This is a genomic window from Chryseobacterium sp. TQ-BC-N36, from assembly GCF_058382295.1.
This window is the reverse complement of sequence record NZ_CM178175.1, coordinates 2,249,190-2,306,860: the sequence shown is the minus strand read 5'-3', so window position 1 is coordinate 2,306,860 and position 57,671 is coordinate 2,249,190. Positions and strand designations below refer to the sequence as shown.

The window sequence follows — 57,671 nt, the reverse complement described above, 5'->3', positions numbered from 1 at the left end:
GTGGTAATCAGGGCAGTTTGCTTTTTTCACCGACAACAAAAGGTAAGACCATTACGACCATGGCAGCAGCTGTGATCGTATTTACTGTATTTCTTTTAAAAGATTATTTGACTAAAGAAAGTGCGGGGATTTTATATTTTTTAAGCTTTATATTTTTGCTTTGTGCAGTTTTTCTTTCAGTAAGTGTTAACAAAGTTTCAAGATGGAAGAAACAGGTCAATCATTATTTAAATCGACTGGAAAAATGCAAAGTGTATGAAATCCGGTTTGATAAGAACTTTTTTACAGTAAATATTGATGGGGAAAAAGAAACAAGTGAATGGAAAGATTTTGAGTATTTTGACAGTACTCAGGATTTCATTTCCCTTGAGGGAAAATACAGCTATATGTTTCCCAGGAAAGCAATGAGCGAAAGAGAATACAGTCTTCTCAAAAATACATTGAAAGAGAAAGTAAATGTCAACCCATAAAATAAAAACGGAGCAAAATTATTTTGCTCCGTTTTTATTATTTATAAATTAACTTTTTTACCTTTTAGCAATTTTGCTTATTTACTTTCTTCCAGCCATCCCATTTCCTTCATCCACTCGTCATTGTAGATTTTTCCTACATATCTTGAACCGTGGTCATGAAGTAAAACTACAATTACATCATCTTTAGTGAACTGATCTTTCATCTGAATCAGTGATGCAATGGCACTTCCTGCAGAATATCCACAGAAAATTCCTTCTTCTTTAGCCAGTTTTCTTGCATAGATAGCACCGTCCTTATCCGTTACTTTTTCAAAATGATCAATGACAGACATATCATAATTTTCAGGAATGATATCTTCCCCGATTCCTTCTGTAATATAAGTGTATGCGTGATCATAATGCAGTTCACCTGTTTCGTGGAATTCCTTCAGAATAGAACCATAAGTGTCAACCCCGATAACTTTAATCTCCGGATTTTTTTCTTTGAAGAAGCTTCCGCATCCGGTAATTGTACCTCCTGTTCCGGCTCCTACTACAAAGTGAGTCAGTTTTCCTTCTGTCTGCTCCCAGATTTCCGGTGCTGTAGACTCATAATGAGCCGCTCTGTTGGAAAGGTTGTCATACTGGTTGACATACCATCCGTTTTCTGTTTCTTTAGCCAGTCTTTTTGAAACTGAATAATAAGAACGCGGATCTGTAGGTTTTACGTCAGTAGGACAAACAATTACTTCTGCACCTACAGCACGAAGAATATCACATTTTTCTTTTGATTGTTTTGAGTTGGTAACAAAAATACATTTGTAACCTTTGATGATTGCTGCCAATGCCAGTCCCATTCCTGTATTTCCGGAAGTTCCTTCAATAATGGTTCCTCCAGGTTTTAATCTGCCGTCTTTTTCAGCATCTTCTATCATTTTAAGAGCCATTCTGTCCTTCACTGAGTTTCCGGGATTGAAGGTCTCTACTTTTGCCAATACTAATGCCGGGAAATCTTCACCTAATACTTTGTTAAGCTTTACCAGCGGTGTGTTACCTATCGTTTCAAGGATATTTTTTGCGTATTTCATAAATGTTTTATAAGCAGTGCAAAGATAATGCTTTTAAAATTATCTGCGCTGTGGATAACATGTGGATAAGTTGTGGATAAAACTGAAATTACCTGAAAGACAATGAATAACTTTCTATTATCTATTATCTATTATCTATTATCTATTATCTATTATCTATTATCTATTATCTATTATCTATTATCTATTATCTATTATCTATTATCACATTAGTTGTACTTAATAGCCTTCACCGGAGAGATCTTACTGATCAGATAGCTCGGGATAATTAAAGCCAGGGCTGAAATAATAAGAATTCCTACTGAGATAGAAATAATTGCAATGGGATTAAGATCTACAGGAACTGTACTTACATAATAGTTTTCAGGATTAAGTTTGATTACTCCGAAGAATTTCTGAATCAGAATAAGTCCTAATCCGATTGCATTTCCATACAGAAGTCCCGGGATCATAATAATAAGGGTATAGTTGATGAAGGTTGCCCTTATCTGTGAATTGCTCGCTCCCAATGTTTTAAGAAGACCAATAGAATTTGTTCTTTCAATAATAAGAATCAGAAGAACCATGATGATATTGATGACGACCACAATCAGCATGATGATAATGATGAGGGCAATATTGGTGTCAAAAATACTGATCCAGTCTGTGATCTGAGGAAATTTTTCAGTTGCTTTTTCTGCATAATTCTTATATCCGATCAGTTTTTCAATCCCAGAGAAATCTTTATCAATATCATTTACGTTTTTCAGAAAAATATCTATTCCACCAATTTCATCAGGCTTCATATCCTGAATTTTCCTTGCGTGATTGATTCCACCGATAACAAATTGCTCATCAATAAGTTTAATATCTGTTCTATAGATTCCTATAATTCTGAATTTACGGTAAAGTGGTTTTTGATCAGCTTTTAAGAAAACGGTAACAATACTGTCATTCACTTTAAGGTGTAGGTCATTGGCTACTTTTTGCGAAATAGTAACATCATTGTTGAACCCTTTCTCTGTCACTTTCGGAGTAGTACCGGCAATAAGGAATTTTTTAAACCTCAAGCTGTCAAAATCCTTTCCTACTCCCTTAAATATGATTCCTGCAAAATTGTGTTCATTACGCATGATTCCGGTAACTGTCACGTATTTCTGAATACTTTCAACATCAGGAAGTTCTTTTATTTTTGCAATATTCAGCCCCTGATTGTCAAGCACAGAAGTATTATAAGAAGAATTTGATCGCGTAGATCTTACCGTGATGTGTCCACTGAAATCTGCCAGCCTCTCTTTAATCGCTTTTTTGGAACCAAAACCAGTGGCCACCGTAATTAAGGAAACAATGATTCCTAATGCTACGGAAAGCCTGCCAATGAAGATGATAACCCTTGAAAGGTTATTTTTGTTATCTTTGGAAAATGCTATTTTTCTGGAGAAATATAAAGGAAACTTCAAGCTTATGAATTTAGATTTCAAAATTAAAAATTTACTTCTGATTTGCCTAATTTTTTTGGGAGTATTCAACCAATATTATTCTCAGACTCAGGTTCAACAGGATTTTAAAACCGGCGCAGACCAGCCAGAAGTATATTTGCCACTGTTAAAAGATAAAACAATAGGAGTGGTAACCAATCAGACAGGCCTGATGAGCGACAGGACACATCTGGTAGATTTTCTGGTGAAGAATGGAATTAAAATCAAGTCTATTTTTGCTCCTGAGCATGGTTTCAGAGGAGATGCCGATGCGGGTGCAAAAGTGAAAAACGGAGTAGATGTGAAAACAGGAATTCCTATCGTTTCTCTTTATGGGAATAATAAGAAACCCACACCGGAGCAGCTTGCCGGAATTGATATTGTCATTTTTGATATTCAGGATGTTGGGGTAAGGTTTTATACCTATATTTCCACTTTGTCTTATCTGATGGAAGCCGGAGCTGAAAATAATATTGAGGTTATGGTATTGGATCGCCCCAATCCACACGACGGATATACAGATGGACCGGTATTGAGAAAAAAATGGGCCAGTTTTGTAGGGCTTCACGAGGTTCCTGTAGTGTATGGACTTACGATAGGAGAGTATGGAAAGATGGTTAATGGTGAAAAATGGCTGAAAAATGGTGCTCAGGTTAAGTACACCCTTGTTCCTATGAAGAATTATCATAAAAAACAGCGCTATATGATGCTTGATAAACCTTCTCCTAATTTACCCAATGATAAAGCGATCAATCTATATCCAAGTCTATGCTTTTTTGAAGGAACACAGGTTTCCGTAGGAAGAGGAACAGAACTTCCTTTTCAGATTTATGGCTCTCCATGGACTGAAAAACTTCCTTATCAGTTTACTCCCAAGCCGAGCTACGGAGCTAAAGATCCTTTTCTGAACGGGAAACTGTGCTATGGTGAAAATCTATCCGGATATCCCAAAGACCTAAGAGAATTGAATCTTGAATGGGTGATTAAAGCTTATCAGAATTTTAAAAATCCTGAACTGGGCTTTTTTTTAAAACCTGCATCAGGGAAAAATTTTTGGTTTGACACATTGGCCGGGACTGATGAATTGAGAAAACAGATCATCGCCGGAAAATCAATTCCGGAAATCAAAGCTTCATGGAAAAAAGATCTGGAAAGTTTTGAAAAGATTAGAACCAGATATGTGGTATACAAAGATTAATTAGTCAAAATTCTGAGGTGGATTTTTATCATTTCTGCCTTTATTCAATATAAATAATCCGACGGTTAATCCCACAACTCCTGCAAAAGCAGTCATTAAAGCCCTCTGTAATTTGTCAGGCAGATCATTCCCGATATAATTCATTAGAAAAAGAATCACAAAAGTGATTACTGAAATAATGATATGATTTTTTCCGAATGGCTTCATTGTATTATTTTAATTTGTAGGAAATCATTATGCCTCCTCTGTATGGGATGATCTCTCCGCTTTTATTAAATTTTTCTGCAGAATCATAGCGTAAACCGGTTGAACGGTCATATCCTTTGTAAAAACCCTGTGATGTTCCTACAGTAGCATAAATATCAAGATTTAAGCGGTCAGATAACTGAAATTGATATCCGCCTGTAATACCCAGCATAATAGTAAATCCTTTTTGATAAAGGTTAGTATTCAAAAGAACATCTCCGTTGTCTTTATAAAAATATCCGTCATGCCAATAACTCCACTTTTGAAGATTATAAGCTGCAAAACCAATATTTGCTCCTAAATACCAATTTTTAAAAGCTTCTTTAAAATAATATCTTCCTTCAACAGAGAGAGAATAGATTTGTAATTCATGTCCTGCAAAAGATTTCCAGGGCGAAATGAAAACATCCCCCTGTAAGGTGTATTTGGGACTGATCTGTTTTTCTATTCCAAGATTTAAAATTCCTATGGGTGCAAATAAAGCATTTCCTTTTATGTATAAACTCTTATCCTGTCCTCCTTGTTCCCGCTCCTGGGCACTTAATGTTCCTGCTGAGAGAGAAGCTACAATGCCTGCTGCTAATAATTTATATTTCATGTGGTGTGTATGTTACTTTATCTGTTTTAATAATTCATCTGCCAATTGAGAATCTTTATTGGTCTGAACAGCCATATTTTTAGACATCTCAGCATAGCTTTTTGCGGTTTCTTTATTTCCGTTAAGGTAATAGAGTTTAGCAAGAATATAAGTGTTTTCAGAAGTTTCTCCCCTCATCACAGATTTTTCTGCCCATTCTGTTGCTTTTTTTAGTGAAGATGGTGTCTTCACATGATCTGCAAATATCCAGGCGGCTCTTAAAAGTTCATTAGGATCAAAGGCATCCGAGTTTTTATAATAGTCTAAAGCAGCTTTTTCATATTCAGGAAAATTGCTGTTTTGTTCATAATAGCTCAATTTTGTCTGATTAAGCTTCTTAACAGCGGCTTCTTTTCCTACTAATGGCTCAGCGTTTTTCATAAAATAATCATCGTTGATCTTTTTATTTTTATCATCGATAGACTGCTCCATTATTTTTCCTAATTTTAACTGAGCATCAAACTCGCTGTATGTTTCTTCAGGAAGAAATTTAATGATTTCGGCTTTTCTGGATGCAAAGACAGGATAATTAGCATCTTCCGATGATTTTACAAAATAAAGAAGAAAGCCAATTTCATCCTTTGTGAGTTCTTCCGTTTTCTTTTTGTTCTGGAAATATCTTTCAGAAGCTTTTTTAGCGAAGTCATAATCTGAGTTGGCATTAAGTTTCATAATGTTAATCAGAAATTCCGGGTCTTTTTCACCACTTGCAAAACGATCTTTAAGAGACCCCTTTTTATTTCCAGGTGAATTGATATCCTGAGCCATTGCTACAAACAGACTTTCTTCCATGTATCCTGTATTTCTGGATACAAGCTCACCCTCACCGTTTAGGAATAGATAAGTAGGGTAGGAACGTACTCCGAATTTAGAAGCGATGTCTCTGCCTTCCCCTTTTTCCATGTCAAATCTTGCGTTAATGAAGTTGGTATTGTAATAATCACTGACCGATTTCTGAGTGAAAACATTTTTTTCCATCATTTTGCAGGGGCCACACCAGGAAGCATAGGCATCAATAAAAACCAGTTTTTTTTCTTTCTTGGCTTTTGCGATGATATCTTTGAATGGCAGCTCCTGAAACTGTATAGATTCCTGAGCAGACACAACGATGGCACAAAAAATAGATATCCCAGAGATGATCTTCTTCATTTTCAAATAAGATTTGTAGGCGAAGATAATTAATTTTCAAAATATACCATGCTGAATCTGTCGTATGAATGATGATATTAACTAATTTTATGACTTAAGACCATTGAACTAAAATTCAAAAAATAATTATTTTTATACTGCTTTAGAATTGAAATTTATTCTCTTCTCTGTTTTAGAAAAAAATAAATCTAAATTTAATTCACTTTTCGGTCCTGAAATCTTTGTTATATCTTTGCAAACGAATAATTTATAAATAAAGGAACTCCCAATTTTAGAGAAATTGATTATTAATTTTAAACACGCTTTATCCAAAAAGTCCATTTATATCACTGCTTTGTCTGCCTGCCTGATTGCAGTGGCGGCATTTGCTGTTTTAAGTCTTCTGATTACGGAAGACAGCCGTAAGAATACCGATGATTTTGCGAAGAAAACTTTCTTCAGGAAGTATGAATCGATAGAACATGAATTCAGAAATATTGAAGATTATCAATATATCCTTCGTGCATTGATCCAGAAAGATGGGTTGAAAAACTATAAAGACTATTCTTTGGTTTTAAATGATTTGAATAAAAAAAGAAACCTGCTGCCATACAGCTGGTATTATTACGAGAATAAAACTTCAGGAAAAATAGAAAGTAATAATCCGTTATCCGTTATTTTTAAAAATACCAGGAATAAAGAAAAATCTATTGTTCTCAAAAATAATGGTCCGGGGCATTTCAAAGATCTTTTGGTTACAAAAAAAGACAGTATGTTCTGGGTGAGCTATGATTCTTTAGAACTGCCTGATAAGAACAAACTGTATTATGGCTCTACCGTAAGCCTGGATGATCTCCATCAATATTTTATCAATGTTGATAAGAGCTCCAATACCTATGCCTTTGTCTTCACCAAAGAAGGAATCTGCATTACACATCCCGAAAAGAAATATATAGGAAAGAATATTTTTGACTTTACAGATATTAAGCCCGCCGATACATTGGCCAGTAAAACTGAAGCGGGATACATCAAAGGAACAGCTGTCTCGGAATATCTTGGCGTAGAGGTAACAAGGTTCATAAAACCATTAAAGACTGATAATTTTGACGGATATACGGTTGTGAACCATGTCAATTTTATAATTGATGAAAATATCAGTAAGATAAAAACCTATACTGTTTATATTTTTCTGGCCGCATTATTCCTTATTGTAACAGTCTTTATTTTATTCCTGCGGGCAACCAACCTCGCGTATCAGGAAAAAGAAAAAATACAGTCTGAGAAAAACTTTCTTCTTATTGAGAATGAAAAAATGCACAAAGCAGAAGTGATCAATCAGCTTCAGCAGCTTAAAAATAATATTAATCCGCACTTTCTTTTCAATTCACTGAACTCTCTTTATATGCTGATCGGAATCAATAAAGAGAATGCTCAGAAATTTACTATGAATCTTTCTAAGATTTATCGGTACCTGATAGTGCCTCCGAAAGAAAATATTGTTCCGGTTTCTCAGGAAATCAAATTTATACAACAGTATATGGAGCTTCTGAAAAGCAGGTTTGATGAAGAGATGAAATTTGAACTGATCATTAATGCTCCTGAAAGTCTGGAAAAAAGAATTCCTTATTTATCTCTTCAGATTGCCACAGAAAATGCAACCAAACATAATATAGCAACAATAGACCAGCCTCTGGAAATTATCATTATTGTTGACAAAGACGGGATTACAGTAAAGAACACCTGGCAGCCTAAAACAGAACCGGTGCAGGGTGAAAAGTTCGGAATTGATTATTTGAATCAAATTTATGGATATTTTAAGAATAATCTTCTTCATATTTCTGTAGATGGTGAATATTTCATATGTTTTTTGCCTTTATTGAAGTGAAAATAAAAATCCATTCACTCCCGAAAACTCACCATTCACTCCCTAATATTATTTATATGATTCATGATACCTATAGCTTTGCTGGCTGAAACTAAGATATTTACTATTTGGAATGAATCGGACTATTTTAATGAAGAATTACAGGCTTGCACTGTATCTTGGTCTTGCTATGGCCTCACCAATGGCCGTAGCACAGAAAAAAGATAAAGATACAGTAAAGGTCAACAAAGAAAAAACGGACAAAACAGAGACCTCTTCCTCAAAGAAAACAAAAAAGATTGAAGACCTGATCAAAAAAGGAACCTATAAAAAAGGGCTTTTTAATACGATTCAGGTAAAAACGGATATTTATTTTGAGATTCCTGATAGCTTGATGGGGCGTCAGTTTTTGGTGGTTAACAAACTCTCTCAGGTACCCATGCAGGTGAATGAGGCAGGTTTGAATAAAGGAATGAATTATGAAAATAAGGTCATCTCTTTCCACCGTGATCCTGTAGCTAAAAAAGTATGGGTGAAAACTGTGGTGCCTAAAGTGTCATCTCCGAAGAATGATGCCATTACAAAATCCGTAAAAGATAACTTTTCAGAATCTGTCATTGAAGTCTTTGATATTGAAGCACAAAATAATGATTCTACGGCTGTAGCTATTAAAGTGAACAAGGTTTTTGATGGGAACCAAAAGAGTTTTAATGATGTTCTGGCTAATGTAGGATTGGGAGGATCTGTGAAATCAAGCCTTTCCTATATAGAAGGAGTGAAGACGTTTCCAAAGAACCTTGTGGTGAAATCTCAATTGTCTACTTCCGTCAATGAAGGTGGAGTAGACTTGCCGGTAACCTTGGGTGTTACGACGAATCTGGTACTTCTTTCTAAAATACCGATGAAACCAAGAGTAGCGGATTCAAGAGTAGGATTTTTCTCAGAAAAACACTGGTCGTTTAATGACAATCAGCAGAAAATGGATGAAAAATTCTTTATTACCAAATGGAATCTTGAGCCCAAAGATGAAGATAAAGAAAAATATTTAAAAGGAGAGCTGGTAGAGCCTAAGAAACCGATTGTTTATTATATAGACCCGGCAACTCCTAAACAATGGCGTGAAAAAATCATTGCCGGAGTACATGACTGGCAGGCGGCGTTTGAGCAGGCAGGATTCAAAAATGCAGTGATTGCGAAAATGCCGGATGAAAAAGATGAAGATTTTGATATTGATGATGTAAGATATTCTGTGATTACTTACGCCGCTTCGCCAAAGTCAAATGCAATGGGCCCCTCTGTAGTAGATCCGAGAAGTGGAGAAATTATCGAAGCAGATATCATCTGGTGGCATAATGTAATGACTTCTCTTCATGACTGGATGAGAATTCAGACAGGACCTATAGACCCGAAAGCCAGAGGAAATAAGTTCAGTGATGAACATATGGGTGAAGCGATCCGTTTTGTTTCATCCCATGAAGTAGGACACACTTTCGGACTGAAGCACAATATGGGAGCTTCATTCGCTTTCCCTGTAGAGTCGCTTCGTTCTAAAGAATTTACAGACAAAATGGGAGGGACAGCTCCTTCTATTATGGATTATGCCCGTTACAATTATGTAGCACAGCCGGAAGATGGTGTTACAGCTATCACTCCAAAAATTGGTCTTTATGATAAATATGCCATAGAATGGGGGTACCGTTGGTATCCGGATGAATTTACAGAGAAAAAGGCGCTGAAAAACTTAATTGAAAAACATCAGGATGACCCGATGTATTTCTATGGAGAACAGCAGAGTTATCTGGAGACCATTGATCCGCGTTCGCAGTCTGAAGATTTGGGAGATGATGCCATGAAAGCCAGCGAATATGGGATGAAAAACCTGAAAGTGGTCATCAATAACCTTTTGAAATGGACGTATGAAGATGGTAAAGATTATACGGATACCGGAAAGCTGTATCTTGGGGTAATCGGGCAGTGGGATCTGTATACAGGTCATGTAATGGCCAATGTGGGTGGAATTTATCTGAATAATACTGTTTTTGGGAACAAAAAGAAAGCTTACGAAGCAGTTCCTGCAGAAATTCAGAGAAGAGCGGTTGATTATCTTCTTAAAAACGCTATCAACCTTCCGGAGTGGCTATTCTTTAATCCAATTACAGAAAAAACGTATCCGGTAAAAGATTCACCAATGGGACCATTCGAGCAGACGCCTTATACGCTGGCAAGAGGAATGCAGTATGCGAATATCTATTCCCTGTTTATGGATGACCGATTGCTGAGATTGCTTGAAAACGAGCTGAAGCATCAGGTTTCAGGATCTAAAGAAGAGATCTACACGGTAGAAAATTTATTTGATCAGGTAAGAACAGCCATTTTCAGTAAAAAAGGAAGTCTTACAATGCTTGAAAAGATGACTCAGAAAAATTATGTGGATGCCTTAATTGTTTCGGTGAACAAATTATTTGAAAAAACAGCAGTGAAAGGATTAAAAGCAGATGATACCCTGAATATCCCGACCATCTGTAATTTTCATGAGGAAGATCACGGTTTGAGGAATATCAATTACTCATCCATGAAGAGAGTGTCTGAAGTAACTACCTACAAAAGAGCGGAACTTCAGAAAGTTCTGGATTTACTGAACAGAACAAGGTACAGAGGTGATGATGCTTCAAGAGCACATTACACAGATTTAATCATTCGTATTCAGGAGGCTTTAAACAAATAAACGGCTATGAAAAAAACTCTAATACTTTTACCTCTTTTGGCTGCTAATATAGCAATGGCCCAGCAAAAGAAAACCATCACCGGAAAAATAGAAGACGGAAACACTTCTCAGATTATTAGCGGTGCATCTATAAAAATCGAGACCCAATCGGTCTCTACAAAAACAGAACTGGAAGGAATTATCGAAAGTGTATCAGTAGGTACGGTAACCGATAAGGACGGAAAATTTATATTGGAAATTCCTGCTGATACAAAAACTGTATTGGTAAGTTACCCCGGTTATGAATCCAGGGTCATTCAGCTTAATGAAGGACAAACGAATTATACCATCAGACTGACTTCTGAAGTTTCAGATAAAAATAAAATCCAGGAAGTAATTATCACCGGTTACCAGAAAATTGAAAAACGCAAGCAGACTTCAGCCGTTTCTACCGTGAAAATGGATAATATCAGCCAGGCTGGTGTGGCCAGTGTGGATCAGATGCTGGCAGGACAAATTGCCGGTGTGGCAGTAACTCCCGAAACCGGGGCTCCTGGTAGTCCTGCGAAGATCAGAATCAGGGGTACAGCTTCTCTTTCCGGACCTCAGGATCCGCTATGGGTAATCGACGGGCTTCCGTTGGAAGGAAATGATGTGCCTAACTTTACGGATAAAGACAATATTGACCAGCTTCAGAACTTCTCTATCGCAGGTTTGAACCCTAATGATATTGAAGATATCACCATCCTTAAAGATGCGGCTGCAACGGCAATTTACGGAGCAAGAGCTGCAAACGGGGTAATCTCCATCACAACAAAAAAAGGGAAAAAAGGAAGTTTAAAATTGAATTTCTCTGCAGATACTTTTATTACAGCACGCCCTGATTTTGATAAACTGAACCTTTTAAATGCCTCTGAAAAAGTAGACCTGGAACTGATGCTTGCCAAGCGTGCAGATCTTACTTACCGTGCAGATAAGGGAGAAGTGATGAGAATTCTGACTCAGAATAATCAGCTTGATGCTTTCAGAAACGGAGGTTTTGACGCATTGAACTCTTTGACCCGCCAGCAGATCAACGGGTTAAGAAACAATAATACAGACTGGGGTAAACTACTGTACAGAAATGCTATCAACAAACAATATGGGTTAAGTGTTTCCGGAGGGAGTGACCGTGCTGATTACTATTTTTCCCTGGGATATTACGATGAAGAAGGAACAACTATCGGAACAGGTTTTAAACGTTATAACCTGACTCTAAAAAACAACTATAAATTAAGCGATAAGTTAAATGCAGGAATTTCTATTTTCGGAACGCAGAGTGAACGTACATCTTTTGTAACGGATGCCGACGCTTCAATCAACCCTGTTAATTATTCAAGAAACGCCAATCCATACCTGAAACCATTCAATGCAGACGGAAGTTACAATTATGATAGAGATATGGATGGTTTTGAAGACCGTTATATTCCTTTCAACTTCCTTGAAGAAAGAGAAAATACCAATTATTCGTTGAAGAATAACTCTTTAAAAGCTATTTTAGATTTAGAATATAAAGCTTCAAAAAGTTTAAGATTTACCTCTCAGTTAGGAATCCAGTACGATGCAAACAAAACGGAGAAATTTGCAGCGGAGAATACTTACTTCACCAGAAAAATGAAAGAAAATACCCGTTACTATAAAGATGGTAAATACAACTACTTTCTGCCGGCTGGTGCGGTAAAACAAAACTGGGATAATGATTTCTTTCAGTACAACTGGAAATTACAGGCGGCATACAGCACAAAGATCAATTCAAAACATGAAATTGATTTAATGGCTGGAACGGAAATCCGTAAAACAGAAGACAATACAACCATTACAAGAGCTTTCGGATATGATCCGACAACAAGAAGAGCTACAGCAATTGTTTTCCCGAACTCAAGTTTTGCAGCAGATAAAAGATATGAAACCTACCGTGAGGCAGCACCTATAGAGAATGCTTATGCTTCTATGTTTGCTACAGCATCTTATACTTATGATCAGAAATATACATTCTTTGGAAGTGTGAGGTATGATGGAACAAACCTGTTTGGGGTAAATAAAAAATATAAATACCTTCCGATATGGGCTATTTCCGGTTCATGGCTGGTAACGAGAGAGGACTTTATGAAAAATATCTCTGCAGTATCCAACCTTAGGCTGAGAGCATCTTATGGTCTACAGGGAAATATTGACAGAAATACCTCACCATTCTTTATCGGTGAATATAATGATGCCACAATTCTTCCGGGAGGAAAAGAATCCATTATCAATGTTCTCAGCCCGCCGAATGATAAGCTTAGATGGGAAAAAACTACAAATACCAACTTGGGACTTGATCTGGGAATGTTCAAAAACCGTGTTAGCCTTACCGCTGATGTATACAGCAGAAAAGGTACGGATATGATCAGTATGAAGGAAACTCCGCTTGAAACCGGATTTGAATACACGATGATGAACTGGGGAAGTTTGACCAATAAAGGTTTTGAATTGGCATTATCTACCAGAAACATCGATCATGAAAATTTCAAATGGACGACTACCATCAACTTTGCTCATAACAAGAGTCGGGTACTGAGTGAGCAGCCACGCGATAATTCATTGCTTCCTTCCAGAGAAGGCCTTCCTGTAAATGCTGTTTTTGCTTTGAAAACTGCAGGAATGGACGAGCATGGAAACCCATTGTTCTGGAAAGGAGATCAGAAAATTTCAGCAGCAGAGTTTTTTAAATTATACGATGTATATGCAGACTTCCTGCCAGGGCAGCTGGTGGATACAAAACTTTCAAACGCTGAACTGAGGAGCCTGTTCACATACGTAGGAGACAGGGATCCGAAATTTACAGGAGGGATTATCAATACATTTAAGGTACGCAATTTCGACCTGACGGTCTCTGCAACATTCAACCTGAAGCAGACGGTAATGAGAACTCCTTCTTACCGCGGTATGGAGTTCGACAGAGGAAGAAATTATACAAGAGATATCTATGAAGCAGGAGGTTCACTGCCAGGGATTACAAGTCCTGATATGGATGCTAATCCTGACGGATGGATGGCTAATAAATGGTTTGCCGGTAACCGTTCAAATGCATACAGTTTATTGGATGTTTGGGCGAAAGAGATCAGTTATGTAAGAATCAGCAGCATCCGTTTAGGATATACATTGCCAAAAGAATTTACAAATCCTATGGGAATTTCCAGTCTGAGGCTGAGTGTTGAAGGACGTAATCTTTTTGTATTCAGTAATGGATATAAAGGATATTTTGATCCTGAAACGTATGGTAATATTTATGCACAGCCTATCACCAAGTCGGTGACCGTAGGATTTAATGTTTCTTTTTAAAACTTCATAAAAATGAGAAAAATTACAACAATCATAGCACTTGCAGCAATCAGCCTAATCAATATCGGATGTGACAGGTTTTTAGATATTCAGCCTGAAGGAAAAATTATTCCTACAACCACTGAAGATTATCGGAAAGTTCTTACTTCTGCTTATTCAAAATATCCTGTTCATAAATCTCTGGTAGCGCTTCGTACCGATGAGGTGAATATTGATGATAATTCTGCGGATTTTATCTCCTACCGTGAAATTGCCATGTGGAAAGATTCCAATAATGATCCAGCCTCTACAGAATTTCCATGGGTAAGCTTTTATTCGGTGAACTTCTATCTGAATCAGATTATCAATGAAGGAAGCAAGACTATGCAGGATTCGCCTGAGAAAAACCAGATTTTAGCAGAGGCTTATGCGCTTCGTGCCTATCTGTATTTTGATATGGTGAATTTATACGGAAAACCGTACAACAGTGCTACCGCTGCTACCGACAGAGGAGTGCCGATCAGCCTTGAAATTGATCTTGAGCAGGTACTGAAGCCATCTTCTGTACAGGAAGTCTACAACCAGGTTCACGCAGACCTTAAAAGATCAGAAGACCTGATGGTAGAGCAAAAGCAGGCAGTGGGAGTGAACTACAGATTTTCAAAAACGGCATTGCTCGCCTTTGAGGCAAGAGCGGCTCTGTATGAAGGAGACTGGAATAAAGCTGTAAACTATGCAGATCAGGTGCTGGCAGTGAAAGCAGATCTTGTTAATTTGAATACTGTAAATACACCCCCTAACCATTATGCTTCCCCGGAATCTATTCTGGCTTTGGATAATACATGGGATAATTCGATAAAGAATTTATCTTTTGCATCTCCGGAGCTGATTTCTTCATACAATACTACGACTGATAAAAGACTTGGCATATATTTTGAAAAAAATGGAAGTAAGTATAAAGTGATCAAAGGAGGTAGCTTAGAATTCAAAGTGTCTTTCAGAACAGCAGAACAGTATTTTATAAAATCTGAAGCATTGTTAAAGTTGAATAAACTTGCTGAAGCGAAGGAAACACTTCTGAAAGTATTAAAAAACAGATACACTCCGGACGGATATACTTCAGTACAAAATACAGTGTCTTCAATGGATTCTACAGCATTTATGAATTTTATCCTTGATGAAAGATTCAGAGAATTTGCTTTGGAGGGGCAAAGGTGGTTCGACCTGAGAAGAGCCAATCAGAAAAAAATAAGCCACACCATCAGTGGTAAAGAGTATATTCTTCAGCAGAATGATCCGCGATATACTATTGAATATCCAATGAGTGCAAAGAAGAATAATCCTAATTTATAGAACTTCATATCAAATTCAATACAGATGAAACCGCTTGAACTTAATTGTTTCAGCGGTTTTTTTGTACTTTTGCATCATCATGAAAATTGCCATTCTAGAAGATGAACTGCTGGCTGTGAATTATCTGAAAAACCTTCTGGATTCACAGAATATTGTCCCTGTTACAGAGACGGTTGTTCTTCGTTCTAAAAAGCAGGCAGTTGATTTTTTTGAGAAAAATTCCGCAGATCTTATCTTTATGGATATTCATCTTGGTGATGGGATGAGTCTGGAGATCTTCGAACAGATAGAGCTTTTTGCGCCGATTATTTTCATTACTGCATTCGATGAATATGCCATGAGGGTTTTCAGGCATTTTACAATTGATTATCTTCTGAAGCCCTTTGAAGAAGAGGATTTGCATAAAGCATTACAGAAATTTATCTCTATCAGGAATAATTTTGATCCCGAGCTTACTCTGAAATCTATTTCCAGTTTGCATCAGGGAAATGCTGATATGATGAAACGTTTTATGGTGAGAGATGGAAATAAGCTCAAATCAATAGACGAGCATAATATAGCTTATTTTTTTGCCTCCGGAAAATACCTTTTCCTTACCACAAAAGATCACCAGACCTATATCTATGATGATACCATTAAAGATATTATCCAGAAACTGAACCCGGATGTTTTCTTTAAAATAAACCGTAAGTTTATCATCAATAAGGAAGCTGTTTCTCAAATCATTAAGCATTCCAGTCAGAAAGTAGAAATTAAGCTCTCGCCTGAACCGGAAGTAAATGCTGACGTTTTTATCAGTAAAATGCAGATTGCTGAATGTCTGAACTGGCTGAATACTTGATAAGAATTAAATCTACATTATTATTTTTCCTTAATCATTATTTGCTAAGCGAATGAAGAAAGGGATCAGTCTCAAAAGTTGGGGGAATATTGTTTAAACTAACGCAAAGTTTTTAGCCTCTTATCTCATATTTTCAAGGGAGCAAAGGATGGAATCAATTTCATTGATTCTTTCTAAGCAAATACATATCCACTAAGCTTTTTCAGCGACAAAGTTACACTTCTTAGCTTCCTGAAATAAAACATTTGAATCATTTTTCTTTGCGATTAAAAAATGACCTGTCGTTCAATAAAAAGTATAGATTTTGTACTAGCCCTCAACTTTTGCACTTGATTCTAAATATTAAATCTTTGCGTTAAATTCTGCTTTAAGGGTACAATACAAAAAAACCTCTAAAATAAATTAGAGGTTTTAAGTGGTTTCTCCAGGAATCGAACCAGGGACACATGGATTTTCAATCCATTGCTCTACCAACTGAGCTAAGAAACCATTTATGTTTTTGTTTATTACTTCGTTGTTTTAAAGTGATGCAAAAGTATAACATTTTATAATACGGTGCAAGTATTTTATTTTATTTTTTTGAAGAAATATCGTGATAAAGCTTGTTTTTGATTTCAATGTGTTGTTCATCAGTGTTTTGATAGATTCTTTTTTTTCCATTTTTTAATTTTTTTCTTATACTTTACTTTTTTCAGATGGATAAAATTGCCCGCTGCATTTTAAACATAAAAAAAATAAGTCGATCTTCAATAGGGTGAAGTGACAAACACCTTATTTATAACATCTAATAATCCTAACGGTTGTTAGTCGTACTATTACTACAGTTTTTGAAATTTAATAAGAAATATAATTTGCTTTTTGTAAATACGTCTATATTTGGTGATATATAAAACGAACAATCACAATATATTAACCATTAAAATTTATAATCATGGCAGAAAGAAATTCAAGAGGAATTTTAAAATTCAACAACGGTGAAGGACAAAAATTATTAAAACTTAACTACAGCGTATCCCGATCTACAGATGTATCAGGGCGTGTAGCATCAGATCCTTCCAATGCGCTTATCAAAATTACGGTAGAAGCTACTGAAAAATCAGACATCCTGGAAAGCTTATTGAACGGAAAATACAAACCTACCGTAGGAGAAATCACCTTTAACAAATCTCATGAAGAGGGGACTTTAACAACATTGAAATGGACAAACGGTTATGTTATCCAACATGAAGTAGATTTCGATGCAGTAGATGAAAACAGCATGTACATCAGTTTTGTGGTAAGTGCAGAACAGATAGATCTTGGAAATTCTTCTTATTTCGGAGCATGGCCTTCTTAAGCATATTCAGAATTTACATATCGGGCAGAATAGTATATCCACCCGTTCAGGGGATGCTGTTCTGCCTTTTTTAACTTATAGAACTCTTGGTTATATGCTAAAGCATATTTGGCCAACTAGAAGTATTTTATATTTATCAACTGTCTGAAAGGTGAGTCTTCACCGGAAACAACCGTGTGGTGAGGCTGGATATGATGAATGGAAAATTATCAAACACTTCAAGCGTTTTCGTCTGCAGTAAAGTGCAGGAGGGCATCACAAATCTTTTTGCAAAAATAAATCATTACAAAGATATTTTATCAAAAACTTCAGAATGCAGCTCAGAGGAGTGAAGGACAGAACATTTTTCTCTTCAGATTAACAAAACTTTTTGCTTAGCCCCAACTTTTGCACCTGATCTCTTAAAAACAAAAAAACCTCTGACTAATCAGAGGTCTTCAAGTGGTTTCTCCAGGAATCGAACCAGGGACACATGGATTTTCAATCCATTGCTCTACCAACTGAGCTAAGAAACCATTATATTTTTGTTTGACTTACTTCGTTGTTTTAAAGTGATGCAAAAGTAGTAAGTTTTAGTATACAAAGCAAGTGTTCATCGTACTTTTTTTGCATAAAATTAAAAACTTACTGATTATCAGCCGGATTATTTTCCTGTTCTTTTCTTATCTGTTCACTCATCTCTTCCAATACCGGTTTGATCGTGTTTTCCGGAAGATCACTGATTCGGATATACATCAGTCCGTCGATCGCATCATTGAAATTTGGATCCACGTTAAAAGCAATTACTTTAGCATTTTGCTTGATGTATTTTTTAATCAGAACAGGAAGCCTCAATTCAGGTTCAAGATCATCAATGATCTTGTCAAGTTTATTAAGGTCAGATTCCATTTCCTCAAAGAAAATGTTTTTATCCCTGTCGCGAAGCTTTACCTTATATTCATTTCTGGGAGTGATATATTGAGCTACAGCAGAATCAAAATAATTTGAACGCATAAACTCAATCATCAGGGATTTTGAAAATTCTGAAAACTTGTTGGAAATACTCACGCCACCCATAAGGAATTTGTGGTCAGGATTTCTCAGGCATACATGTACAATTCCTCTCCATAAAAGGAAAAGGGGTAATGGTTTTTGCTGATATTCCTGGCAGATATAGGCACGTCCCATTTCAATTACTTTTTTGAAGAAAGGATGGATGTCCTGCTCAAATTCAAAAAGAGAACTTGTATAGAAGCCTTTGATGCCATATTTCTTCATCACCTCTCTTCCCAATGCCATTCTGTAAGCCCCGGCCAGTTTTTTCTCTCCGTTGTCCCATAAGAATAAATGGTGGTAATGTTTGTCATACTCATCAAGGTCAAAAGGAAGATTACTTCCTTCTCCTACAGCACGGAAGGTAAGCTCTCTCTGACGTCCGATTTCCCTCATGATAGAAGGGATTTCCTCATAAGTCGTAAAATAGATCTCATAATTTCCGTTACTGAACAGCATTTTATCAGTCCCCCTCAGTTTATTCACATCTTTAATGATATCTTCCAGAGGAGTTTCGTCAATGATATTCTGAACAATATTTTCTTCTTTTAACAAAGGAAACTTTACTGATAAATTCTGAAGGTTGATGCTTTGAGCAAGGGATTTTCTCTTTTCATAGTAAGATTTCATCATATATACCTTACGCTTCAGAAACTCTCCCAGTTCTTCAATCGTTTCCATTTCATCCATTGCTTTTACCGTGATGGGGCGCCCTATCCTGATTCTGATAGGTTTTTCTCTGTCATTCATCATTTCAGCGGGAAGCATCAGGGTCTGTAAATTGGGATGAAGTTTAGCGACCTGATAAAAAAGTCGGCTGTTCTTGGCATGGAAATACATAGGAACTACCGGCACTTTAGCCATTCTGATAAGCTTAAGTGCCGTTTTTTCCCATTCTTTATCTAAAATTTCTCCGTAAGGATTGTTTTTATTGGAAACTTCTCCTGCCGGAAAAATACCTACGCAGCCTCCGTTCTGCAAATGCTTGAGTGTTTCACGCATTCCTGAAGAGCTGCTGTAAGCTTCTTTTCTGTTTTCAAAAGGGTTGACAGCGATTACATATGGTTCCATAGGTTTGATCTTTTCCAAAAGGAAATTACCCATTACCTTAAAATCAGGGCGAACCTCTGTCAGGATCTTGCACATCAGGATTCCGTCAATAGCACCCAGCGGGTGATTGGAAACCAGAATAAACGGTCCCGTTTTCGGAATCTTTGCCAGATCCTCTTCAAAAGCTACATAGCTTAGGTTTCTTTCTCTCACAAATGAGTCGAAAAAGTCTTTGCCTTCCTTGTCTTTTAATTTATCGTACAGTTTATTTACTTCATTTATTTTAGCAATGCTCATTACAGCAGATGCTACCGGGTTCTTGAGGAACCCGATTTTATTTAAGCCGGAAGCTTTGATCAGATCGTTTTTCGAAATTAAACTCATGTGTGTTTAGTCGCAATTAATATTATTGTGTTACCATTTGAAGAGTATTCTTGGAAATTTGTTCCAATAATACATTTTTTTCATGGTAAAATTGATCAATGTGATCCATCTTCGCATTTCTTACTGTGAATAAAGATACATTTTTAATTGCTTCGGTTTTAAAAATTTTTTGAAGCTCTTCATTGAGCTCGTCAATATGATTAAACTTGTCCTCAAGGCACAATGCCAGGGAGATTGCAGAATTCTGCATCAGGGAAACCTTGATCTTATATTTGGATAAATATCCGAAAATTAAGCTCATGTGATCTTCTGCAATAAAAGAGAAGTCTCTTGTGGATATTTTCAGAAGATCCTGGTTTTCTTTCAGAATATAAGATTCCTCCTGTTGATTTTTGTCGGAAGCTCCTACTTTTGTCCCTTCTTTAGTAGGATCTACGAAAGATTTTACATAAAAAGGAATGTTTTTTTGCTGCAGCGGCTGCAATGTTTTCGGGTGAATGACGCTTGCTCCATAATAGGCCATCTCAATAGCTTCCTCGTAAGAGATATTGGAAAGAAGAGTTACATCACTGAATTTTCTTGGATCTCCGGTCATTACACCCGGTACATCTTTCCAGATCGTCATCGCCTCAGCATTTAAGCAATAAGCAAAAATAGCAGCAGAGTAATCAGAGCCTTCTCTTCCTAACGTTACGGTAAAATTATTGTCGTCAGAACCGATGAATCCCTGAGTTACATAGCAGATTTCAGGATTAAGATTCGAAATAAATTCTTCAGTTCTTGTCCAGTCTACCGTACCTTCTCTGTATGAATTATCTGTTTTAATATAATCCCTGGCATCTAACCACTGATTGATAAACTGGATTTCATTCAGATATTCACTCACGATTTTAGTAGAAATCATTTCTCCGCAGCTTACTACCTGATCATACACAAAGTTGTAGTTGGGAGACTTATTTCTTCTTAAAAAAGAGTCAATGTCATCAAAGAAGAGATTGATTTCAGCGAAAACCGCATGATTTTCAGGGAAAAGCCCCTCCGCAATCTCAATGTGTTTTCGTTTTATCTTTTCAATCTCAGTTTGATAGTTATCTTTTTTGAAATAAAGTTCTACAACTTTTTCCAACTCATTTGTCGTCTTGCCCATTGCTGAAATCACCAGCAAGCATTTGGCAAATCCCTGGCTTTGTAGAACCATAGACACGTTTTTTACACTTTCAGCATCCTTTACTGATGCTCCACCAAACTTGAAAATTTTCATTAAATTGTTAAAAATAAAATTGTTAGATAAAAAATTACATGAGTTTTTTACGGACGTCAAAATTATAAATTTACAACGAGATATGAAATAGCCAGCCGGAATGACAGAATTAAGATTTCCTTAAAATCAATAATTAATGAAATAATCATGAATTTTCATGAGCCTGATGCCCCAAATCCGGACATGAAATTTTTGATCGAGATCCCGAATTATGATATGCTGCTATGTATTATATTGAAATACAGTGAGTAATAAAGGTTGTAATTAAATTTTCTTAATGAAATAAATTTTCCGAAATTTGGGCAAAACGTAAAAAGAAAAATATGTCAAATCAACCATTACAGACTTTAGGAGAATTTCTTATCGATAAACAGGACGATTTTCAGTATTCTACAGGGGAATTCTCTCGTCTTCTAAGTGCAATAAGATTGGCTTCGAAAGTGGTAAACAGAGAAGTGAATAAAGCTGGAATTGTAGATATTACAGGGGCTGCAGGAAATCAAAACGTTCAGGGAGAAGAGCAGCAGAAACTTGATGTGATCGCTAATGAGATTTTTATTACGGCTTTGTCTCAAAGAGAGGTTGTTTGTGGTATTGCTTCTGAAGAAAATGATGATTTTATTGATATTAAATGTGGTGAAAACGGTCATTTAAGTAAATATGTTGTATTGATAGATCCTTTGGACGGATCCTCCAATATTGATGTAAATGTTTCCGTAGGAACTATTTTCTCAATCTACAGAAGAGTTACTGAGCCTGGAACTCCGGTACAGCTGGAAGACTTTTTACAGAAAGGAATTAATCAGATTGCCGCAGGTTATGTTATTTATGGGTCATCTACCATGATTGTTTATACAACAGGAAACGGAGTCAACGGATTTACTCTGGATCCTTCTTTGGGAACATATTATCTTTCTCATCCTAATATGACTTTCCCAAAAACGGGTAAAATCTACTCCATTAACGAAGGAAATTATATCAAATTCCCGCAGGGAGTAAAAAATTATCTTAAATACTGCCAGATGGAAGAGGGTGACCGTCCTTACACTTCAAGATATATCGGTTCTTTGGTAGCAGACTTTCATAGAAATATGCTGAAAGGAGGAATTTATATCTATCCTTCATACTCACAAGCTCCAAACGGTAAATTAAGATTGCTGTACGAATGTAATCCAATGGCATTTCTTGCAGAGCAGGCAGGAGGTAAGGCAACAGACGGATTCAGAAGAATTCTTGAAGTAGAACCTACAGAACTCCACCAGAGAATTCCGTTTTTCTGTGGAAGTGTAGAGATGGTAGAAAAAGCAGAAGAATTTATGCGTATTGACAGCGTAAAATAAATGGAAGCAACGTATTTAAAATATTTATTACAATTTAAACGCCCGAGTGGAACATCTCGCGGCGTTTTGCTTGATAAGGAAACCTTTATCCTGACTGTTTCTGAACAAGCAAATAAAGGAATAGGAGAATGTGCCGTTTTCAGAGGGTTGAGCTTTGATGACAGGCCTGATTACGAAGAAAAATTACAATGGCTTTGTGAAAACATCAATCAGGATAAGGCTATTCTTAAAGAACAACTGAAAGAATTTCCATCAATCTGGTTTGGATATGAGCAGGCTATTCTGAATCTTAGAAATGGTGATCATCTTTACTTTCCAAGTGAATTTACCGAAGGTAAATCTGCCATTACCATTAATGGACTGATATGGATGGGAGATGAAGAATATATGGAAGAGCAAATCCAGGATAAACTGGAAAAAGGTTTTCACTGTATTAAGCTAAAAATAGGGGTTGACTGGAATTCTGAATACACCATTCTTCAGAAACTAAGACAGAAATTCTCCAAAAACCAGCTGGAACTTCGGGTAGATGCAAATGGCGGTTTCAGTAAAGATGAAGCGGTGGTTGTTTTGCAGCAGCTTGCCGATCTTCATATTCATTCTATAGAACAGCCTATCAAAGCAGGAAACTGGGATGATATGGCAGAATTATGCGCAAAAACTCCTATTCCGATTGCATTGGACGAGGAGCTGATCGGGATTATAGATGCTGAAAAAAAGAAAAAACTCTTAGAAGTAATAAAGCCTCAGTATATTATTTTAAAGCCTGCTTTGGTAGGAGGTTTTTCCGGTTCGGATGAATGGATTTCCCTTGCTGAAAAGCATAATATAGGTTGGTGGATTACTTCAGCTCTGGAAAGTAATATAGGGTTGAATGCTATTGCTCAATACACTTTCACCAAAAAAAATCCAATGCCACAGGGTTTAGGTACCGGATCTTTATTTGTTAATAATTTTGAATCCAATCTGGAACTCAGAAATGAACTGTTAAGATTCAAAATATAATCGCAGGAAAATTAAGTAACATGATAATGGACATAGTGCACATGATCTCCAGTACCTAACATCTGGATTCCAATTATTACATCCAAGAGGTGACCTTTCTTTTAATTTTATAATAATTTATTTGATATTTAGCCATAACAATACATTCTTACATTATGTATGTAAAAATTATTATAATTCGGATAGTTTCTGTTTAAAGTAATTTTTGTTCGAATAAATTACGGTTTTAAAAGTTGTTATTCAGTTAAATCACATCTTTTACGAAGATGGCTTTTTTTATATAATTTAATATAAAAGAAACCTTTTTTTTAATCTGTCCCATAATAAAATATTGTAATTCCCTAATGTATGAATTAGCAATCTTTATGCCATACTATAGAGCTAAGCTAATTTTAACATAGAGTTTATTTTTTTAGAGTTATTTTAATTATTTGTTAAGAAATAATTGTAAAGGTGTTTTCGTTTTCTTTAGTTCTGTTGGTAATGAGGTTCCTGTCTATTCCGTATAGATTCTGGAAAATATCATGCTGAACCTGAGAGCTGGAAAGATACCCCCAGTGGTTTCCCACTTCATATTTAAAGCTGCTCAGAAGATCATCCTTCACAAAAGTGCAGTCTATAATAGACACAATATCTTTATATCGGTCAATATCACTTGGACCATTTTTTCCAAGTCTTGGGGTCAGTATATTTTTCGAAAACTGCGAAATTCCCAGAACGGCATCCTGTCTGTTTAAGTAGATAGAAATTCTGTTGGCCAATAATGGCAGTTTATTAAATGCATCCTCGGAATCTTCAAATACTTTATAGCTCACATCGGCGTTCAACAGTAAAACCTGGTCGATAGCCCGCAGGATATTCTCTCTTTTAAGACTGTACAGCATACTTTGAAGCACCCTGTTTCCCATAGAATGAGCCATGATGTGAATTCGTTGATTACATGGGTTGAGATCCCGGTTGGAAAAAATATCTTTTAAAAACTGGGTATAGAAATAAAACAGTCTCATCAGAGATGTCCCGGAATTGATGCTTGATGCCTTGTCGTCAAAATAGCTTAATGGAATAATACTGCCAGATGCAGGCCAGCTAATAAATAAAATATGTTCTACAGGTGATGCCGGATTATCGATGAATATTTTCTTAAGGTCAAGAATGGCTTTTAATTCGTCATCAAAATCATACAAATAACCATGAAGAAATATCAGCACATCACTTCTGTCTTTTGTGGAAGACATATTTTTGTAGAGCTCATAGAACATTCTTTGTGTGCCTCCGAGATTATTAGCTGTAAGAGAGGATTTTTTAATTCCTTTTTCGCTCAGAAGGACATCCAGAACTTCTTCATAACCCTGTTTTTCAGGTTCGGAAAAAAGGGTGTAGTTTAAAATATTTCTATTGGTGTAATCTTTTTTCTTTTTGGCTTGTGCACTGGGCTCTTTATAGTTGTCAAAATCACACTTAGCGATCCTGAAATTAGGAATTGAATATTCATCATTGGAAAAAGAGTCTGCTTTTTCACCTTTGTGCCTGATGATTTTACGGTTGCTTAGGATATAAACGGCCATGATTGTTAATTGGTTACAATGGTTTTAGCTTTTCCTAAATTAACAAAAAATATTGAATTATAACAGATACGGCTTTTAAATTATCATTTTTACAAACGCTTATTTTTCCGTAACTTTGTGAAACTTTTTTTGCTAAAAAAATAAAAGCTACTTTAATGGAAGAAGAAAAAAAATCCCTCAATTTTATTGAGCAAATTATTGAAGATGATCTGGCAAACGGGCTGAAGAAAGATCAGATCCGTTTCCGTTTTCCCCCTGAACCCAATGGTTATCTGCATGTAGGGCATACAAAAGCCATCTGCATCAACTTTGGTCTGGGTGAAAAATACAACGCTCCTGTAAACCTTCGTTTCGACGATACGAACCCTGAAAAAGAAGAGCAGGAATTCGTAGATTCTATTAAGAAAGATGTTGAATGGCTTGGGTTCAAATGGGATAAAGAATTGTATGCATCCGATTACTTCCAGCAGCTTTACGATTGGGCAGTCCAGTTAATCAAAGAAGGGAAAGCTTATGTAGATGAGCAACCATCTGAAGTGATTACCGAGCAGAGAAAGAACCCTACAGAACCGGGGGTGGAATCTCCATACAGAAACCGACCGGTTGAAGAATCTTTGGATCTGTTTGAAAGAATGAAGAATGGAGAATTTGAAGAAGGAACAATGTCACTCCGCGCAAAAATCGATATGGTTTCACCCAATATGAATATGCGTGATCCTGTGATGTACAGAATTCTGAAAAGACCTCATCACAGAACAGGTACAACATGGAAAATCTATCCGATGTACGACTGGGCACATGGTGAATCTGATTACCTTGAGCAAGTTTCCCACTCTTTATGTTCATTAGAGTTTGAAAATCACAGACCTCTTTATAACTGGTATCTGGATCAGGTATATGATGAATCGAAGGTAGCTCCTAAGCAGAGAGAATTTGCAAGAATGAATGTTTCCTATATGATTACTTCCAAAAGAAAGCTTCAGAGACTGGTCGCCGAAGGGGTAGTAACCGGATGGGATGATCCCAGGATGCCCACTATCTCAGGGATGAGAAGAAAAGGATTTACTCCGGCTTCTATCAGAAACTTTATTGAGAAAGTAGGAGTTGCGAAAAGAGAAAATCTTATCGAAATTCAGTTACTTGATTTCTGTGTGCGTGAAGATCTGAATAAGGTTGCCAAGCGTGTGATGGCAGTAGTAGATCCAGTGAAATTAGTGATCGAAAATTATCCGGAAGATAAGGAAGAATGGCTGGAAACTGAAAATAATCCTGAACAGGAAAATGCTGGAACAAGAGAAGTGCCATTCTCAAGAGAAATCTATATTGAACGTGAAGATTTCAAAGAAGAAGCTAACAATAAATTCTTCAGACTTAAATTAGGGGGAGAAGTTCGTTTGAAGTCTGCTTACATCATCAAAGCTGAAAGAGTGGAGAAGGATGAAAATGGTGAGATTACAACGATCTACGCTACGTATGATGAGAAGAGTAAATCAGGAAGCGGAACAGAGGAAAGTTTGAGAAAAGTAAAAGGTACTTTACACTGGGTATCTGCAAAACATGCAATTCCTGTAGAAGTAAGAATCTACAACCAGCTGTTTACTGTAGAACAGCCTGATGCAGAAAAAGATGTAGACTTCTTAAACTTTATCAATCCTGATTCTGTAACCACTGTGAAAGGATTTGCTGAGCCAAGTCTGAAAGAGGTTGCTATTGGGGAACCATTACAGTTCCAGAGAATCGGATACTTTACAAAAGATCAGGATTCTACAGAAGATACGTTGGTATTTAACCGTACAGTAACATTGAAAGATTCTTATAAACCTGAATAATTTTCAGGAATAGATCATAAAACAGAAACCAGGACTTCATTTGGAGTCCTGGTTTTTTGTTTTTGTCGGAAAATGCAAAGCTGTTAAAATTTTATACATGGTGAATATTTAAGGCGCAAGGAAATCGAAGATTTCCTGCAAATGCAACGCTTAATCAATCAATATTCTTAGTTCTCAAAATCAACAGTGTAAAATTTTATCATAGATAAAATCCTTGCGTCTTATATTATATAGAAAGGAATAATCTTGCTCCTTTGCGTTTTCTAACAGATACATATAAACCATAATCAATTCCAAGGGGGTAAAAAACAAAAAAGCAAGACTTCATACAAGTCCTGCTCTTATTTAATAGTTTAAATATCTGAACTATAAGACTCTACTTCAAAAAATCTTTGTCGCGGTATTTGGGGTTGGGATATTTATAAAATCCTTCTCCTGTGAGTACACCCAGCTTTCCTTTATCAATATAATCCTTTTTTAATTTTTCTACAGCTTTGATTTTCAACGGATCCTGAGTTTCTTCAGCTTCCATTTTGTTGATGTTATAAGCTGTTGCAATACCTACCACATCCAGGATGCCAAATGGTCCTGCAGGTGCTCCTGTAGCTACCATCCATGTTTTGTCAATTGTTTCAATATCTGATACTTCATCTATCCAAAGATTGACTGCCGCTCCGAGCAATGGAACCAATAATGAGTTGACTATATACCCCGGCTGTTCCTTCTGGATAGGTAGTGCTACCATTCCAATAGCTTTTGCAAATGCAATGACTGAATCAAATACTTCCTGCGAAGTTCCAGGATGGCGCATTACCTCTCCGGTATTGTGCTTCCAGATTTCATTCGCAAAATGGAGAGCTACAAACTTCTCCGGTCTTCCTGTATCTTCAGCAAACTGACTCGGAAGGAGAGTAGAGGAGTTTGTTGCAAATACTGTTTTTTCCGGTGCTGTTTCAGCCAGCTTATGATAGAATTCCTTTTTAATGGCTGGATCTTCAGGAACAGCTTCTATCAGAAGGTCAGCAGCTTTTACTGCTTCAGTAAGATCAGATGAATAACTGATTTTTTTAAATGTAGCATCAAGTTGCTCCTGTGTTGCACCTAAATCCTGCCGGTAAGCTTCACTTAAGCCTGCGAATTTGCCTCTGGCTTTTTCCAATACTTCATCATTGATATCGTATACGGTAACGTTGAAACCATGATAGGCTGTTTGGAAGGCAATCTGATATCCTAATACGCCACTTCCTGCTATCGTTATATTTTTAAAATTCATGAGATTTATTTTTATTTTTTGAAATGTGGAGTTTTGTTTTAACCTTTCACTCCTTTTACCCATTCCTGAAATCTGCTGAAGAAAGATTCATGTTCCTCTTGTTCTTCCGGACGGTTGACCAAAATATGCTCAAAATAAGTTCCTCTTAATATTTTTCTCAGGATTCCTTCTCCTAAGAATGGCTTGTAATCATTAAGAGCCTGAGTAGCTTTCAATAAATGTCGGATATCATACTGCAACGGATTGATATCCGGAACCTGTTTATTAAGGTTAAGCAGGTTGTAAACAGCTATTCTTGCAGTTCTCACAGAACTTTCCATGGTGAATACAACATCATTATTGGTTTCTACAAACTGCCCTACAAGCCCTAGGTTGGTACATCCTTCAGGAACGACCCTCGGACGGTCTCCCATCGCTCTTGGCATAAACATAGAAGTAATGTAAGGCATAAATGCAGTACGAACTATCGTTTTTTCTGTGACATTATCCAGCTGATCTGTTATTCCAAGATGATAGCACAGCTCGGCAAGAATCTCGTTTCCGGTACATTGAGGCATTGTTTTTTTGATATAATTACCTTCCTTATCCATCAGTAAAGCATATACCCAAACTACAAGGATATCATCCGGCTGAGTAGGGAAGTGTGGCTGTCTATTGCAGGTAAAACTCATTACCCAATTAGAGTCTGTAATCGTAATAATTCCTCCTGTAGCGGTTCTTCCGGAATAAGGATCATTCACACAAAGTTCTTTCAGTTTCTCCGTGAAGGCAGAAGGGTGACATGTTAATGTAGCAGATTCCCATGAAGATTTCTCAATGTGGCTACAGAATTTTTCAGGTTTACCAAATACTTCGGATTTTGCTGCAAGATTCTTCCATAGCTTCCATCCGGCACTCTGTCCTGCGCTGCTGTTGTCGATTGTAACTTCAGGAACAGTATTGTTGTCTCCGTAGAAAGTGCTTTCAGTCATAGAACCGGTAGTCACAATCACATAATCATCCTTGCCAATCGGTATTCTAACTTCCTCTCCGTTTTGCTCGGTAATAATTCCTTCTACTGTTTTCCCTTCCGTGTTGATATGAATGTCAAGATCTTTTACCAAAGTATTGAATTGGATCTGTACTCCTTTTTCTACCAGAAAGTTCTTAAGAGGCGTTACATAGGTATCATACTGGTTGTATTTTGGAAAAACAAGACATGAAAAATCTTTCATTCCGTCGATAGCGTGAAGGAATCTGTGCATATACAGTTTCAGTTCCAATAAACTGTGCCAGTTTTCGAAGGCAAACATAGAACGCCAGAAGAACCAGAAATTACTGTTCAGGAAAGATTCAGAAAAATAATCTTCTATAGTAAGATCATCCAGTTCCTCTTTTTTCTTCAAGAGTAGTTTTACAATCGCCAGCTGATCCTTTTTCTCAAGTCCGAATTTACTGAAATCCTTGATTTGTCCCTGATTGTGGATCAGTCTTGCTTTGGAATAATTAGGGTCATTGTCATTGATAAGACGGTATTCATCCAGAACGCTGTAAGGGGCAGGTAGTTCCAAAGCTGGAATATCCTGGAACATGTCCCATAAATTTTCATAGGTCATATCCATTTCCCTTCCTCCCCGAATGATATATCCGTCTTTTGCGTTACCGGCTCCATCCAGAGATCCGCCTTCAATATTCAGCTGGTCAAGGAAAATAATGTTTTTGCCGGGAACATGACCGTCACGGATAAAATAGTAAGCGGCAGACATACCGGCAATTCCGCTTCCTACAATATAAATTTTACTGTTTTCATAAGACTGTAAAGGAATTCCTTTATTGCGCTGATAGTTTCCGATCTGGTCGGAAAAAGGCATTGTTTTTTCAGGAGTGTTAATCTGAACTTCTTTACTGGAATCCGGCTCGTGGTTTACTTTTCCAAACTGGTCAGAAGCTTTTAAAACTTTGTCGAATTTTGAATTGATCGTACTCATTTTATATTGTTTTTAATTAACAGTATAAAGTTACCTCTATTCACAAAGCGATATATATCCCCAAGTTCGGAATTATTATCCCCAAATTCTTATAACTGGATTTTTTCTTTAATCCTATATTCTGAAGGAGACAAGGTAGTGTGTTTTTTGAAAAAACGGCCGAAAGCTGATGCCGAATTAAACTGAAGTTCAAATGCTATTTCTGAGATTGTGATATCCGGATTTCCAAGCATGACATAAGCTTCTTTCAATAAAGCTTCATCAATGACTTCATGAGGCGTTTTTCCACTTGCTTTTTTAATGATTTCTATGAGATATTTACTGGAAATATGCATCTTATCAGCATAAAACTGAACTGTTCTCTCCCGGTTGATATTTTCCCGGATGAGTTTGCTGAATTTCAGATAAAGATCTTTCTTTCCTTCCTCTTTTCCGGGATTTACCAAGTTTTCCTGTTCTATTATTTCAGCGGTTTCGAGCAGCAGGTTAAATATAATGGTACGGATTATCTCCTCAGTGAATTTGCCCTTTTTCTTAGATTTTTTTTCAAGATAATCCAGAAGATTTTGCAGCAATGAAGAATTTTTTGCAGTGGTTTTTATGATGTTGTATGAACCTTTGGAAAAAAGATTCATTTTTTCTATGATAAAAGGATTGGAAATATTTTTAATCAGAAAGTTTTTGTCAAAGAAAAGCAGTTTCATCGTAAAACCGTCGCTTGCTTTTCCAAATTTCACAATTGTAGAAGGAGCAGCGATCAAAAAGCTGTGAACATTCACTTTATATTTCTGACGGTCAATCTCAATGTTGATTTCACCTGCAGTACAAATGCAAAGAGCATAGTAGTCCATTCTGAAAGGAGTCTTTGGAAATTCAAAAATAGGTTTACCGGAAGAAATATAGTAGGATTGGCGGCAGTCAATACTGTAAAAAGATAGTGTATCATGTAAATTTTCGTAGGTTATCATTTTTACGTGCTGATTAAATTAATTGTATTTTTTCAGAAGTTAGGTTTAGAGCTCCCGCTGTTACTGCAATTTACGGTTTTTATAAAAGTATTTGGGTTTTAAATATTAAATATTTTCAGATATAACCGACGGATTTTTTGATAGCTGTATTTATTAAAAGTATTTTAAATAAAGGCTTTTGAGTTATTTTTATCTAATTTTGCATTTTCAAATTACCCCCAAAATATTATTGTGAGATTAATAAATGTATATACGAGTTCTTTTAAAGGACTCTCGCAGGAGAGTTGGATGCTGGCGTTGGTAATGCTCATCAACAGAGCTGGCTCTATGGTACTTCCGTTTCTGGGAGTTTATATGACCAATCATTTGCATTTCAGCATTGAAAATTCGGGAATTGTACTGAGCTTTTTTGGAATAGGTTCAGTCATTGGATCATGGCTGGGTGGAATGGTCACTGATAAAATTGGCGAATACAGGGTGCAGAGCCTGAGTCTGCTGCTCAGCGTTCCTTTATTCTGCCTGATTCCGCTTTTTACAACGGAAACCGGTTTGGCAGGAATTATCCTGGCCCAAAGTATTGTAAGTGAAACTTTCCGTCCGGCAAACTCGGTAGCGATTACCAAATATGCAAAGCCCGAAAATATCACCAGGGCCTTTTCTCTGAATCGTATGGCTGTCAATCTAGGATTTTCTATCGGGCCTGCGCTGGGGGGAATTTTATCTGCTATTTCTTATGAGTTTCTGTTTTTCAGTAATGCTCTGGCAGCTTTGCTGGCAGGATTGATGTATATCTGGTTCTTTAAAGACCGGGCAAAATTAGCCAAACAGAAGGCCAAAAAGGTAAAAGATGCGGTTGTTATTAAAAAAGAAAGTTCACCATACAATGATGGTAAATTTTTGATTTACTGTGCATGCTGTATGCTGTTTTCCATATGTTTCTTCCAGCTGTTCAGTACACTGACTATATTCTATAAAGATACAGCTCATCTGAGCCAGCAGAATATCGGATATATTTTGGGATACAGCGGTTTTCTGATTGTACTGCTTGAAATGGGATTGGTACAGATTGCCGAAAAATATTTCACCTTAGCTTTTACCATGCTGATAGGGACTTTTCTGTGTGGATTTTCCTATGCCATGCTTGCCTTTGATTACAGTATGATGACTCTTGTCCTGTCTATGACCCTACTTTGTGTGGGAGAAATATGGACACTTCCTTTTATGTCGACCATTACAGCATTACGTTCAGGGGAGAACAATAAAGGTGCTTATATGGGGCTGAACGGAATGTCTTTTTCCATTGCATTTATCGTCACCCCTTACATAGGAACACTGATTGCAGAAAAATTGGGATTTAATACATTATGGATTGGAACAGGATTGCTGGCTGTAGCTATAGCTGTTGGTTTCTACTTTATCATTCCATGGATGCTTAAAGACAAAAATAAAGCTGAAGAAGAGATGACATAATGCTTTTGATTCATGAATTTTAAAATAAAAAGCTTCGGGCAATTTCGTAGAAATTGCCCGAAGCTTTTTATTATATATTAGTCGCTTATGGTTAAAATTTTGATATAATCGAATTAATAATCATATTGGCATGAATCCTGGAGTTTTCAATAAACCATAAATGAGTATCTTTTCCCCCGCACACAACTCCCGCAAGGTAGAGATGGGAAATATTGGTTTCCATGGTTTGAGGATTATAAAAAGGATTCAGACAGTCTCCGTTGAGTTCTATTCCTGAATTCTTCAGAAAATCAAAATCCGGAAGGTAACCGGTCATGGCCAATACAAAATCATTTTCAATTTCATGGGTTTTTCCATTGTTATCTTTAAAAACGACTGTGTTTTCTTTAATTTCGATCATTTCTGCATTGAAATAGGCTTTAATGCTGCCCTCTGCAATTCTGTTTTCTATATCCGGTTTTACCCAGTATTTTACACTTTTTGAAATCTCAGAATGACGGATGATCATGGTAACTTCAGCTCCTTTTCTGTACGTTTCCAATGCTGCATCTACCGCAGAATTACTGGATCCTACCACCACTATTTTCTGTCTTGCGTAAGGATAAGGTTCCGTATAATAATGTTTGACTTTAGGAAGATCTTCACCGGTAATATTCATAAGATTTGGAATATCATAAAATCCGGTAGCGATGACTACATTTTTGGCCAGGTAGTTTGCTTTGGAAGTCCTGATCTCAAATATTTCATCCCTTTTCGAGACATTCAGAACTTTTTCATACAGATTGATATTAAGTTTTTTCTGTCGCGCAATTCCCTGATAGTATTCCAGAGCTTCCTGCCTTCCCGGTTTTGGAGCGGTAGAAATAAAAGGAATCTCATCAATCTCCAGCTTTTCAGCAGTGGAGAAAAAACGCATGTACAAAGGATAATTGTAAAGAGAATTAACAATGGTTCCTTTTTCTATGATTACATGACTAAGATTGTTTTTTTGAGCTTCAAGGGCACAGTTCAAACCTATAGGCCCCGCCCCGATAATCAGAATATCCAACATTTCCATCTAACAAATGTACGATGTAATTTTTAAAATAAGAACCCTGAATCCCTCAACTCTTATAATCTTTATCTCTTTAAATTATATATTTCTTGGCATCAGATTTGGTGTTTTCTACCCATTGCAAAATCTTAAATATGAAAAAATTATTGATTGCTGTATTCATTATGAGTATCATTGTAGCCTGTAAGAAAGAGGCTGGAAAGCCTGTCCCGAACGAAACAGATTCTATTGCACAAAATAAAACAGATAGTGAGGGTACCGTTCATAGTAATCCTAATAAGGAGGTCACTTTGAAACAGACTAATGATGAGATTTTGAGAACCTTGAAAGATAAAGATTATGCCACTTTTGCTTCTTTGATTCATCCGGAAAAAGGGGTTCGTTTCTCAATGTATGCTTTTGTTAATCTGAAAGAAGACAAGCATTTTTCTAAAGCAGATTTTGAAAAATATCAGCCTACCAAGACCTTGTTTACCTGGGGAGCGCATGATGGTTCCGGAGATCCTTATAAAGCAACGATCAATGATTATCTTGGGAAATGTGTGTTTTCTAAAGATTTTACAGCATCACAATATTCACTGAATAAATTTATTGGCGGAGGTAATTCTCTTAACAATTTAAAAGAAATTTATCCTAAAGATGATTTTACAGAAAATTATATCAAAGGAAATGAAAAATCAGCCAATATGGATTGGAAAACTCTTCGTTTTGTCTTTGAAGAGTTTCAGGGGAAATATTATCTGGTTGCTGTTGTAAATGATCAGTGGACAATATAGAAGTTAGAAGTTAGAAGTTAGAAGTTAGAAGCTGACGACTGAAATAAACTTCCAGCTTCTAACTTCCTTTCTTTATATTATAAAATTTCAGTCAGTTGACGGGTCAGATTTTTTCTTGAAAACTGTTCAATATGCTGGGTGTTTTCAAAAGGGCTGTCATTTTTCCACAGCTCATATTTTTCAAGAATAAACTTTTTAATGGTTTCTGTGTCCTGATAACCAAAATGTTTTCCTGCCTGCGTTTCTTCCAGGATTTTGGCAACATCAGCCTTGTCCGGACCAAATGATAGGATTTGCTTTCCTGAAGCCAGGTATTCAAATATCTTTCCGGGAATGATTCCCTTTGAAGATTCTTTGGGAAAGTTGGTAATAAGAAGCACGTCAGAATGCTGCATTTCCTCTATAGCTTTTCCATGCGAAAGATATCCAAGATTAAGGATGTGATTCTTCAGGCTTGAATTTTCGATAGAATGCAGGATTTTATCATCAATTCTTCCTACAAATTTTAATGTAAAATCAGCGGCAAATTCTGTGTTTTCCTTTATCAGTTCATCCAGTACTTTCCAAAGATTTTCCGGATTTCTCAGCTGTTCCAAAACACCGATATAACTTAGCGTGAATTTATTTCCTTTTTTTAGTTCTTCTGCTTTTTCACCCGAATCGCTTTCATCAAATCCATTCGTGATACAAACAGCATTGGCTCCCGCTTTCCTGAAGTTTTCGGCATCGGTATAACTTGTCGCCAGGGTGATGTCTGCATTCTTAAATACTGCATTTTCCAGCTGGCGGTGTTTTTTGTCCGAACTTTTAGTTAATTTCAGATGTTTGTAATAGGAAATCTCTGTCCATGGATCACGAAAATCGGCAATCCATTTAAGATCCTGTAGTTTATTTTTGAGCCCTAAACCAATCAGGTGAAGAGAGTGGGGAGGGCCTGAGGTTACAACCGTATCGATGTTATTTTCTTTCAGATATTTTTCGAGGAATTTAATGGATGGTTTTACCCAGAAAACCCTGGCATCAGGAATAAAAAAATTACCTCTTACCCAAATTGAAAGTCTGGATTTCCAGCTTTGATTTTTTCCGACATCAAACTGTCCGGCCTTAAATTTTTTATTGCTTTTATTCAGTTTTTCAGCCAGCTGATAAGGTTCCCATATTTTGGTTCTCACCATTTCAATGTTTTCTGGAACATCTTTCATCAGGGTCTCATCCAGCAATGGATAGCTTGGATTTTCCGGAGTATAGATGATGGGTTTCCATCCAAAATCAGGCAGATATTTTGCAAACTTCAGCCATCTTTGAACACCAGGACCTCCCGCAGGAGGCCAGTAATAGGTGATAATCAATATTTTCTTCTGTTCCATTTATTTAATTAATGGTCTTTGTCATTCTGAACGAAGCGGAGCGCAGTGAAGAATCTCACTCTATCTTTTCATTGAGAAATTTCCAATCTGGATTGAATCCCTGTATATCAACATAGTAATTATGAGTGCCTAACGTTCTCATGTTTGATTTTTGAGATTCTTCATTACGTTATGTTTCGTTCAGAATGACATTGCACTATATTTTTTGAGCTTTCCTATTATTAAGCGTTTTGTTCAGCTATAATTTCTTTTTTCCTGTTTTTGTTGATCCAGAAAATTCCAAATGCAGCCAACAGGATAAATAATCCGAATGAAAGAAGAGAAACCCATTTTCCTTTTTCAATGACTTCAGGTTCAAATACCATTCTGATATGGTGGTTTCCTGCCGGAACATGCACCGCACGAAGTAAGTAATCTGCTTTTATATAAGGAACTTCTTTCTCATCCACCAGAACTTTCCATCCATGAGGATAGTAAATTTCAGAGAATACTGCCAATTGAGGAGTCTTCGACTGAGATTTAAATTCAAGCTCATTGGGCTGATATTTTGTAAGATTGATAAATGCTGTAGAATCTGCCTGAACCGGTTTGTTATCAAAATATGATTTATCAGAAGATGCAATCACAGCTGTCCTTTTATTATCAATAGTTCCGATAGATTTAATCTCCTGATTAGGTGTATCCACAAACTTTAAATCACTTACAAACCATGCATTTCCGTTAGCTTTTGGATTAGGAACAACCTGTGGCTGCTCTGGACCTCCGAAAACCATGTATTTAGCATTCAGCAAGTTTAATACATTGGGGGTTTTTACACTGTCAATGCTATTGATATATTCATTTAATACATCATCATATCTTCTTAATTTTACAGCATGGTACCCCCCAATAGAAGCTTTAAAATAAGAAGTATTGGTTTCACTTGTTACGCCCAGTGTCTGGTTGTAAATTCTATAATGGGTTTTGTCTTTTTCAGCAATGGTTTCCAATGTTTTGTTGATATTGACATTGGATAAAATGGATTCCAGATTTGGATTTCCCTGAACTTTTTCAGCAAGCAGATCTGAGCTTTCAGTCTGGAAAGGGTTTTCAGCAAAAATTTTATCTACATAATTTTCGTCATTCAAATAACGCTTGTTTACAGTCCAAAGGTCAAATAAACTTACCACTCCGATTATTATCAAAGCAATATTCTGGCTGAGTTTTTTCTTTAAAGCAAGGAATAGTGCTGCTGCCGCAATTGCTACATAGATAAATGCTTTTATGGCGTCTATTCTAAATAGTTTATATCTTTCATCTACAAGATAATCAAGCAGGAAAGGAGGGAAATACGTTTTTTCGTTTTCTGTTGCAAATCCTAATAATGATTTTCCAAAGACTAAAAGAATCAATAAAAATCCTAATGTTCCTCCTCCCACATAAAGAAGGATTTTCTGTTTATATTCTTCAGTCAGTTTTTCATCGGTGAAGAATCTGTATAATCCAAGGATTGCGATCAGTGGGAACAGTAATTCCACAACAACTAAAATGGAAGAAGGTGCCCTGAATTTATTGTAAAACGGTACATAATCGATAAAGAAATCAGATAGCGGCATAAAGTTGCTTCCCCAAGCCAGTAAAATAGTAAGAACAGAAGCTCCTAAAATCCAGTAACGGTATTTTTTCCAGGCGAAGAAGAATCCCAGCAAGGCAAGAAAACATACAATCGCCCCCTGATAGGCAGGCCCTGAAGTTCCCGGCTGGTCTCCCCAGTAGGTTACCCCGCTGAAGCCTTTGGAAATTCTATCCATTTCAGCCTGCGAACCTACATTTTCCTGAACCAGTTCCTGAACTCTGTTCATGATATCTTTTCCTTCAGGTTCCTGGCTTCCACCACCCATCAATCTTGGGATAAAAAGGTTTAAAGTTTCAAGTTGGCCATAGCTCCACAGCAGCATACTTTCCTTATCCATTCCGGATTTTCCTGAAGTATGGCTTTCGTTGGTTAGAATTTGCTTTCCACGAACTGTTTCTTTTACATATTCTGAATTGGCCATGATTCTCTGCGAATTCATTCCTACTCCGATAATACATGATGCCGCAATAATTCCTGATGATATCAGGAAATGCTTCATCGGTGTTTTTTTCTGGATGGCTCTGATCAGCTCGGAAAGGAATAAAAATCCTAAAGCAAGGAACAGATAATACGTCATCTGCGGGTGATTCGCTGCAATCTGAAGCCCCATGAAAAGGGTGGTGACAATAAATCCCCAAATGTATTGTTTCCTGATATAAACCAGTAAAATTCCGGCCAGAAGCGGAGCAAAATATTCAATAGTATTTACCTTTCCGTTATGTCCGGCTGCAATAATAATATAAAAATAGGTTGAAAGTCCGAAGAAAGTAGCTCCTAACAGGGCATATTTCCAGTTTCTGACTACTACCATTCCTAACATGAAAAAGCCTGCAAACAGCAGGAAAAGGTAATTGACAGGCCTTGGCATAAAATTCAGATTGCTGTCGATTTTTTTGATGATATCGCCTTTAAACTGGCTTCCCATTTGATAAGTTGGCATCCCTCCAAACATGGAGTCACTCCAATAGGTTTCATTTCCGGTGTTGGCTCTATAGTCAAGCAGTTCTTTTGCACCACCTCTATATTGTACGATATCATGCTGGAAAAGCTGCTTCCCTGTAAATACAGGAGTAGAATATAAAAATGCTAAAACTATAAATATGACTAATGAAACTGCAATATAAATTAAGCTCTTATTTTTTGCCATGCTGGTTATTATCTTTTATTTCCTGGAATTTTTACCTTTTGTCATTACTCTCTTTTACCTCTTCGTAGTCTACAGTTTCTGCATCCCAGTTAAGGCTCTGGTTGTTATTCTTATTCGAGTTGTGTATGTCCTGCTGTCTTTTATTCTGGTCATCATTGTTGAAACGATAGCTGTAGAAAGTCTTGAAGAAGATTCTTTTAAGAATGTTCCAGACAAAGAAAATAATAATGGCAGTGAGGACTAACTCAAGAATGTACTTCATAATGTTTTTTGTTTAAAGTTCAGTGTTTAAAAGTTATTTTAAACACTGAATGTTTATTCAAGTTATTTAGCAGATGGGTTTACCATTACAGAAGAATTGGAAACGCTTTTCATAGACTGAGACTGCTTTCCATCGGAAATAGTTTCTATCTGAGTTGTTTTTACGTTGATATTCTGGTTGGTAATCCATCCTGTACTTTCGTCAAACTTAATGGCTCCGTTCTGAACCAGTTCACTGCTCAGGCTGTGAGTAATCGGTCCCTGAGCTTTCTTCTCTGTTTTCTTAGGAATTCCTCCGGTTACTGCAATTTCTGCTATTCCGTTTCCTAAGCTTTTCAGTACATAATTCGATGTTACTTTTACATTTCCACTTGGGTCAGCACTTTCGGAAGTTGACCACTTTTCGCCAATTTTCACTCCTTTTTTAGGAATAATCATCAGGTTTTTGTGGAATTGATCTTTCAGTACTTTTTCATTGAATGACTGTTTAAGGCTTGCTACTACGCTTGCTTTTTCATTGGCATCTTTGATCAGCGTACCTACTGCATTCCCAACTTTTGTGTATACAGCATCAAATCCTGTAATAGAAATCACATTCCCTTTCGTATCCATCTTCATCTGAAGTTTGTTTCCGGTAAGTGCTTTGTTGACATTCCAGATCATTTTAAGATCATCTTCTTTAGGAAGAGGAAGTTTAGTATCTACGATTACTGTTTTTCCCTGTGCAGACTGAGAGTTTCTTTTCGCCACAAGATTAAGGGTCATCTCATATACATTTCCTTTAATATCATCTACCACGAAATTCATTTCATCTGTAGATTCACTTGTTGCAGTGATTGATTTTCCCTGAGGGTCAGTCATTGTCTTCACATCTCTCTGATAGGTGGTAAGAGGATATGTTTTTCCTTTTTCAAGCTTGAAAGTCTGTGTGATAACTCCCGCAGAGTCCTTGATAGCAGGATTTTCTGAGACTTTCGCCACAGAATCAGCAGGGACTTCTACAGTGACCGTTTTTCCGGTTTTAGGATCTACTTTTGTTATTTTTGCCGTTTCTTTTTTACAAGATACAAGGGCTATTGATGATATAAGCGCAAGCGCTGCAATGTTCTTCATTCGATGTTTAACTTTATTTTTTACTACTATTTCTTAATAAATTGTCTGCAATATCCTGCAGTTTTCCCTGAGATTCTCTATCAGATTCATTGGAAAGTATTACGACTCCCATGTTTTTTGAAGGATAAATCTGAAGTACACTTGAAAAACCAAATGTACCTCCTGTATGATAAACGGTTTGAGTTCCATCTTCATACGTGTGTAACCTCCAGTACAGGCCAATAGCATCTCCTTTACTTTTTACATAAGGAATATGAGAGGCTTTCACATACTTATTACTTTCATCCAAATGGTATTTCATATATTTTACCAGATCCTCCGTAGTAGATATAATTCCACCTGCCGGGCCAAAAATTGTGGTGAAATTCCTGGGCATTACTTTTCCTTTTTCATTATAACAAGTCAATAGCTGTGCAGAATTCGTACCAAGAATAGTATGATTCATTTTCAAAGGCTTTGTAATATACTCTGCAAGGAGATCTGCATAGCTTTTATGGTATACTTTTTCCAGGATATCTCCTGCGATTTGCGTTCCCGTATTGGAATATTTATACTCTAAGCCCGGAACAAAATCCAGTTTAGCCTGATGGAGATCCTCATAAAACTTCTTTTTAGAATAGTTTTTATAAAAATCAGACAGGGCTAAAGCAATGGAGTCCATTGGCTTTTTGAAGGTTTCTGACTGATCCGGTAAAAATTGCGGTAATCCTGACGAATGATTGGTAAGATTTCCAATGATTATAGGATGCTTTTCAAATTCAAGATTAGGATAATTTCCTATATATTTTCGGATATCATCATCCATTTTGACTTTACCGTCTACTAAGGCATGAGCGAGAAGCGTTCCGGTAAAGGTTTTGGTAATGGAAGCAATCTCATACAGACTTTTGGAGGTTGGGAGTTGTTGTTGCCCCAGTTCCGTGGTTCCATAATTATAAAAATAACTTTTACCATCTTTAAAAACACCTATTGAAAGCCCTACACGTGAAGGATCCTGCATATAGACCAGAGCTTCTTTCTGAACCATTTTATCAAGATCAGTCGTAAGCCTGTTGTCTGTTGCTATTTTTTTTGACTGGGCATTAAAAACCAACGGGACAAAAAATAAGGATAAAAGTGATTGTATTTTCATCGTTTACGGATTGGGTATTACAGTCATTTTCTGCCTTACCGCTTCATATAAAATTGCTCCACATGCTACAGAAACATTCAGGGATTGGGTTTTTCCTTCAATAGGAAGTTTTATTTTTTCGTCAGCATGATGTAATACTTCTTTAGAGATTCCGGTTTCTTCATTTCCCATCACAACAGCACATGGCTCTGTAAAGTTCACATCATAGATTAATTTCTGAGCTTTTTCACTGGCTGCATACACAGAAATTCCGCTTTGCTGAAGAAAGTCTACCGTATGTGCAAGGTTATTTTCCTTACATATCTTGATATTGTAGATTGCTCCTGCTGAAGTTTTTATGGCATCAGAATTGATAGGAGCGGCTCCTTTTTCCGGAATGATAACGGCATCAATACCTACACATTCTGCCGTTCTGCAGATGGCCCCAAAATTTCTTACATCAGTAAGTCTGTCCAGAATCAAAAGAAAAGGGGTTTTTCCCTGTTCGAATAACTGTGGAACAATATCCTCCACTTTATGAAACGGAACATCCGAAATAAAAGCAACCACACCCTGGTGGTTTTTTCTTGTAAAACGGTTTAGTTTTTCAACCGGAACATAATTGGGACGGATTTTATTTTTCGCTAAAATGGCTTTTAATTCAGCATAAATAGGACCCTGAAGTGCGTTCTGCACAAAGATCTTGTCAATTGTTTTTCCCGCTTCAATTGCTTCAATAACGGGACGCAGCCCGAAAATAAAATCGTCTTTCATTGAGTTGTTAAAATTTTGTTTAAGGTTCAAAGCTTAATGTTTTAAAGTTTTTGAATTTAAAGTTTGTACTTTGTTCCCTTTAAATCTGTTGTATTTAAATATTTTATAAAAGAGCTGATCTTTTTACTTAACGTTTCAGTCTGCTCAATTAATGTTTCAAATTTTTCCTGCGAAATAAAACTTCTGTCAAAAAACCGATACAGTTGTGATCTGGTTTCTCCACAGGAAGCTTTCGCGATAGAAAGAAATTGTATAAATTCTTTGTTCCCGTTTCTTTCAAATCCTTCAGCAATATTATCCATTACTGATTCTGAAGATCCATCGATTTGATTACAAAGTTTAAAATTGTTTTTAAGGTTGGTAGATTCAATAATTTCATAAATCTCATGACAAAGTTGTCTGGATAATTTCCATATCTCTAAATCCTCAAATCTATTAATAGTTCCCATAACCTTAAACGTTAAACTAAGAACTAATACTTCTCTCCTAAAATTGCTCTTTTCTGTGACAACACATACCCGTAGTGAAGACTTTCGTGCATGTTGTTGAAGATAATGGCATCCTGGATGCTTTTCAGATCCATCCCGAAACTTGTGGTATAGGGAGTATAGTCAGAAAAAAAATCGCTGTCATAATCCTTCATCAGAATCTTCGAAGTTTCTGTAAGTAAAAATTCTAAATCCTCCACTTCTGATTTCTGAACATTTAAGTTGGGTAAGGTCCCTTTCTTATAGGTTTCTATCCAATATTTATCAATACGGAACGGATTTCCGCTCAGATAGTAGTGCAGCAGCTGCTGTGTGGCAACCGTATGTGCAATATTCCAGTAAATATTGTTGTTGAAACCATCCGGAATCAGAATCAGATCTTCATGAGATGTGTTCTGAAGAATGCCTAAAAGGTTCTTTCTTACCTGTCTGTGTGCTTGAAAATGATAATTCATTTTGCAAAATTTTTAATCTCCAAAAATAGTTTAATAAACTGGAAATGACAATTTTTGAGCGGGAGATTAAAGTGAAATTTATATATTTTTATGAAAAAAAATGATAATCTTATTGAGTTTTAAGGCTTCAGCCATTCTTGATCTTGCATAAATGCTGGAATATTTAACAAACTTTAACTCAAAAATGGCATTTATTATGTTGATTAATGCAAGTATTTATCAGAAATTTACCACTTATTTTAAATCAAGCTATGTCAGAGATATATCAAGCTGAAGATATCCGCCAATTGACGGAAAAAGTAAAAGAAAAAAACTACTTATTTTCTCTTCTGAGACAGGAAATCAACAAAGTTATTATTGGGCAGGAATACATGGTAGACCGTCTTTTGGTTGGGCTTTTGGGGAATGGTCACGTTCTTCTTGAGGGAGTGCCCGGACTGGCCAAAACCTTAGCGATAAAAACGCTTGCAGATGCTGTTCATGGAGAGTTTTCAAGGATTCAGTTTACACCGGATTTACTTCCTGCAGACGTAGTGGGAACCATGATCTATAATATCAAAGACAATGATTTTTCTATAAAAAAAGGTCCTGTATTTGCAAATTTTGTACTGGCTGATGAGATCAACCGTGCACCGGCCAAAGTACAGTCGGCCCTTCTGGAAGTAATGCAGGAAAAACAGGTGACCATTGGTGATGAAACCATGAAGCTTCCAAAACCATTCCTGGTATTGGCAACCCAAAACCCGATTGATCAGGAAGGAACTTATCTGCTGCCTGAAGCGCAAAGCGACCGTTTTATGCTGAAATGCACGATCGATTATCCTGCTTTTGAAGATGAAAGACAGGTGATGAGAATGGTTTCAACTTCACACCAACCTACTGTGAAACCGGTGATTTCACTTCAGGACATTGTAGACGCTAAAGAATTGATCAACCAGATTTATCTGGATGAGAAAATTGAAAAATATATTCTGGATATGGTATTTGCCACACGTTATCCTGAGAACTACGGGCTTTCTGAACTTAAAAATTATATCAGTTTCGGAGCCTCCCCAAGAGCCTCCATTAATCTTGCTATCGCTTCAAGAGCCTACGCATTCTTGAAAGGAAGAGCATTTGTAATTCCGGAAGATGTTAAAGCGTTGGCAAAAGATGTCTTAAGACACAGAATGGGCTTAACATTCGAGGCTGAAGCCGAAGAGATTTCAACAGAAGAAATCATCAACAGAATTTTAGCAAAAATCCAGGCACCATAATGAGTGAAGTGATCATAAGAAAAGCAGTTCTGGAAGACTGTGCTTCCATGTTGGATTTAATCAGAGAATTGGCAGAATATGAAAAAGCATTGCATGAAGTAACTGTAACGCTGGAAGATTTTATTCAGGATGGTTTTGGTACTTCTCCGGTATGGGGAGCTTTTGTGGCGGAATATGAAGAGAAAATAGTTGGGATATCATTGTATTATGACCGCTATTCAACATGGAAGGGGAGAAGGCTGTATCTTGAAGATCTTGTAGTAACGGAAAAATTGAGAGGAAAGCAGATCGGAAAGAAACTGTTTGATGTAACGCTGGAACATGGAAAATTAAATAATTACAGCGGAATGGTGTTTCAGGTATTGAACTGGAACGAACCAGCTATCAATTTTTATAAAAAATACAGTACAAAGTTTGAGAGCGAGTGGCTGAATGTATCTATTGAGTTAAAAGATTAACCCGGATCCCGCATCGATATTAACTTTGAATATTAAATTTTAAACTTGTCTATGCAGATAAAAGATATTGTAAAAAAAGTAAAGCAGATTGAAATCCGTACCAGAAAAAAGACGGAGGCTGCTTTGATGGGACAATATCACAGTGCCTTTAAAGGGCAGGGAATGACTTTTTCTGAAGTTCGTCCCTATCAGTTTGGCGATGAGATCAGGAGAATCGACTGGAATAAGACCGCACGTTTCCGTGAACCGTTCGTAAAGGTAATGGAAGAAGAAAGAGAGCTGACGATGATGATTCTCGTTGATATTTCTGCTTCCATGGATTACGGAACAAAAGTTCAGCTGAAAAGAGAATATGTAGCAGAAATTGCTGCGAGTTTAGGCTTTTCTGCTGCCGGGAATAATGATAAGGTAGGACTGATCCTTTTTGCTGATAAAGTATACAAGGTAATTCCTCCTCAGAAAGGAAGAAAACATATTCTGTCCATTATCAGTAATATCCTGACGGCAGATTATGTTCCGGTAGAATCTAAAATAGACAAAGCGCTGGAATACATGATGGGGATATTTAAAAGGAAATCTCTGGTATTCCTGTTTTCAGACTTTGAAGATGGCTATGATTCCAAAATGCTGAGAGTGGCTTCAAAGAAACACCAGCTGCTGGGAATGAGGATTTATGATGAAAAGGATAATGAAATTCCTGATGTAGGATATGCCCTTTTGTATGATGCAGAAACCGGAAAGGAGATCTGGGCTAATACCTCCAGCGCAAGATGGAGATATACTTTTGCAGAAGCTCAGAAACAAAAGCTGAGAGCTTTGGAAGAAGATTTTGCCAACAGCTCTGCAAGTTTTATGAATATCAATACAGGATCAGATTATTCAAAATTACTGTATAATTACTTTCAGAAAAAATAACATCGGGCTTTGTCCGTAAATAAAAATATCAGGCAGCTGCCTTTATTATTGTAACATTGAGAAAAATATTTTTAATACTACCTTTTCTGATCTGTGCAAATGTTTTTTCACAGATATTATCCTCTAATGTAGAAAAGAAAACCCTTGCACTGGGAGAAACCAATCATATTACCATAAAGATTGATAATCTTAATGGGCAGAAAGTTGCTTCAGCTCCGAAAAATGAGCTGCTTCCTTTTCATTTTGAAGAAACTAAAGACAGTATCGGGCAAAATGCCAATTCTTATGAAAGGAAAATTGAATTTGCTGTTTTTGATGAAGGGAAATTTACCATTCCGGAACTGGAATTCAAAGTGGGGGATAAAATACTTAAAACAATCCCCTATGAGATAGATGTCATCAATACTGCTCAGAAAGCAGACCAGATTAATGATATCATGAAAAACAAGGAAGTCAAACTTGAGGCGAAGGATTATTGGGAGCTTTATAAGTTTTATATTCTGGCAGCACTGGCAGCAATTGCTTTGATTATTGCTATTATTATGTTTGTAAAATGGGGCAGAAAGTCGAAGAGTTCCCCTGTGGTGGCTACTAACCAGACTTTGAAAGAGCTGGATTCACTTAAAAAGAAAAAATATATTGAGGGAGGTAATTTTCGGTCTTTTTATGTTGAATTGATTGATATTTCCAGAACCTTTATTACCAGACAATATCAGCTTCCGGCGGATGTCCTTCTTACTGATGACCTTATTGATGTCATGAAAAAGAATAATACAATTTCCCAGGATAACGAAAAAATTGTGGAAGATGTATTTCTGAGAGGCGATCTGGTGAAATTTGCCAAAACTTTTCCTGATAAGGAAACTATGGAAAAAGATTTTGCCAATATCAGGGAGTTTGTAAAAAGATCATCTAAGGATTTAGAATTCGAAAACTTAAGAAAGGATGTTTAATTTTGAGTTTTACAGCCCATGGTTTTTACTGCTTTTTCTGCTGTTTATCCCACTTTTAATTAAAGATATCGGGAGAAAGAAAAGAAAGGGTATAAAGGTGCCTACAATAAAAAACATGGATCACAGCGGTGGCATACAAGGGGTACTTTTTTTACTGAAAATCTCAAAATATATCATTCTTTCCGCTTTGATTATTGCCATGGCAAGGCCGAGAACGTTTACAATTTCTCAGGATAGAGATGATACAAAGGGAGTAGATATTATGTTATCTATTGATGTGTCTTTAAGTATGCTGGCAAAGGATTTAAATCCTGATCGTATTACGGCACTGAAGGATATTGCAGTAAAATTTGTCCAGAAACGTCCTAATGACAGGATAGGAGTGGTGGCTTATGCTGCGGAAGCTTTTACAAAAGTCCCTGTTACATCGGATCATCAGGTTGTTGTTGATGAAATTAAAAATCTGAATTCTGCCGGCCTTGAAGCAGGTACGGCGATTGGAGAAGGGCTTTCCGTTGCTGTGAATCATTTGATTAAAAGCAAAGCTAAAAGTAAAGTAGTCATCCTGATGACCGATGGGGTAAGCAATATCCAGAATGCGATTCCTCCACAGGTTGCTGCCGAACTGGCAAAAAATAATAATATAAAGGTATATGCAATCGGAATCGGGACCAATGGTTATGCTCTGATGCCGACATCGCAGGACATCTTTGGAGATCTTATCTTTACTGAAGCAGAGGTTACTATTGATGAAAATACTTTAAGAGAAATCGCACAGACTACAGGAGGGAAATATTTCAGAGCCACTTCAAACAGCAGTCTGGAAGAAGTATATGATGAGATTAACCAGCTGGAGAAGTCAGATGTGAAAGTTTCCAAGCTTTACAACTATGAGGAATATTTTAAGATTTTCCTTTGGATTGCTTTGGGAATGCTGGTGTTTGATGCACTGTTGAGATGGGTTTTTTATAAAATTTTAAGCTGATGAGTTGGTCTTTAGGAAATTATTGGTATTTGTTTTTACTGTTGCTTCTGCCGCTGTTAGCTTCTTTTATGATCCGTTTCTTACAATGGAGAAACAAAAAAAGAGAAATTTTTGCAGCCAGTCAGTTTCATGATAACTTATTTGAAAAGAAATCAGGATTTACAAAGTTTTTTCCTGCGCTCTATCTATTAGGGACCTTATTTTTGATATTCTCTATCATTGATCTTCTGAATGGATCGGAAGAAGTAAAGAGTACCCAGAAGCTGAATAATGTAATTTTTATGCTGGATGTATCCAATTCTATGAATGCTGAGGATATAGACCCAAGCCGTCTCTCAGAAGCTAAGAATCTGATGACAGCCTCCTTGAAGAAAATGACTAATGATAAGGTTGGTATTGTGATTTTTGCCGGACAGGCAATGTCTATTATGCCTCTTACTACTGATTATAACTCTGCGGAAACTTATATCAGCGGTATTGAAACCAATTCAATGCAGATTCAGGGGACAGATTTTCTGAAAGGGATGCAGGCTGCAGTGGAGAAGTTTAAAAATGTAAGCAAAGGTTCCAGAAAAGTTGTTTTACTGAGCGATGGTGAAGATAATGAAGGGAATGATAATGCAGCTATACGATTAGCCAACAAAGAAGGAATAAGCATTACTTCTGTAGGAATTGGTACAGATGAAGGAGCTCCGGTTCCGGAATATGTATTTGGGCAGCTGATGGGTTATAAAACCGATATGAATGGGGGAACAGTAATCTCAAAAAGACAAACCGAAGCTTTGAAGAAAATGGCTGAATCTACAGGCGGTACTTATATTGACGGAAATAACATCAATGAAGCTCCGGACAGAATCGTAGATGCTGTGAATAAGAAGTCTGCAGGCGCAGAAACCATGGTGAAATCACAGAATGCTAATCATTATTATCAATATTTTCTTGCAGTATCTATTCTGTTTTTCTTTTTAATTTATATTTTTAATCCAAAAAAGGATTTTAATGTGTAGTTTTTCCTTTATTTATAGAAGAAATTCTACAAGTACTTTAACCGAATTTTAACAAATAAAACTCTGTTTCTTAACATATAAAGGAATAATTTTGCAAGTGATGAATACTAAAATCATATTTTTGTCGTTTATTGTTGTCATCTCATTCTCAGGCTTCTTGTTTGGGCAGGAAAGCTATAAGAATTTAGTTCATGAAGGCAATCAGAAATTTGACGGTAAAGACTATGATGGTGCTTCTTCAAAATATATGGAAGCAATAAAATCCAATGATAAAGATTTTACTGCTCATTATAACATGGGGAATGCTTTATACAAAAATAAAAAATACGAAGAAGCAAAAGCAGAGTTTGAAAAAGCAGAAAAGCTTTCACAGACACTTCCTGATAAAACAGCAGCTCTGCATAATTTAGGAAATGCTTATATGCAGATGAATCAGCCTGAAAAAGCAGCTGATTATTATAAAAAAGCCCTGAAGCAGGATCCCTACAGTGAGGTAACCCGTAAAAATTATGAAATTGCCAAACTGAAAGAAAAAGAAAAACAACAACAAAAAAACGAACAGAATAACTCAGGAAAAGGCGGCGGCGGAAATGATCAGAACAAAGGTGACGATCAGAGAGGCGACAAAGACAAAAAACAGGATCAGGGTAACGGCCCTCAGAACGAAGGTAAAAGTGACCAGGGTGACAATCCTAAGCAGAATCAGAATAACGAAGGCAGGATGCCAAAGAATCTTGAAAATGCGATCTTAGATAAAATAAACGAAAAAGAAAAAGAAACCGCCAGAAGAATTTTAAATAAAAATTCTTATTCGATGCCTGAAAGCAACGAGAAAGATTGGTGATGCAGCACAAATTGATTTACATATTGCTTACTCTTGCGTCCGTAATTACTTACGGACAGGTAAATCTTTCTATGGATGCAGATAAATCAGAGTATGCAGGTAAGGATATCATCAATCTTACTATTGTTCTTGAACTTAACGGAAGTGACCTTGTGCAGCAGACAGGTTTCCAGCTTCCGGATCTTTCAAAATTTAATATCATAGGAAGCGGATCTGTTACCAATACCGTGATTGATCCGGCCACCAACACTTTAATTACCCAAAAGGTATCCAGAATTGCCCTTGAACCAAAGAAAAAAGGGAAAATAAAAATTGGTTCAGTATTGGTTACTGTCAATAACAGAATTTACAAAACAGAACCGTTTGATATCAATATCCGTGATCTTGTAGACAGAAGATCGTTGGCTGCCAATACCTCCAATGATGTTTATCTGAATATGGAGATCGAGGACAGAGATGTCTATCAGGACCAGCCTACAGTAGCTGTTTTGAGAGTGTACTCAAGAAACATGGATAACCTGAGAAAGGTGAAAAATATTCATCTTCCAAAACAGGATAATATCAATGTACATCCTATCAGTTTTGATAAATCTGAGATAGATCCGTCCGGATATGCCAATATGCCCTCACAGGTTCTGGCTATGTTTATGGTATTTCCGAATGAAGCAGGGTATGTGGAAGTTCCGGGAGTATCCGCATCACTAAGTACTTATTCAAATAAAACCAAAATTGTTTCCAATAAAGTTAAAATCAATGTAAGGAAGCTCCCTGAAGGAGCTCCAGAATGTTTTAAAAATGCTGTTGGAAACTTTAATGTAAACGTATATAACGCTTCTAAAGAAAAACCGGAAGCTAAAAAACCTCTGAATGTGGTAGTGAAAGTTTCAGGTGAAGGTAATTTACCGGATATGGAACTTCCCAAAATTGCGGCTTCTCCGGATTATGAAGTATTTGCTCCGAAAATTACATCTAAAGTTGCTCCGGGAACTGCAGGGATGAAGGGTGAAATCCTTGCTAATTATGTAATTATTCCAAAAAAATCAGGGGCAATCTCCATTAAAACTGAGCAGTTTGCTTTCTTTAATCCTGAAAATAAAGAATATGTAGATTTGGGGCAGAAAACACTGGATCTGAATGCATTTTCTCACGATCAGATTATGGAGGCCCGCTCTACTGTGGAAAAAGTAAATGAGTATACCAATAATCTTCTGGAGACGGTGAATACTCCGGTTTTAAAAACCACTTCATTCAAAGTAAAAGAAAAGAGCAAATTTCACTGGAATATTCTTCTGACAAATATTGCTATTCTGATAAGCTTATTTATAGCCTATCTGTTATTTAAAAATTGGCAAAAAAAACGTACATTAGTTAGGGAAACTGTACCGTCAAAACCTTTAGGATCAGTAGCTGAAACAGAAAAAGAGATCCGGGAATTGATGAAAACGGACATCAATGATTACTTTGGATATCTGGAAAATCTTAAAGATAACGGAGAGTATGAAAAGTTTTTTGCTACACTGGAAGAATTGGACGAGGAAGTAAGAAGCCAGTATTTTCAGGGTTCTGCCATGGAGTTTAAGACTTTTCTTGAAAAGCACAAAGGTTCTTCTGTTGCTGAGGAATACAGTAAATTGCAGCAGAAAGTTCAGATGGAAAAATATAATCCTGTAAGGTCTGCTGAAGGTCTTGAAGAACTTTTGAAAACAATTGTTAATTTATATTCACAAATTAGCAAATAATCAGTTTATTTTCATATTTTTGCGAAATTTTTAATTACAAAGAGATGGAAATTTTTGATGGTTTTTCTTTTAAAGAGATTGTTACCAGCTTTATGGTTCTTTTTGCCGTTATCGATATCATCGGCTCAGTTCCTATTATAGTAAGCCTTCAACAGAAGTTTGGGCAGATTGAAGCAGGAAAGGCTGCAATCACTGCCGGAGCTATCATGATTGTTTTTCTATTTGTGGGAAACAAGATCCTTAAACTTATTGGAGTTGATGTCAATTCCTTTGCCATTGCCGGAGCTTTTGTGATTTTTGTCATAGCTCTGGAAATGATTCTGGGAATTGAAATCAATAAAACAACTGAAGCAAAGGCCGCATCTATTGTCCCCATCGCATTTCCGCTGGTTGCAGGAGCTGGAACTTTAACGACTGCACTATCCCTGAGAGCTGAATTTCATGATATTAATATTATCTGCGGAATTATTCTTAATACAATTTTCGTATATTTGGTGCTGAAATCAGCGAAATGGTTGGAGAAGAAAATCGGGGATGCTACTTTAATGATCCTTCAGAAAGTTTTCGGAATCATCCTTTTGGCAATTTCAATTAAATTATTCACCGCAAATTTTGCCCAGCTGGTGCAGAATTATATTAATTTTTAAGAGTCATGAAGAAGTTTTATAAAGTATTTTTAGTACTGTTTCTTGTTTTCATCACCATCAATCTTTATGCTATCAACTGGCAGGCAACAGATATTTTGGGAGATGAGGATAATGTTAGGTTTGTATTCTCAGCTGGTGCTGCTGCAATAGGCCTTATCTTACTTTTTGTAATGGATACCTGGAGCAGAATTGGTTTAAAGAAATAAATTGAATATTTCAATATAGATATAGCCTCTTTCTTTTTTGAAGGAGGTTTTTTATTGGGTAATAGGTTGGAGGTTTTAGGTGTTAGAATGAATACAACGCAAAGCTCACAAAGTTTTTATTCATGCTTTAAAATCGTTCGCAAAGGCGTTGTCACTCAGCAAAGAAAATAACACCAAAATCAGTGCAAACCTTTGCAAATTGCGGTTAGAACTTTACAATGATAGAAAATTCTACAAAATTCTATGAAATAACTAAATTTTTCAATATTGCTTCAGACTTCAGTTCGGTTTCTCTCCATTCTTTTTCAGGGTTACTTTGGGCTGTTATTCCGCCTCCTACAAAAACGTGTACAGAGCCTTTGTAGAGTCTTGCGCAACGCAGGTTCACAAAATAAAAAATGTTCTCTTGTGTTTCGATCTTAATATAACCGGCATATAACTCACGTGGAAATTTTTCGTATTTACGGATATTTTCGTTGCAAAAATCTTTAGGGATACCACAAACGGCTGGAGTAGGGTGTAAATCCTGAATGAGGCTGTCAAGATATTCGGGTTTTATATGGGTTTTAAAGTCTGTTCGCAGGTGCTTTATATTTCCGGAAATATGATCATATGTTTCCGACTGTTTTACATCGTCGGAATAACTTTTAAGAATATCCTGAATGTAAGTGGTAACCGGCTTCTGTTCTTCAATTTCTTTTTCAGACCATTCCTCGGATACCGGAAGGGTTCCGGCAAGAGCCATCGTTTCAAATTCATGGGTAGTTTTGTCAAACTTTCCTAATACTTCTGAGAAAGCTCCCATCCATGCATTTTGCCCATCATTAAAGAGATATCTGAAAGCATTCGGATAGGATGCACATAGATTTTTAAAACTTTCCTTATAATCAATTGCTGTAAAGTCTTTGAAAATCTTTCTTCGCGAGTAGACAAGCTTTGCCAGGCTATTTTCTTTAATGACTTCAATTACTTCCTGCAATGTTTTGCAGTACTCTTCTTTAGTCTCGGCAGAAGAATTGGTTGAATCATTTATCAAATTTTCATTTGCAATAAAAATATGTGAAAATTCTGAAGGATCAATTTCAGTAATATCTCCATGAAAACTGATCTGATCTAAGCCGTTATAAGCAAAAAAGGTAACTGCATTCTTTTTGTTTTTTTGATCAGCTGATAGTAGTCTTTCGTCGAATGGAAGTTTGAAATAAATCATGAGTTATGAAGGATTTTGAAAATCATCAGCGGAAAATAATAGAGAAAATTTCCACGATGATTTTCCTTTCTGCAAAGGTATTACTAGTCTTAAAGATGTCAAAATTAAAAGAGCTTAAATTTATTTTAAGCTCTTTATTTTTTTATCTAGATCAAATTCTTATCTGTGAATAATGTTATTGGTCATTGTCGTATGATTAATAAGAACGCCCTTTTCGTCGCGGATTTCAATTTCAGAAACGTGCATGGTTTTTCCTTTTCGGATAAAACGTGCTGTCGCGGTTACAATACCGTCTTTTTTGCTTCTTAGGTGATTGGAGTTGATATTGGTTCCCACTCCATAATACTTTTCGCCATCAATAAAAATATTGGACAGGCTTGAACCCAAAGTTTCAGCTAAAACACAGCTGGCCCCTCCATGCATGATACCAAAAGGTTGATGAGTTCTCGGAAGAACTGGCATTGTTGCGGTAAGGGTTTCGTTTTCAAGATCAATATCGATGAATTTTATTTCAAGTGTTTTGGCAAGGGTTACGTCTCCCCAGTTATTGATAAAAGCTAATATTTCTTCTTTTGTCTGGCCTTTCATTTTACAATTGCTAAATGATGATTGATTAATTCTGTTTTACACTGTCCTGTTCATTCCCGGTTCCCATAATATTGGGATTCCAGTTGGCCGGAACTTTAGGAACAATATCATTTTTTATATAATAATCCTGAATCTCCTGCATGATCTCAGAAAAAGGTACCGATGCTATTCTTTCATAAGGGATCGTGTATCCCAGGTAAACAATTTTTCTTTTGAAATCACCTGCTGCCAGTACGATAGGAACCTTTGCTGCCAAAGCCATATGGTAAAATCCTTTTCTCCATTTCGGAACCCAGCTTCTGGTTCCTTCCGGGGTTATTACAAGACTGAAGTCCTCTTTAGAAAACTGGTTGGCCACGAAGTTCACCAGGTCGTTTTTCTGGCTTCTGTCAATCCCTATACCTCCAAGTCCTTTTACGATACTTCCATACCATGCTTTGGTATGAGCGTCTTTAATAATAATTTTTAAAGGCTTTTCTAAAGACCAGTAGGCGAAATTTCCTAAAATGTATTCCATGTTATGGGTATGGGGAGCCACTACCAGTATACATCTGTTCAGGTTGTTGACATCGCCCTGCAGAACGACTTTCCAGCCTAATATCTTTAACATTGCTTTGCCTATCAGCTTTTTCATAGATTTCTTGGATTAAAAACAAAAAAGTATAACCAAACTTTGGTTATACTTTACAAATATATTGAAATATTATCGCTCTTAAAACAAACCGCTAATTAAATCTACGATTTTCATTACGAATTCCATTGCAAATTGTATCATGATAAGGCTGTGTTTTTGGTTGATTGGTTATTAAATTTTTAGCTTTACGAAATTAAAACATTTTTTTCATATAAGAAACTAAATACTGTTTTATTTTCACTTTTCTGAGAGAAGAAGGGTGTGAATTTCAAACGGTTGCCATCCACTCACACCTTCTACCACTCTCTGAAGTTAATTATTTAGTTTGTATGGAAATTTCGTTTTTTCCGTCTTTGATCTTGATGTCCATATCTTTATTTGATTTTTTGATATTGGACACTGCAGAGTCAATTACTTTCTTTGCCTGGCTGTTTGGAACTTTTTTGCCGTTTACAATGATGCTGTCTTTGTCATCAGAGTTGTATTCGATACTGGAACCGTTTACCGTTATTTTATTTTTTTCAATTCTGACATTGTTATGATCTTCATCTCTGTCCTGATCTTCGTCATTGATACCGTCTCCGTCTAAATCTCCGTCCATGTGGATACGATCTTTATTCATGGATAAAACAACTGCTTTTTGCGGAACCACAAGTTCATAGTCCAGGCTGTAGTCTCTGAATCTGTGCTCATATGGATATTTTATGTAATTAGGAAGTAATACTTTATTATTGACCACTTCTACAGGAACCGTCATCTGAATTGGGAAGTTATAGCCTTTTCCTTCTTTTTTAATGATCAGATATGGTGTTTTGATATCTGGTTTTCTGGTTACATCTACAGAGATATAATCTTCTTCATAAACGGATCTTTTATCTGAATAAATATCATTATTATAAGCTTTGAAATTCTGAGGGATATTAACCTGTTTTACATCTACATATACTGTATCTGAAGTTGTATTGATGGCAACATTTTCCACATCTTCCTTGCTTCCTCTGTAGATCATATCTTTCTTAGCCATGCTGATTCCAAAGTAAGTTCCCAGGCCGATCAGAAGAAGGAACAAACCTCCTACAACCCATCCGATATTTCTCAGTTTTGTTTTCGGAGAGAATATCTTGATGCTTAATAAGCTGAAAAGGATTGCCGGGATTAAACTTCCTATGACCATCATTGCTGCCAGTACTTTGTCAAGTCCCTGATCATCCATGTAGAATCTGATTTCATTAGCTCCGGGAAAGTCTGTATCCATCCCGAAAAGACCGAATAATACAAATACTCCGATAATACTTCCTACTGCCATCAATACGAAGAATCCTCCTACGATGTACTTGAATACATTCCAAACTCCGCTGCTTGCGTTGTTGATATAAGGTTTGTTTTCGTTATAGATTTCTCCGACCCTCTGAGTAGATTCATTGGCAAACTGTACCAATTTATTAGACTCATTCTTAAGATTGTCGAAGTTCATAGGCTTTCCCTGCATTTTCAGGAAATCTGCTGCGGTCTCAGCTTTTGGAAGTACGATCCAAAGAATTACATATAAAAGACCTATTAACGATGAAGAAATGGCTGCTGTAAAAATTCCTAAGATGAATATTCCCAGCCAGATTGCTCTCATCGTGGTAATGTCCATACCTACATATTGAGCCAAACCTGCACAAACCCCGGCAACTTTTTGTTTTTCCGGATCACGGAACAGTTGTTTTTTGTCTGTATAACCGGTTCCTGAATTATTTTTTCTGTTAGAAGTTTTTTCAGAAAAATAAGCCTCTTCCTGTTCTTCGATTTTTTCAGGGCTTCCGATCTGTGCGATTACCTTTTCTACATCGGTATCGTTGATCACTTCACGTTTTCCTAAAGAATCTTTGAAAATCTCCACCATTCTTATTTCTATGTCATGCATTACCTCATCTGCTTCTGAAGCTTCCAGTGAGCTTCTCAGTGCATTCAGGTAGTCGCTGAGCTTTATATATGCGTGTTCTTCTATGGTAAAAGAAAAACCTGCGAGTCCTATTGAGAGTGTCTTGTTCATAGCTTTGTTTTTTAATTTTGTTGGGTGATTTGGTTTACTGAAGCTGTCAGCTCATTCCATGTATTTTGAAGTTCATCCAGGAAAAGTTTTCCTTTTTCAGTGATCTGATAATATTTTCTGGGTGGTCCTCCTGTAGATTCTTCCCATCTGTAAGAGAGAAATTCTCCGTTTTTAAGTCTTGTAAGAAGAGGGTAGAGGGTCCCTTCCACTACATCCAGTTTTCCTTTTTTCAGTTCGTCAATAAGATCGGAAACATACATTTCGCGATGATTGATGAGACTTAGAATACAGAATTCCAGAATTCCTTTTCGCATTTGCGCTTTGGTATTTTCGGTATTCATCTTTGATAAGTTTTGTTAATTAGTTATATTTTTAGAAAGATGCTCCTAGCTAGCTGAGCCTATTCTAATTTTACATTACAAAGATATGTAAATAAAATGGTATTATGCAATACAAAGTAGTGAAATTTTTAAAATAAAATATATAATATGTTAATAATCAGATAGATAATTTTTATTCTGAATTTTGAATAAAATAAATTTAGACAGAAAATACCTGAAAATTTAAACTTTTAATAGAATGGAGAGAAAAAATAGCCTTTTACTTAATTCTTATTCCCATTACTGATACATAGCCCTGATAGAAGTGGTTACCCCACAGCAGGCATTGGATTCTTCGGTTACATTCAGAATGAAAGCCCTGGCGCGAGGAGTATGAACGGATAGCAGGAAAAGCTTGCTATAAATTTTCTGTTTAAAGAACCGGCTATTTTATAAGTCATTGGAATTTTGAGATCGGTATTATGATTCGTATTTTTGTTAGCAATTAAAAATACCTAAATCACTTACTATTACCATGGATTTATTTAATCAATATAAGCATATATCGGCTTTTGTTTTGCTTGGGCCAGCATGCTTCGGGCAATATCAGTTTGAAGTTAAAGATGTATCAAAAAGTTATGATGCTGTTATCCAGATAGAAAATTGTTATGATGACAGATGTGGAGGAAAAGGTACAGTAGAGTTATTTGATCATAAAAACAGCAAGGTACAGACCTTTATTTCTGATGACCTTGTTTTATATGCAGAGAAAGGTCAAAAACTGGTTCCGGGAAAATTGATTCCGCTTTCAAAGGACCAACGGTGTGTGATTATAGATGACTTTAATTTTGACGGAACCGAAGATGTGGCGATAAGGAACGGAAATATGGGGAATTACAGTGGTGCCTCTTATGACGTATATG

The 57,671-nt window shown here is 36.5% G+C and carries 49 protein-coding genes and 2 tRNA genes (2 of these 51 cut by a window edge); 24 read left to right on the top strand and 27 right to left on the bottom strand.

Annotation, left to right across the window (positions count from 1 at the left end):
• Window positions 1-470, top strand: the 3' portion of a protein-coding gene (locus AC3FI7_RS10280; protein ID WP_142723153.1) for a YcxB family protein. 64 nt of this gene lie to the left of the window's left edge; the window shows 470 of its 534 coding nt (coding positions 65-534); its start codon lies off the left edge, out of view; the stop codon is at window positions 468-470.
• Window positions 471-547: 77 nt separating this feature from the next.
• Here AC3FI7_RS10280 and AC3FI7_RS10275 read toward each other — a convergent pair whose 3' ends face one another.
• Window positions 548-1,540: a PLP-dependent cysteine synthase family protein gene (locus AC3FI7_RS10275; protein ID WP_491461985.1), complete on the bottom strand. Its 993-nt coding sequence runs from the start codon at window positions 1,538-1,540 to the stop codon at window positions 548-550.
• Between the two features lie 209 nt (window positions 1,541-1,749).
• A complete protein-coding gene (locus AC3FI7_RS10270) occupies window positions 1,750-2,979 on the bottom strand; it encodes an ABC transporter permease (protein WP_491461984.1) in 1,230 nt (409 codons plus the stop codon).
• Window positions 2,980-2,983: 4 nt separating this feature from the next.
• Between AC3FI7_RS10270 and AC3FI7_RS10265 the strand changes: the two genes are divergently transcribed.
• A complete protein-coding gene (locus AC3FI7_RS10265) occupies window positions 2,984-4,195 on the top strand; it encodes an exo-beta-N-acetylmuramidase NamZ family protein (protein ID WP_343659318.1) in 1,212 nt (403 codons plus the stop codon).
• On the opposite strand, the gene AC3FI7_RS10260 is transcribed toward AC3FI7_RS10265, so the two are convergent.
• Genes AC3FI7_RS10260 through AC3FI7_RS10250 form a run of 3 tightly spaced genes read right to left on the bottom strand, consistent with a single transcriptional unit; the run spans window position 4,196 to window position 6,227 of the window.
• Window positions 4,196-4,402: a hypothetical protein gene (locus AC3FI7_RS10260; RefSeq protein WP_142723157.1), complete on the bottom strand. Its 207-nt coding sequence runs from the start codon at window positions 4,400-4,402 to the stop codon at window positions 4,196-4,198.
• 4 nt (window positions 4,403-4,406) lie between these two features.
• Window positions 4,407-5,039: a DUF3575 domain-containing protein gene (locus tag AC3FI7_RS10255; protein WP_491461983.1), complete on the bottom strand. Its 633-nt coding sequence runs from the start codon at window positions 5,037-5,039 to the stop codon at window positions 4,407-4,409.
• 12 nt (window positions 5,040-5,051) lie between these two features.
• On the bottom strand, window positions 5,052-6,227 hold the full coding sequence (locus AC3FI7_RS10250; protein ID WP_343659316.1) for a thioredoxin family protein: 1,176 nt from the start codon (window positions 6,225-6,227) through the stop codon (window positions 5,052-5,054).
• 280 nt (window positions 6,228-6,507) lie between these two features.
• On the opposite strand from AC3FI7_RS10250, the gene AC3FI7_RS10245 reads away from it, so the two are divergent.
• The 5 genes from AC3FI7_RS10245 to AC3FI7_RS10225 all read left to right on the top strand — a co-directional run bounded on the left by AC3FI7_RS10245 (window position 6,508) and on the right by AC3FI7_RS10225 (window position 16,307).
• The gene (locus AC3FI7_RS10245) at window positions 6,508-8,091 is read left to right on the top strand and encodes a histidine kinase (protein WP_491461982.1); all 1,584 of its coding nucleotides are present in this window, start codon (window positions 6,508-6,510) and stop codon (window positions 8,089-8,091) included.
• Between the two features lie 130 nt (window positions 8,092-8,221).
• A complete protein-coding gene (locus AC3FI7_RS10240) occupies window positions 8,222-10,795 on the top strand; it encodes a zinc-dependent metalloprotease (protein ID WP_228451192.1) in 2,574 nt (857 codons plus the stop codon).
• A 6-nt stretch (window positions 10,796-10,801) separates the two neighbouring features.
• Entirely contained in the window at window positions 10,802-14,134 is a 3,333-nt protein-coding gene (locus AC3FI7_RS10235; protein ID WP_142723162.1) for a SusC/RagA family TonB-linked outer membrane protein, read from the top strand.
• A 12-nt stretch (window positions 14,135-14,146) separates the two neighbouring features.
• The gene (locus tag AC3FI7_RS10230) at window positions 14,147-15,466 is read left to right on the top strand and encodes a RagB/SusD family nutrient uptake outer membrane protein (RefSeq protein ID WP_491461981.1); all 1,320 of its coding nucleotides are present in this window, start codon (window positions 14,147-14,149) and stop codon (window positions 15,464-15,466) included.
• 79 nt (window positions 15,467-15,545) lie between these two features.
• Complete coding sequence (locus AC3FI7_RS10225; protein WP_142723164.1) at window positions 15,546-16,307, top strand: LytR/AlgR family response regulator transcription factor; 762 nt, start codon at window positions 15,546-15,548, stop codon at window positions 16,305-16,307.
• A gap of 416 nt (window positions 16,308-16,723) precedes the next feature.
• Here AC3FI7_RS10225 and AC3FI7_RS10220 read toward each other — a convergent pair.
• Window positions 16,724-16,796: transfer RNA gene (locus tag AC3FI7_RS10220), tRNA-Phe, on the bottom strand.
• A 442-nt stretch (window positions 16,797-17,238) separates the two neighbouring features.
• Between AC3FI7_RS10220 and tssD the strand changes: the two genes are divergently transcribed.
• A complete protein-coding gene (tssD, locus tag AC3FI7_RS10215) occupies window positions 17,239-17,643 on the top strand; it encodes a type VI secretion system tube protein TssD (protein ID WP_142723165.1) in 405 nt (134 codons plus the stop codon).
• A gap of 442 nt (window positions 17,644-18,085) precedes the next feature.
• Here the strand turns inward: tssD and AC3FI7_RS10210 are convergent.
• From AC3FI7_RS10210 to AC3FI7_RS10200, 3 genes are all read right to left on the bottom strand, one after another.
• Window positions 18,086-18,158: transfer RNA gene (locus tag AC3FI7_RS10210), tRNA-Phe, on the bottom strand.
• Window positions 18,159-18,267: 109 nt separating this feature from the next.
• A complete protein-coding gene (locus tag AC3FI7_RS10205) occupies window positions 18,268-20,109 on the bottom strand; it encodes a bifunctional lysophospholipid acyltransferase family protein/GNAT family N-acetyltransferase (protein ID WP_142723166.1) in 1,842 nt (613 codons plus the stop codon).
• Window positions 20,110-20,131: 22 nt separating this feature from the next.
• The gene (locus AC3FI7_RS10200; RefSeq protein WP_142723167.1) at window positions 20,132-21,370 is read right to left on the bottom strand and encodes an aspartate kinase; all 1,239 of its coding nucleotides are present in this window, start codon (window positions 21,368-21,370) and stop codon (window positions 20,132-20,134) included.
• Between the two features lie 323 nt (window positions 21,371-21,693).
• On the opposite strand from AC3FI7_RS10200, the gene fbp reads away from it, so the two are divergent.
• On the top strand, window positions 21,694-22,710 hold the full coding sequence (gene fbp / locus AC3FI7_RS10195; RefSeq protein WP_142723168.1) for a class 1 fructose-bisphosphatase: 1,017 nt from the start codon (window positions 21,694-21,696) through the stop codon (window positions 22,708-22,710).
• Window positions 22,711-23,715 (top strand): o-succinylbenzoate synthase, encoded by a 1,005-nt coding sequence (menC, locus tag AC3FI7_RS10190; protein ID WP_491461980.1) that lies wholly within the window; start codon window positions 22,711-22,713, stop codon window positions 23,713-23,715.
• 434 nt (window positions 23,716-24,149) lie between these two features.
• Here menC and AC3FI7_RS10185 read toward each other — a convergent pair whose 3' ends face one another.
• Complete coding sequence (locus tag AC3FI7_RS10185; protein WP_491461979.1) at window positions 24,150-25,280, bottom strand: alpha/beta hydrolase; 1,131 nt, start codon at window positions 25,278-25,280, stop codon at window positions 24,150-24,152.
• Between the two features lie 155 nt (window positions 25,281-25,435).
• Between AC3FI7_RS10185 and AC3FI7_RS10180 the strand changes: the two genes are divergently transcribed.
• Window positions 25,436-27,109: a glutamine--tRNA ligase/YqeY domain fusion protein gene (locus AC3FI7_RS10180; protein WP_142723171.1), complete on the top strand. Its 1,674-nt coding sequence runs from the start codon at window positions 25,436-25,438 to the stop codon at window positions 27,107-27,109.
• 376 nt (window positions 27,110-27,485) lie between these two features.
• On the opposite strand, the gene AC3FI7_RS10175 is transcribed toward AC3FI7_RS10180, so the two are convergent.
• The 3 genes from AC3FI7_RS10175 to AC3FI7_RS10165 form a co-directional block, all read right to left on the bottom strand.
• Window positions 27,486-28,382, bottom strand: coding sequence for a 3-hydroxyacyl-CoA dehydrogenase (locus tag AC3FI7_RS10175; protein WP_491461978.1), 897 nt, complete (start codon window positions 28,380-28,382; stop codon window positions 27,486-27,488).
• A gap of 38 nt (window positions 28,383-28,420) precedes the next feature.
• Window positions 28,421-30,349 carry an oleate hydratase gene (locus AC3FI7_RS10170; protein ID WP_491461977.1) on the bottom strand — a complete coding sequence of 643 codons (1,929 nt, stop codon included), beginning with the start codon at window positions 30,347-30,349 and terminating at the stop codon, window positions 28,421-28,423.
• An 89-nt stretch (window positions 30,350-30,438) separates the two neighbouring features.
• Window positions 30,439-31,317, bottom strand: coding sequence for a helix-turn-helix domain-containing protein (locus AC3FI7_RS10165; protein WP_491461976.1), 879 nt, complete (start codon window positions 31,315-31,317; stop codon window positions 30,439-30,441).
• Between the two features lie 288 nt (window positions 31,318-31,605).
• On the opposite strand from AC3FI7_RS10165, the gene AC3FI7_RS10160 reads away from it, so the two are divergent.
• The gene (locus AC3FI7_RS10160) at window positions 31,606-32,787 is read left to right on the top strand and encodes an MFS transporter (protein WP_343660052.1); all 1,182 of its coding nucleotides are present in this window, start codon (window positions 31,606-31,608) and stop codon (window positions 32,785-32,787) included.
• Between the two features lie 91 nt (window positions 32,788-32,878).
• On the opposite strand, the gene AC3FI7_RS10155 is transcribed toward AC3FI7_RS10160, so the two are convergent.
• On the bottom strand, window positions 32,879-33,844 hold the full coding sequence (locus tag AC3FI7_RS10155) for a YpdA family putative bacillithiol disulfide reductase (protein WP_343659299.1): 966 nt from the start codon (window positions 33,842-33,844) through the stop codon (window positions 32,879-32,881).
• 131 nt (window positions 33,845-33,975) lie between these two features.
• Between AC3FI7_RS10155 and AC3FI7_RS10150 the strand changes: the two genes are divergently transcribed.
• Window positions 33,976-34,617 carry a hypothetical protein gene (locus AC3FI7_RS10150; protein WP_491461975.1) on the top strand — a complete coding sequence of 214 codons (642 nt, stop codon included), beginning with the start codon at window positions 33,976-33,978 and terminating at the stop codon, window positions 34,615-34,617.
• Window positions 34,618-34,694: 77 nt separating this feature from the next.
• Here AC3FI7_RS10150 and AC3FI7_RS10145 read toward each other — a convergent pair whose 3' ends face one another.
• The 8 genes from AC3FI7_RS10145 to AC3FI7_RS10110 all read right to left on the bottom strand — a co-directional run bounded on the left by AC3FI7_RS10145 (window position 34,695) and on the right by AC3FI7_RS10110 (window position 42,948).
• Window positions 34,695-35,984 carry a glycosyltransferase family 4 protein gene (locus tag AC3FI7_RS10145; protein ID WP_491461974.1) on the bottom strand — a complete coding sequence of 430 codons (1,290 nt, stop codon included), beginning with the start codon at window positions 35,982-35,984 and terminating at the stop codon, window positions 34,695-34,697.
• Between the two features lie 221 nt (window positions 35,985-36,205).
• Entirely contained in the window at window positions 36,206-38,746 is a 2,541-nt protein-coding gene (locus tag AC3FI7_RS10140) for a YfhO family protein (protein WP_343659295.1), read from the bottom strand.
• 31 nt (window positions 38,747-38,777) lie between these two features.
• On the bottom strand, window positions 38,778-39,008 hold the full coding sequence (locus AC3FI7_RS10135) for a hypothetical protein (protein ID WP_142723179.1): 231 nt from the start codon (window positions 39,006-39,008) through the stop codon (window positions 38,778-38,780).
• A gap of 62 nt (window positions 39,009-39,070) precedes the next feature.
• The gene (locus tag AC3FI7_RS10130; RefSeq protein WP_491461973.1) at window positions 39,071-40,120 is read right to left on the bottom strand and encodes a DUF6263 family protein; all 1,050 of its coding nucleotides are present in this window, start codon (window positions 40,118-40,120) and stop codon (window positions 39,071-39,073) included.
• A 13-nt stretch (window positions 40,121-40,133) separates the two neighbouring features.
• On the bottom strand, window positions 40,134-41,252 hold the full coding sequence (locus AC3FI7_RS10125; protein ID WP_491461972.1) for a serine hydrolase domain-containing protein: 1,119 nt from the start codon (window positions 41,250-41,252) through the stop codon (window positions 40,134-40,136).
• Between the two features lie 3 nt (window positions 41,253-41,255).
• The gene (rlmB, locus tag AC3FI7_RS10120; protein WP_343659291.1) at window positions 41,256-42,005 is read right to left on the bottom strand and encodes a 23S rRNA (guanosine(2251)-2'-O)-methyltransferase RlmB; all 750 of its coding nucleotides are present in this window, start codon (window positions 42,003-42,005) and stop codon (window positions 41,256-41,258) included.
• Window positions 42,006-42,061: 56 nt separating this feature from the next.
• Complete coding sequence (locus AC3FI7_RS10115; RefSeq protein ID WP_343659289.1) at window positions 42,062-42,454, bottom strand: four helix bundle protein; 393 nt, start codon at window positions 42,452-42,454, stop codon at window positions 42,062-42,064.
• A gap of 23 nt (window positions 42,455-42,477) precedes the next feature.
• Window positions 42,478-42,948, bottom strand: a complete 471-nt coding sequence (locus AC3FI7_RS10110) for a DinB family protein (RefSeq protein ID WP_343659288.1) — start codon at window positions 42,946-42,948, stop codon at window positions 42,478-42,480.
• Between the two features lie 251 nt (window positions 42,949-43,199).
• On the opposite strand from AC3FI7_RS10110, the gene AC3FI7_RS10105 reads away from it, so the two are divergent.
• From AC3FI7_RS10105 to AC3FI7_RS10060, 10 genes are all read left to right on the top strand, one after another.
• The gene (locus tag AC3FI7_RS10105) at window positions 43,200-44,204 is read left to right on the top strand and encodes an AAA family ATPase (protein WP_041461642.1); all 1,005 of its coding nucleotides are present in this window, start codon (window positions 43,200-43,202) and stop codon (window positions 44,202-44,204) included.
• On the top strand, window positions 44,204-44,662 hold the full coding sequence (locus tag AC3FI7_RS10100; RefSeq protein WP_491461971.1) for a GNAT family N-acetyltransferase: 459 nt from the start codon (window positions 44,204-44,206) through the stop codon (window positions 44,660-44,662). Before AC3FI7_RS10105 ends, AC3FI7_RS10100 begins: the two co-directional genes overlap by 1 nt.
• A gap of 51 nt (window positions 44,663-44,713) precedes the next feature.
• Window positions 44,714-45,577 carry a DUF58 domain-containing protein gene (locus AC3FI7_RS10095; RefSeq protein ID WP_491461970.1) on the top strand — a complete coding sequence of 288 codons (864 nt, stop codon included), beginning with the start codon at window positions 44,714-44,716 and terminating at the stop codon, window positions 45,575-45,577.
• 56 nt (window positions 45,578-45,633) lie between these two features.
• On the top strand, window positions 45,634-46,530 hold the full coding sequence (locus AC3FI7_RS10090) for a BatD family protein (protein ID WP_142723186.1): 897 nt from the start codon (window positions 45,634-45,636) through the stop codon (window positions 46,528-46,530).
• The gene (locus AC3FI7_RS10085) at window positions 46,523-47,515 is read left to right on the top strand and encodes a VWA domain-containing protein (RefSeq protein ID WP_142723187.1); all 993 of its coding nucleotides are present in this window, start codon (window positions 46,523-46,525) and stop codon (window positions 47,513-47,515) included. The genes AC3FI7_RS10090 and AC3FI7_RS10085 overlap by 8 nt, the downstream gene beginning before the upstream one ends.
• Window positions 47,515-48,522 (top strand): vWA domain-containing protein, encoded by a 1,008-nt coding sequence (locus tag AC3FI7_RS10080; RefSeq protein ID WP_142723188.1) that lies wholly within the window; start codon window positions 47,515-47,517, stop codon window positions 48,520-48,522. Before AC3FI7_RS10085 ends, AC3FI7_RS10080 begins: the two co-directional genes overlap by 1 nt.
• Window positions 48,523-48,622: 100 nt before the next feature.
• Window positions 48,623-49,366 carry a tetratricopeptide repeat protein gene (locus AC3FI7_RS10075; RefSeq protein ID WP_343659282.1) on the top strand — a complete coding sequence of 248 codons (744 nt, stop codon included), beginning with the start codon at window positions 48,623-48,625 and terminating at the stop codon, window positions 49,364-49,366.
• Window positions 49,366-51,105, top strand: coding sequence for a BatD family protein (locus AC3FI7_RS10070; protein WP_142723190.1), 1,740 nt, complete (start codon window positions 49,366-49,368; stop codon window positions 51,103-51,105). The genes AC3FI7_RS10075 and AC3FI7_RS10070 overlap by 1 nt, the downstream gene beginning before the upstream one ends.
• Window positions 51,106-51,149: 44 nt before the next feature.
• Window positions 51,150-51,752 (top strand): MarC family protein, encoded by a 603-nt coding sequence (locus tag AC3FI7_RS10065; RefSeq protein WP_062674416.1) that lies wholly within the window; start codon window positions 51,150-51,152, stop codon window positions 51,750-51,752.
• 5 nt (window positions 51,753-51,757) lie between these two features.
• Window positions 51,758-51,958, top strand: coding sequence for a hypothetical protein (locus AC3FI7_RS10060; RefSeq protein ID WP_142723191.1), 201 nt, complete (start codon window positions 51,758-51,760; stop codon window positions 51,956-51,958).
• A gap of 241 nt (window positions 51,959-52,199) precedes the next feature.
• On the opposite strand, the gene AC3FI7_RS10055 is transcribed toward AC3FI7_RS10060, so the two are convergent.
• From AC3FI7_RS10055 to AC3FI7_RS10035, 5 genes are all read right to left on the bottom strand, one after another.
• A complete protein-coding gene (locus AC3FI7_RS10055; RefSeq protein WP_491461969.1) occupies window positions 52,200-53,168 on the bottom strand; it encodes a chorismate-binding protein in 969 nt (322 codons plus the stop codon).
• Between the two features lie 159 nt (window positions 53,169-53,327).
• Window positions 53,328-53,756 (bottom strand): PaaI family thioesterase, encoded by a 429-nt coding sequence (locus AC3FI7_RS10050; RefSeq protein ID WP_002977570.1) that lies wholly within the window; start codon window positions 53,754-53,756, stop codon window positions 53,328-53,330.
• A gap of 25 nt (window positions 53,757-53,781) precedes the next feature.
• Window positions 53,782-54,390: a 1-acyl-sn-glycerol-3-phosphate acyltransferase gene (locus AC3FI7_RS10045; RefSeq protein WP_142723193.1), complete on the bottom strand. Its 609-nt coding sequence runs from the start codon at window positions 54,388-54,390 to the stop codon at window positions 53,782-53,784.
• A gap of 316 nt (window positions 54,391-54,706) precedes the next feature.
• Window positions 54,707-56,428, bottom strand: coding sequence for a PspC domain-containing protein (locus tag AC3FI7_RS10040; RefSeq protein WP_142723194.1), 1,722 nt, complete (start codon window positions 56,426-56,428; stop codon window positions 54,707-54,709).
• 11 nt (window positions 56,429-56,439) lie between these two features.
• Window positions 56,440-56,769: a PadR family transcriptional regulator gene (locus tag AC3FI7_RS10035; protein WP_142723195.1), complete on the bottom strand. Its 330-nt coding sequence runs from the start codon at window positions 56,767-56,769 to the stop codon at window positions 56,440-56,442.
• A gap of 514 nt (window positions 56,770-57,283) precedes the next feature.
• On the opposite strand from AC3FI7_RS10035, the gene AC3FI7_RS10030 reads away from it, so the two are divergent.
• On the top strand, window positions 57,284-57,671 hold the 5' portion of the coding sequence (locus AC3FI7_RS10030) for an XAC2610-related protein (RefSeq protein WP_491461968.1). Its footprint extends 314 nt past the window's final position; 388 of the gene's 702 nt are visible here — the first part of the coding sequence; the start codon lies at window positions 57,284-57,286; the stop codon falls past the right edge of the window.

Bases quoted from the DNA above. Each gene is read 5' to 3' on its own strand.
- AC3FI7_RS10150 (WP_491461975.1), top strand. From the start codon at position 33,976: ATGAAAAAATTATTGATTGCTGTATTCATTATGAGTATCATTGTAGCC.
- AC3FI7_RS10100 (WP_491461971.1), top strand. From the start codon at position 44,204: ATGAGTGAAGTGATCATAAGAAAAGCAGTTCTGGAAGACTGTGCTTCC.
- AC3FI7_RS10115 (WP_343659289.1), bottom strand. From the start codon at position 42,454: ATGGGAACTATTAATAGATTTGAGGATTTAGAGATATGGAAATTATCC.
- AC3FI7_RS10260 (WP_142723157.1), bottom strand. From the start codon at position 4,402: ATGAAGCCATTCGGAAAAAATCATATCATTATTTCAGTAATCACTTTT.
- AC3FI7_RS10155 (WP_343659299.1), bottom strand. From the start codon at position 33,844: ATGGAAATGTTGGATATTCTGATTATCGGGGCGGGGCCTATAGGTTTG.
- AC3FI7_RS10205 (WP_142723166.1), bottom strand. From the start codon at position 20,109: ATGAGTTTAATTTCGAAAAACGATCTGATCAAAGCTTCCGGCTTAAAT.
- AC3FI7_RS10265 (WP_343659318.1), top strand. From the start codon at position 2,984: ATGAATTTAGATTTCAAAATTAAAAATTTACTTCTGATTTGCCTAATT.
- AC3FI7_RS10225 (WP_142723164.1), top strand. From the start codon at position 15,546: ATGAAAATTGCCATTCTAGAAGATGAACTGCTGGCTGTGAATTATCTG.
- AC3FI7_RS10180 (WP_142723171.1), top strand. From the start codon at position 25,436: ATGGAAGAAGAAAAAAAATCCCTCAATTTTATTGAGCAAATTATTGAA.
- AC3FI7_RS10250 (WP_343659316.1), bottom strand. From the start codon at position 6,227: ATGAAGAAGATCATCTCTGGGATATCTATTTTTTGTGCCATCGTTGTG.
- AC3FI7_RS10070 (WP_142723190.1), top strand. From the start codon at position 49,366: ATGCAGCACAAATTGATTTACATATTGCTTACTCTTGCGTCCGTAATT.
- AC3FI7_RS10140 (WP_343659295.1), bottom strand. From the start codon at position 38,746: ATGGCAAAAAATAAGAGCTTAATTTATATTGCAGTTTCATTAGTCATA.
- AC3FI7_RS10170 (WP_491461977.1), bottom strand. From the start codon at position 30,349: ATGAGTACGATCAATTCAAAATTCGACAAAGTTTTAAAAGCTTCTGAC.
- AC3FI7_RS10165 (WP_491461976.1), bottom strand. From the start codon at position 31,317: ATGATAACCTACGAAAATTTACATGATACACTATCTTTTTACAGTATT.
- AC3FI7_RS10055 (WP_491461969.1), bottom strand. From the start codon at position 53,168: ATGATTTATTTCAAACTTCCATTCGACGAAAGACTACTATCAGCTGAT.
- AC3FI7_RS10130 (WP_491461973.1), bottom strand. From the start codon at position 40,120: ATGAAGAACATTGCAGCGCTTGCGCTTATATCATCAATAGCCCTTGTA.
- AC3FI7_RS10185 (WP_491461979.1), bottom strand. From the start codon at position 25,280: ATGGCCGTTTATATCCTAAGCAACCGTAAAATCATCAGGCACAAAGGT.
- AC3FI7_RS10065 (WP_062674416.1), top strand. From the start codon at position 51,150: ATGGAAATTTTTGATGGTTTTTCTTTTAAAGAGATTGTTACCAGCTTT.
- AC3FI7_RS10255 (WP_491461983.1), bottom strand. From the start codon at position 5,039: ATGAAATATAAATTATTAGCAGCAGGCATTGTAGCTTCTCTCTCAGCA.
- AC3FI7_RS10240 (WP_228451192.1), top strand. From the start codon at position 8,222: ATGAAGAATTACAGGCTTGCACTGTATCTTGGTCTTGCTATGGCCTCA.
- AC3FI7_RS10110 (WP_343659288.1), bottom strand. From the start codon at position 42,948: ATGAATTATCATTTTCAAGCACACAGACAGGTAAGAAAGAACCTTTTA.
- AC3FI7_RS10160 (WP_343660052.1), top strand. From the start codon at position 31,606: ATGCTGGCGTTGGTAATGCTCATCAACAGAGCTGGCTCTATGGTACTT.
- AC3FI7_RS10085 (WP_142723187.1), top strand. From the start codon at position 46,523: ATGTTTAATTTTGAGTTTTACAGCCCATGGTTTTTACTGCTTTTTCTG.
- AC3FI7_RS10050 (WP_002977570.1), bottom strand. From the start codon at position 53,756: ATGAAAGGCCAGACAAAAGAAGAAATATTAGCTTTTATCAATAACTGG.
- AC3FI7_RS10145 (WP_491461974.1), bottom strand. From the start codon at position 35,984: ATGGAACAGAAGAAAATATTGATTATCACCTATTACTGGCCTCCTGCG.
- AC3FI7_RS10105 (WP_041461642.1), top strand. From the start codon at position 43,200: ATGTCAGAGATATATCAAGCTGAAGATATCCGCCAATTGACGGAAAAA.
- menC (WP_491461980.1), top strand. From the start codon at position 22,711: ATGGAAGCAACGTATTTAAAATATTTATTACAATTTAAACGCCCGAGT.
- AC3FI7_RS10045 (WP_142723193.1), bottom strand. From the start codon at position 54,390: ATGAAAAAGCTGATAGGCAAAGCAATGTTAAAGATATTAGGCTGGAAA.
- AC3FI7_RS10060 (WP_142723191.1), top strand. From the start codon at position 51,758: ATGAAGAAGTTTTATAAAGTATTTTTAGTACTGTTTCTTGTTTTCATC.
- AC3FI7_RS10135 (WP_142723179.1), bottom strand. From the start codon at position 39,008: ATGAAGTACATTCTTGAGTTAGTCCTCACTGCCATTATTATTTTCTTT.
- AC3FI7_RS10125 (WP_491461972.1), bottom strand. From the start codon at position 41,252: ATGAAAATACAATCACTTTTATCCTTATTTTTTGTCCCGTTGGTTTTT.
- rlmB (WP_343659291.1), bottom strand. From the start codon at position 42,005: ATGAAAGACGATTTTATTTTCGGGCTGCGTCCCGTTATTGAAGCAATT.
- AC3FI7_RS10075 (WP_343659282.1), top strand. From the start codon at position 48,623: ATGAATACTAAAATCATATTTTTGTCGTTTATTGTTGTCATCTCATTC.
- AC3FI7_RS10175 (WP_491461978.1), bottom strand. From the start codon at position 28,382: ATGAATTTTAAAAATATAACGATAGCAGGAAGTGGCGTATTAGGATAT.
- AC3FI7_RS10095 (WP_491461970.1), top strand. From the start codon at position 44,714: ATGCAGATAAAAGATATTGTAAAAAAAGTAAAGCAGATTGAAATCCGT.
- AC3FI7_RS10200 (WP_142723167.1), bottom strand. From the start codon at position 21,370: ATGAAAATTTTCAAGTTTGGTGGAGCATCAGTAAAGGATGCTGAAAGT.
- AC3FI7_RS10230 (WP_491461981.1), top strand. From the start codon at position 14,147: ATGAGAAAAATTACAACAATCATAGCACTTGCAGCAATCAGCCTAATC.
- AC3FI7_RS10040 (WP_142723194.1), bottom strand. From the start codon at position 56,428: ATGAACAAGACACTCTCAATAGGACTCGCAGGTTTTTCTTTTACCATA.
- AC3FI7_RS10080 (WP_142723188.1), top strand. From the start codon at position 47,515: ATGAGTTGGTCTTTAGGAAATTATTGGTATTTGTTTTTACTGTTGCTT.
- AC3FI7_RS10275 (WP_491461985.1), bottom strand. From the start codon at position 1,540: ATGAAATACGCAAAAAATATCCTTGAAACGATAGGTAACACACCGCTG.
- tssD (WP_142723165.1), top strand. From the start codon at position 17,239: ATGGCAGAAAGAAATTCAAGAGGAATTTTAAAATTCAACAACGGTGAA.
- AC3FI7_RS10035 (WP_142723195.1), bottom strand. From the start codon at position 56,769: ATGAATACCGAAAATACCAAAGCGCAAATGCGAAAAGGAATTCTGGAA.
- AC3FI7_RS10235 (WP_142723162.1), top strand. From the start codon at position 10,802: ATGAAAAAAACTCTAATACTTTTACCTCTTTTGGCTGCTAATATAGCA.
- fbp (WP_142723168.1), top strand. From the start codon at position 21,694: ATGTCAAATCAACCATTACAGACTTTAGGAGAATTTCTTATCGATAAA.